Below are 57289 nucleotides of genomic sequence, written 5' to 3' on the forward strand. Positions count from 1 at the left end.
GGCGTCCACCCGGGTCTTCTGGGCGGTCCAGGCGCGGGCCTGCTCGCTGATCGTGCAGCCCAGGCCGGGCCGGTCCGGAACGAGCATGCGCCCGCCCGCGGTCTCCAGCCGCTCCTCGAACAGGGGCTGGAGCCAGTCGAAGTGCTCCACCCAGGGATCGAGCTCGTAGGCCGCGGCCAGGTGCAGGTGGATCTCCATGGCGAAGTGCGGCGCCATCCGCACCCCGGCCCTGCGTCCCTGGGCCATGACGTCCAGGAACGGGGTGATGCCCCCGACCCGGGGCGCGTCCGGCTGCATGAATCCCACGGCACCGGCCTGGATCAGCGCCTCGTGCTCGGCGGGACTGGTCAGCATCTCGCCGGTGGCGATGGGCGTGGCCAGCTCACGGGCCAGGTCCGCGTGGCCCCGGACGTCGTAGGCGTCCAGCGGCTCCTCGATCCAGACCAGGTCGAACCGGTCCAGGAGGCGTCCCATGCGCGCGGCCGAGCCCCGGTTCCACTGCTGGTTGGCGTCGACCATGAGCGGGAAGTCGCCCAGTTCCTCGCGCACGGCCTCCACACGGGTCAGGTCGACCCGATGGTCGGGGTGGCCGACCTTGATCTTGATGCCGCCGATGCCCGCGGCGCGGGCGGCACGGGTGTTGTCCAACACCTCCTCCAGCGGCGCGGACAGGAACCCGCCGGAGGTGTTGTAGCAGTCGACCGCGTCGCGGTGCGCGCCCAGGAGCTTGGCCAGCGGCAGTCCGGCCCGCTTGGCCTTGAGGTCCCACAGGGCGATGTCCATCGCGGCGATGGCCTGGGTGGCCAGCCCGCTGCGCCCCACCGAGGCCCCCGCCCACACCAGGCGGGTCCACAGGCGCTGGATGTCGCTGGGGTCCTCGCCGATCAGCTCGGGGGCCACCTCGCGCGCGTGGGCGTACTGGCCGGGTCCACCGGCGCGCTTGGAGTAGGTGAAGCCGACTCCTTCGAGCCCCTGCTCGGTGGTGATCTCGGCGAAGAGCATCGACACCGAGGTCAGCGGCTTCTGGCGCCCGGTGAGCACCTTGGCGTCGCTGATGGGGGTGGACAGGGGCAGGTCGACGCGGGACAGCGTCACCGAGGCGATGGCGTCGGCGGCGGTGCTCCGTGCGGCGCTGGGGCGGGCGCCGCCCCGCGGCTCGGCGGGTGTGTTCATGTGGTCTCCGGGGTGGGTGTGACGGAGGGAGATTCAGCGCACCATCGCGGGGCGCTTGGGGTCGAAGGTCCAGTCGGGGACCAGGTGGCGCATGGCCGCCGCGTCGTCGCGGGCGCCCAGGCCGTGCTCCAGGTACAGCTCGTGCGCGGCGGCCAGGGCGTCGCGGTCCAGCTCCACACCCAGGCCGGGGGCGGTCGGCACGGTGACGGCGCCGTCCTCGATCCGGAAGGGCCTGCGGGTCAGGGCCTGGCCGTCCTGCCAGATCCAGTGGGTGTCCAGGGCGGTGATGTCGCCGGGGGCGGCGGCTCCCACGTGGGTGAACATCGCCAGGGAGATGTCGAAGTGGTTGTTGGAGTGCGAGCCCCAGGTCAGGCCGAAGTCGTCGCACAGCTGGGCCACGCGCACCGAGCCGCGCATGGTCCAAAAGTGCGGGTCGGCCAGCGGGATGTCCACCGCGTTGACGCGGACGCTGTGCGCCATCTGGCGCCAGTCGGTGGCGATCATGTTGGTGGCGGTGCGCAGACCGGTGGCCCGCCGGAACTCCGCCATGACCTCGCGTGCGGAGTAGCCGCCCTCGGCACCGCAGGGGTCCTCGGCGTAGGCCAGGACGCCGTGCAGGTCGGAGCAGAGCGCGGTCGCCTCGGCCAGCGACCAGGCGCCGTTGGGGTCGATGGTGACGCGGGCGTCGGGGAAGCGCGCGGCCAGGGCGCGGACGGCGGCGGCCTCCTCCTCGCCCGACAGCACCCCGCCCTTGAGCTTGAAGTCGCGGAAGCCGTAGCGGCTCTGGGCCGCCTCGGCCAGGGCGACGACGGCCTCGGGGGTGAGCGCGGGCTCGCTGCGCAGACGCTCCCAGTCGTCGGCGGGCTCCTTGGCCACCGGGTAGGGCAGCGGTGTGCGGTCGCGGTCGCCGACGTAGAACAGGTAGCCCAGCATGGGCACCCGCTCGCGTCGACGGCCCTCGCCGAGCAGGTCGCAGACGGGCACGCCCAGGTGCTGGCCCAGCAGGTCGAGCAGGGCCGACTCCAGGGCGGTGACCGCGTGCACGGTGGTGCGCAGGTCGAAGGTCTGCTCGCCCCGCCCGCCCCGGTCGCGGTCGGCGAAGGCGTCCTGGACGCGGCGCAGGAGGGGGTTGAGCTGGGCGACGGGGCGTCCGACGAGCAGTTCGGCGGCGTCGGCGATGGTGGCGCGGATGGGCTCGCCGCCGGGGACCTCGCCGAGGCCGGTGCGTCCCTCGCTGTCGGTGAGGATCGCGATGTTGCGGGTGAAGAAGGGGCCGTGGGCGCCGCTGAGGTTGAGCAGCATGCTGTCGCGTCCGGCCACCGGCACCACGTCGACGGAGGCGATGGTGGGCGTGCTCATGCGTGGTCTCCTCCGGGCACGACGGTGCCCTCGACTCGTCGGTTCAGCCGCCAGGGGTTGTCCTGGCGCAGCGGGGGCGGCAGAAGGGCGTCGGGCATGTCCTGGTAGCTGACCGGCCGCAGGAACCGGTGCAGGGCCAGGCTGCCCACCGAGGTGCCCCGGGCGTCGGAGGTGGCCGGGAAGGGACCGCCGTGGACCATCGCGTGGGTCACCTCCACGCCCGTGGGCCAGCCCCCGAACAGGACGCGGCCCGCGCGGCGCTCCAGCACGGGCAGCAGGGCGCGCGCCGCCGCCAGGTCGGCGGAGTCGCCGGTGTCGGCGTGCAGGGTGGCGGTGAGCTGCCCCTCCAGCTCCTCCAGCGCGGCGGGCAGGGCGGCGGCGTCGGGATAGCGCACCACCGTGCCCGCGGCGCCGAAGACCTCCTCGCTCAGACGCGGGTCGGCCGTGAGGTCGGCCAGGGACACCTCGGCCAGGGCGGGGGCCGGTGCGTTGGGGCCCTCCCCTTCACCGCCCTTGGCCCGCAGCGCGACCTCCGAACGCTTGTCCAGCGCGTCCACCCCGTCGCGGAAGGCCCGGGCGATGGGAGCGGTGAGCATCGTCTGCCCCGTGGCGTCGGCCACCAGCCGCGCGGCGGCCGCCACGAACCGGTCCCCGTCCGGGGTGGAGGGGACGAACACCAGCCCGGGGTTGGTGCAGAACTGCCCCGCCCCCAGGGTGAGCGAGGCGACATAGGCCCCGGCCAGCTCCTGCGCGCCCTGCCCGGCGAGCGCGCCGGGCAGCACGAACACGGGGTTGACCGAGGACATCTCGGCGAAGACCGGGATCGGTTCGGGGCGCTCGGCCGCGATCCGCATCAGGGCCAGTCCGCCGCTCCGCGACCCGGTGAAGGCCACGGCCTTCACGCGCGGGTCGGCGACCAGCTCCTGTCCGATGCCGTTGCCCTCCCCGAACAGCAGGGAGAACACGCCCCCGGGCAGGCCGCTCTCGCGCACCGCGTCGGCCACGGCGCGCCCCACGAGCGCGGCGGTCCCGGGGTGGGCGTTGTGGCCCTTGACGATCACCGGGCATCCGGCGGCCAGGGCCGAGGCCGTGTCGCCTCCGGCGGTGGAGAAGGCCAGGGGGAAGTTGCTCGCGCCGAAGACCACCACGGGCCCGACGGGGATGTGCGCCAGGCGCAGGTCGGGGCGGGGCTGGGGGGTGCGGTCGGGCAGCGCCGGGTCGATGCGGACACCGAGGGCGTCGCCCTGGGCGACGACGTCGGCGAACATGCGCAGCTGGCCGGTGGTGCGGGCCCGCTCCCCCGTCAGGCGCTGGCGCGGCAGGCCGCTCTCGCGCACCGCCCTGTCCACGAGCGCGTCGCCCAGGGCCTCGATGTTGTCGGCGACGCGGCGCAGGAAGGCGGCGCGCTCGGCGGGCGACTGGGCGCGGAAGGCGTCCAGGGCCTCCTCGGCGGCGCGGGTGGCGTCCTGGATCTGGCGGGAGTCCACCAGGCCCACGGGCGCACCGAACTCCTCCCCGGTGGCGGGGTCGGTCGCGCGCAGGGTCCCGGCCGCGCCCTCGACGGGCGAGCAGGCCACCAGCGGCCCGAGGACGTCCGTGTCCGTGCCCGTCTCTGTGTCTGTGCCCGTGTCCGTCGGGTCCGGAGTGTGCTCGGCCATTCAGGCGACCTTTCCGACCAGGGCGGACAGCTCGTCGCGCTCGGTCTGGGTGAGTGCGGTCAGGGGCGGCCGGACGGGTCCGCCGTGGCGCCCCACGGCGTCGAGCCCGGCCTTGACGATGGAGACCGCGTAGCCGCGCATGCGGTCGCGGATGTCCAGGTAGGGGATGACGAAGTCGTTGAGCTTGCGGTACACCGACGCGCGGTCGCGGGCCTGCACGTCCGCGAAGAAGCCCAGGGCGAACTCGGGCGCGAAGTTGTACATCGCCGAGGAGTAGGTGCTCACCCCCAGTTCCAGCAGGGGCAGGGCGAAGGTCTCGGCGGTGGGCAGGCCGCCGATGTAGACCAGCCGCTCACCGACCCTGGCGTAGACGCGGGTCATCGCCTCGATGTCGCCGACGCCGTCCTTGAAGCCGATGAGGTTGGGGTTGCGCTCGGCCAGCTCGGCCACGGAGCGGTCGTCGAGCACGGCGTTGGCCCGGCTGTAGACGACCACCCCCAGGTCGGTGGCCCGGCAGACCGCGCTGACGTGCTCGACCAGGCCGGGCTGCCCGGCCTCGGTGAGGTAGGGCGGCATGAGCAGGACGCCGTCCGCGCCCGCCTCCTGGGCGGCGCGGGCCTGGAGGGCGGCCGCCGCGGTGCCGCCGGTGGCCGGGGCGAGCACCGGGACCCGGCCCCCGACCTCGTCGACCGCCGCGCGCACCACGCGGTCGATCTCGGCCGGTGTGAGGGAGAAGCCCTCACCGGTGCCCCCGGCGGCGAACAGCCCGGCCACGTCGTGGCTGGCCTGCCAGGCCAGGTGCTCCCGGTAGCGCCCCTCGTCGAAGGCCAGGTCGCCGTCGAAGTGGGTCACGGGGAAGGACAGGAGCCCGGACCTGAGCCTTCCGGCCAGGTCGTCTGGGTGCATCGCGTTCACGTGTCGTCCTCGGTTCTGCGGCTCGGACCCCGGGGGTGGTGGGCCCGCACGGTGTTGCCGCTACCGTACGGAGCGTCGTTCGATGCTGTCCAAGATTCCTTGGGCATCAACTGATACCCATCGGGTATCAGGAGCTCCCGCCGCCGGCGGCGGGCCAAGCCTGGAGCACCCGCGACACGACGGGGTTGGGCGATTCGTGGAGCCAGATGAGGTGGAGTTCGACGGGGTTCTCGGGTAGCCCCTCCAGCTCGCGGTAGACCACCCCCGCCACGCCCAGGCCGGTCGCCGAGGCGGGCACGAAGGCGATCCCGCGCCCGGCGGCGACGAGCCAGACCATGGTCATGACCTGGCTGACCGTGTGCACCACGTTCTGGTGGGCGATGGGCAGCAGCCCGACCACGAGGTCGTAGAAGTAGCGGGCCTTGGTCGGGGAGTGCATGATCAGCGGCACGTCGACCAGGTCGTCGGCGGACAGGGGGCCCTCGCGGCGCGCCAGCGGGTGCTGTTCGGGCACCGCGACCAGCAGCCGCTCGCGGAACTGGACCCGCGACCCGAACAGGTCGGTGTCCAGGGGCGGCCGGGCCAGGCCCATGTCGATCTCGCCCGACAGCAGGGCCGCGGCCTGCTCCTTGGTGACCATCTCGAACAGGTCGATGGTGATCTCCGGCAGCTGCCTCTCCAGGGAGTTGACCATCTCCCCCAGCAGGCCGTAGGAGGAGACCGCGGTGAAGCCGATCCGCAGCGTGCCCCGCGACCCCTCGGAGATGCGCCGCGCCAGGTCGGGGGCGCTCTCAGCCAGGGAGAGCAGGCGCCGGGCCTCGATCAGGAAGGCCTCCCCCGCCGCGGTCAGGACCACGTGGCGCCGGTCGCGCTCCAGCAGGCGGACGCCGACGGCGCGTTCGAGCTTCTGGATCTGGCGACTGAGCGGGGGCTGGGTCATGGACAGCCGCTCCGCGGCCCGTCCGAAGTGGAGTTCCTCGGCGACGGCGACGAAACCGCGCAACTGGTCGAAGGAGAACATGATGCCCGGAAGGTATCAGCTTATGCCGCATTCGACTTGGACATGCATGATCGCGTGTTCCTATGCTGCCACTCACCGAAGTACGTGACCGCGTTCACACAGAATCCTCCGACGTGTGCGGACGACGGCCACAAGAAAGGCGAGGAACCATGACCCACATGCCGCACAGGAGTCGCGCCCGCCGGGGCACGACCTCGGTCCTCGCAGCGGGGCTCACCGTGTCGTTGGCGGCCTGCGGCGGAAACCTGTCCGGCGGGGGCTCCGCCGAGGGCGAGTTCCCCCAGGGGCCGATCACCGTGACGGTCGGGCAGGACCCGGGCGGCAGCACCGACCTCATCGCCCGCGCGCTGGCCGACGGCGCCCAGGAAGGACTCGGCGTCGCGCTCCCCGTGGTCAACACCCCCGGCGCCAACGGCGCCCTGGCCGCCAACGAACTCGCCTCCCAGGAGCCCGACGGCCAGAACCTGCTCGTCATCAACGCCTCCCTGACCGCGATCACCCCCCTGGCCGTCTCCGAGGAGGAGGTGGTCGACATCGCCGACTACGAGGTGGTCACCGGCGTCTCGCGCGACGACTACGTGCTCGTCACCGCGGCCTCCTCCGACTACGACACCCTCCAGGACCTCGTCGACTCCGGTGACGAGGTCGACTACGGCACCACCGGGGTGGGGACCGGCAGCCAGCTGTCCCAGGCGCTGCTGTTCGAGCAGGCCGGGATCTCGGGCACCCCCGTCCCCTTCGACGGAGGCTCCCCCACCCTGACCGCCGTCCTGGGCGAGCAGGTGGACGTGGCCTCGGTCCAGCTCGGCGAGGCCATCGCGCAGATCCAGGCCGGTGAGATCACCCCCCTGGCCACGTTCGCCGAGGAGCGCAACCAGTACCTGTCCGACGTCCCCAGCGCGGTCGAGGCCGGGTACGACGTGCGGGTCTCGCAGTACCGGGCCGTGGTCGCCCCCCAGGGCACGTCCGAGGAGGTCGTGGAACGGCTGCGCACGGCGTTCACCGAGGTCTTCGCCAGCGACGCCTACCAGGAGTTCAACGAGAACAACCTGCTCACCCCGCACGAGCTGGAGCCCGCCGAGCTGACCGAGGAGTGGTCCTCCTTCGCGCAGGAGTACGCCGACATGGTGGAGGAGTACGGCATCGACATGGGCGAGGGCCAGTGAGCGAGCCGCGCACCCGGGGCGCGGGAGCGCCTGTGTCCGCCGCCGGGGAGCCCGCGGTGAGGGAGCCCACCATGCGGGAGACCGGATCGGAGGGAATCGACGCTCAGGAGACCGCGGCGGAGGGAACCGACGCTCAGGAGACCGCGGCTCAGAAGGCCACCACTCCCGCAGGCACCGATCCCGGAACACAGCAAGCCGAGTCGGAGCAGGGTGAGCCGGAGCAGGGCGCACCGGAGGAGGGCGCACCGGAGGAGGGCGCACCGGAGGACGACGAGCCCCCGAAGCCCCTGGGCCCCTGGGCCAACAGCGCGGTGGCCCTGACCGTCATCGCCCTGGGCGTGGCCGGGGCCGCCGGATCCTGGGCGCTCGGTCCGGGGACCCCCGCCGACCCCGGCTCGGGCACCTGGCCCCTGCTCGTCAGCGTGGCGATCGCCGCGCTGGGGGTGGTCCTGCTGGGGCTGGCCCGCCGGACCGCCGACACCGAGGTCTTCTCCGCCTCCTCCTGGAAGGTCCTGGCCGGGATCGCCACCATGGTCGGCTTCGTCGCCGTGGTCGGCGTGATCGGCTTCGAGATCCCCTCCGCGCTCCTGGCCTTCGTGTGGCTGCGCTTCCTCGGGGGCGAGTCGTGGCGCCTGTCCGCCATCGCCTCGGTCCTCATCGTGGTCGCCTTCTACACGGTCTTCGTCGGCCTGCTGGCCGTGCCGATCCCCCACCTCTTCTAGGACATCATGTTGGATTCCCTGACACCCATGATCAACGGGTTCGGTGTCGTCCTCGAACCGGTCAACCTGCTCTACTGCCTGATCGGCGTCGTGGTCGGCATGCTGGTCGGGGTCCTGCCCGGGCTGGGCCCCGCGGCCACGATCGCGATCCTGCTGCCCCTGACCTTCGGCCTCGAACCGGTGACCGCGATCATCATGCTCGCGGGCATCTTCTACGGCGCCCAGTACGGGGGGACGATCACCTCGGTCCTGCTGCGCCTGCCCGGCGAGGCGTCCTCGGTGGTGACGGTCTTCGACGGCCACATGCTGGCCCGCCAGGGCCGGGCCGGGACGGCGCTGGGCATCGCTGCCGTGGGCTCGTTCGTGGGCGGGACGGTGTCGATCGTGGCCCTGTCCCTGGTCGCGCCCCTGGTGGCGAGCTTCGCCCTGGACTTCGGGCCGCCCGAGTACACCGCGCTGGCGCTGCTGGGCATCCTGTTGGTGTCCACGGTCGGCAACGGGAGCCGGATCAAGGCGATCATCGCCGCCTGCGTGGGCCTGCTGCTGGCCACGATCGGGCTGGACACCTTCACCGGCGCCGAACGCTTCACCTTCGACTCCCTGGCGCTGTCCGACGGGATCGACTTCGTGCCGATCGCGATGGGCCTGTTCGGCATCGGGGAGATCCTGCACAGCCTGGAGGAGCGGCACAAGGCACCGGCCAAGCCCCTCAAGGTCGCCAACACCTGGCCCTCGCGCAAGGATCTGCGCCAGTCGTCGGGGGCGATCGGGCGGGGTTCGCTCATCGGCTTCGTGCTGGGCATTCTGCCCGGTGGAGGCGCGACCCTGTCCTCCCTGGCGGCCTACGCGATGGAGAAGCGGCGCTCCCGCAACCCCGAGCGCTTCGGCAAGGGGGCTGTGGAGGGCGTGGCCGCGCCGGAGACGGCCAACAACGCCGCCGCCACCTCCTCGTTCATCCCTCTGCTGACGCTGGGGATCCCGGCCAACGCGACGATGGCGATCATCTTCGGCGCGCTGCTCATCCAGGGGGTGCCGCCGGGGCCGGAACTGGTCTCCCAGGAGCCTGAGCTGTTCTGGGGCGTCATCAACTCGATGTACGTCGGCAACATCCTGCTGCTGATCATGAGCATTCCGCTGGTGGGGCTGTTCGTGCGGATCCTGCGGGTGCGCCCGACGATCCTGGCGCCCATCACGGTGCTGATCACGCTGGTGGGCGTGTACACCGTGCGCAACAGCGTCTTCGACATCGTGCTGGTGGTCGTCTTCGGGCTGCTGGGCTACCTGATGAAGAAGTTCGGCTTCGACCCGGGGCCGCTGGTGCTGGCCTTCGTTCTGGGTTCGCTGCTGGAGAGTTCGCTGCGCCGGTCGCTGCTGCTCTTCGACGGAGACCCCACGGGGTTCCTGACCCGGCCGATCTCGGGAACGCTGTTGCTGCTGTTGGCGGTGGTGATCATGGTGCCGCTGGCGCGCACCCTGTGGCGGAGACTCAGGGGCAGTGGCAGTGGCAGTGGCAGGGACGGCGGCAGCGGCAGCGGCAGCGGCAGGGATAGTGGCAGGGCCGGGGAGTCCGCCGGAAAGATGGACGTCTGACCCGTCATCGGCTCGTCCACGCAGCGCTCCGGCCCCGGGCGATCGCCCGGGGCCCTTCCCGTGTTCTCCACGTTTTCCACAGGTGGTGGTTGGGGGTGGCAGCGGGTAGCGCCGTGATGGTTTCCTGGAAATAGGGGGGATCCCACCCACGTGCGTTTCGCCATGCCCTCAATCGACCGACAGTAGGAAAAGACCAAGGAATTAAGGGGTAGGGAGGGGCCGCCATCAGGTCTCTCCCCTACGCCATTCCTGCTGGGGGTCGTTGGCGGCAACGAAAGCGCACCCGCTGCCGCGAAAGGGCGCGGGAGTGTAAGGAAACGGTCAGCGTCCGGTGGGGGTGAGGGTGCCCGACGACAAGCGGCACCAAAGGCGGGCGCGGCTGGCGGAGGGCGACCAACGCCCGGGGTTCAGGGGTGGCCGGGCTCTGCTGCGTCGGCACCAACGGCAGGTGAGCATTTCGGCCGCGCATTTACGGACACATTTTAGGCCACTCCAATTGTGATCCGCCAATGAAGGAAAAGCCCCTGGAGGGAAAGCAAGAAAGGCGGTGAATTCACGGCTGTGAATGCTGGCACAATGGTGGGTTCTGGCTTATAATAAGAGGTATGGAGATGATGCTTGCAGCGCCCGACGTGGCCCCCGGGGAATGCTCCCCGGTCGTGACCGCGCTGGCCGGTGCGCGCGAGCTCATCGACCAGACCTGGGACGCTGAGGTGCCGCCGGGGGCGGATGAGAGTGCGGCCGAGGAGGTCGCGGCGCTGTGGGCGCAGGTGGAGAGGATCCGCTATCAGGCGCTGGCGCGGATGGCGGGTTTGTATGCGCGGGGTGAGGTGGCTCGCTACAGCGGCTACTCCACCTTGGATAAGTGGATCACCCACCGGTGCAAGGTTCCCGCCGCTCAGGCCAAGGATTTGGCTCGTCTGGCCCAGCACGTGCACGAGGAGACGTTGCCGGCCACGGTTCAGGCTGTGGGCGAGGGCACGGTGGCTTTGGGGGAGGCGGTCGCGATCGCCAAGGCCACCGACAAAGCCGTCCAGACCCGGGATGAGGACCACTTTCCTGACGAGCAGGAGTACCGGCAGGGGTTTGAGTCGGCGTTGGTGGCCGCGAAGGCAGAGCGGCCCGCGTTGTCGGTCAACCAGCTCCAGTCGGTGGCCCGCCAGGTCGCTTATCGGTTGGACCCGCACCGGCTGGACCGCGACCACGAGGCCGCCCACGCCGGGCGTGGTCTGGTCGTGCATGACACGTTCCAGGGCAGCTACCAGTTGCAGGCCTGGGGCGGGGTCGGGGACGCGTTGATCGTGCGCGCGGCCATCGACACCTTCACCACCCCGCCCGGAGAGGGCGAGGACCGGTCCCGGTCTCAGCGTGAGCATGACGCGCTCATCGCGGCGCTGCGGTATGCGACCACCCACACCGGGTGCACCCAGGCTCCGGCTCCGCTGGCGCAGATCCGCATCCTGGTGCCGGTGCACACCTACCTGGACGCTCGCGGCCAGGAGAGGCCCGCTCTGGACGAGCACGGCCGGGTGATCCCGGCCGGGGTGGTGCACGAACTCTCCGCAGATGCGGAGGTGGTGCGGATGCTCACCGCACCGCCCACGGGGCGGGTGCTGGATGTGGCCCCCAGCCGCCGGTTGGCCTCAGCCCGCCAACGCGCGGCCGCTTTTCACGGGCACACCACGTGCGCGCACCCGGGCGGGTGCGAGGTGCCGGTGGCCTGGTGCCAGGCCGACCACGTCACCTCCTTCTCGCGGGGCGGGCGCACCGAGGTGGCGAACCTGCAACCGTTGTGCGGCCCGCACAACCGGGCCAAGTACCAACGCGAACTCCGCGCACACCAACAACACCACCGGGCACGCAACGGCCACCAAACCCACCCGCTCCGCCAAGGCAGCCCAGGGCGAGGACACCCACCCGAGGGGGAGCCGGATCCACCGCCCCGGGAGTGACACCCCGGTCATACCGGGCCCTGGCATGCCCGTGCCCGGCAAGCAGCCCGGGCCCCGCGCCCACCGTCGTGGCTGCCACCGTCGCCCGCCCCCACCACGGGGGACGGCACCGCTGCCCAAGGCCCGCCAGTCTCGCTGCCTTTGGTGCCAACGCAGCAGAGGCCCACCGCCCCCGAACCCCCACCGTTGACCGCCCTCCCGCACCACTACGCGGCAGCTGACGCCGCTACCTCCGGCCACCACCCACAGCCAAAGCGTTGAACGGGGACCCCAAACCCACCGCCGCCTTTGGTGCCAACGCTGCCTCGGTCATCCCCCACGGCAAGGACGTTGAACAGGGACCCCAGACATCCGCTGCCTTTGGTGCCACCGCAGCAAAGACCGGCCATCTCCCGACCCCGGGCGTTGGTCGCGACTCGAACCACCTCGCGGCAGCTGCCGACGCAGGAGCGAGCAACCACGCGCGAACAGCAAGCGCTGACCGCCCTCCCGGAGCCGGACCCACTCAGGGGAGCGAGCGCGGCGGGAGCCCCCACCCCGTGGAGGTCTCCCGCCGCACCTTCGCGGGCCCCGGCTCTCTTCCCCGACCGGGGCACGTCACGTCACGTCACCTCACGCGCCGTTTCGTTCCATCACGTCACGTCACGCATCATTTCGCCCCGTCACGTCACCTTGTTCCTCGTCTGGTCCCAGTTCGTTCCGTCCCAGCTCGGCCCGTCACAGTTCGTTCCGTCCCAGCTCGGCCCGTCACAGCGAGGCGCGCACCCTCTCCACGATCCTGGACACGGACACGCCGTAGCGGTCGTAGAGGGTGGGCAGCGCCCCCGCGTCCAGGAACTCGTCCGGCAGCCCGATGTGCTCCACCCGCCGGGCCACCCCGCGCTGGACCAGCACCGAGGCCACCGACTCGAACAGTCCGCCCACGACCGAGTGGTTCTCCAGCACGAACACCTTGCGGTCCCGCCCCACCTGCTCCAGGACCGCCTCCACGTCCAGCGGCTTGATGGTGGGCACGTGCAGGACCGCGACGCCGATCCGGTCGGCCTCCAGCTCCGCGGCGGCGCGCAGCGCGCGCTCGGTCATCATCCCCGAGGAGACGAACAGGACGTCGTCGCCGCCGCGCAGGAGCGCGGCCTTGCCCAGCCGGAACTCGTAGTCGTACTCGTCCAGCACCGTGGGCACCGCGCCGCGCAGGATACGGGTGTAGGTCGGCCCCTCGTGCGCGATCAACTGGGGAACCGCCTGCTCGATGTCCACCGAGTCGCACGGGTCCACGATCACCATCCCGGGGATGCCCCTCAGCAGGGCGACGTCCTCGGTCGCCTGGTGGCTGGGTCCGTAGCCGGTGGTCAGGCCGGGCAGCGCCGCGACGACGTTGACGTTGAGCCCCGGCTCGGCGATGTCCAGGCACAGGAAGTCGTAGGCGCGGCGGGTGGCGAAGACCGAGTAGGTGGAGGCGAAGGGCACGAAGCCCTCCATCGCCAGCCCGGCGGCGGCGCCCATCATCACCTGCTCGGCCATGCCCATCTGGTGGAAGCGGTCGGGCATGGCGTCGCGGAAGACGTGCATGTCGGTGTACTTGGCCAGGTCCGCCGACAGTCCCACGACGCGCTCGTCCTCGCGCGCGGCGCGCACCAGTGCGTGCCCCAGGGGCGCCTGGACGGTGCGCGCGCCCTCCTCCGCGATCGAGGCGATCATGGCGTCCGACGTCAGCCTTTTGCCACTGCCACTACTGCTGGTGTTGGTGCTGTTGGTGCTGTTGGTGCTGTTGGTGCTGTTGGCGCTGGTGGTGGTGGTGGTGGTGGTGGTGCTCATGCCGTGTACCCCTCGTATCCCTGGCGCAGCTGCTCGCGCGCGGTCTGCCACTCGTCCTCGGCCACCCGCATGAAGTGCAGCTTCTCCCTGCTCTCCAACATCGGCACCCCCGCGCCGATCCTGGTGTCGCACACCAGCGCGGTGGGCGAGCCGCGGTGCGCCCGCAGCTCGTCCAGGGCCGCGGCGACGGCGGCCACGTCGTTGCCGTCCACCCGCAGGGTGTGCCATCCGCTGACGCGCAGCTTCTCGTCGGCGGGCTCGGTGCCCATGACCTCCTGGGCGGGCCCGTCGGCCACCTGGCGGTTCATGTCCACGATCGCGGTGACGTTGTCCAGGCGGTGGTGGGCGGCGGCCTGCACCGCCTCCCACGTGGAGCCCTCGCTGAGCTCGCCGTCGGAGAGCAGGTCGTACACGCGGGCGGGGTTGCCCTTGCGGCGCAGTCCCAGCCCGACGCCCACCGCGATCCCCAGCCCGTGGCCCAGGGAGCCGCCGGAGATCTCCATCCCCGGGGTGTAGGTCGCCATGCCCGACATCGGCAGGCGCGAGTCGTCGGTGGCGTAGGTGGTCAGCTCCTCCTCGGGGATGATCCCCGCCTCGGCCAGGGCGGCGTACAGGGCGATGGCGTAGTGTCCGATGCTGAGCAGGCAGCGGTCGCGCCCCTCCCAGTCCGGCTCGTCGGGCCGCAGCCGCAGGTGGTCGGCGTACAGGGCGGCGAGCACGTCGGCGAACCCGAGGGCCTGGCCGATGTAGCCCTGCCCCTGGACCTGGGCCTGGGTGAGGGCGTTGAGCCGGATGCGGTAGGCGGCGGCGCGCAGCCGCTCCAGCCTGGCGGTGTCGACGCCGCCTCCGGGTCGGGTGGCGGTCTGGTTCATGCGGACCTTCCTCGGTGTGTGAAGGGTGTGGTTCGGGGGGCGGCGCGTCCCGTTCCGGGACGCGGGGCTCAGACCAGGGCCCACGTCAGGCCGACGAGGACGAACCCGCTCGTGCCCAAGGCCGTGACGAGCACGCTCCAGGTGCGCAGCGCGTCGCGCACCGACAGGCCCAGGTAGCGCGAGACGATCCAGAAGCCCGAGTCGTTGACGTGGGACAGGCAGATGGCGCCGCAGCCGATGGCGAGGTTGATCAGGGCGACCTCCAGGCCGCTGTACCCGCCCGAGGAGATGGCCTCGGCCAGGAGCCCGGAGGTGGTCAGCGCCGAGACGGTGGCCGAGCCCTGGGCCGCCCGCAGCAGTGCGGCCAGGCAGAAGGCCAGGAGCAACAGGGGCAGTCCCAGGCCGAGCATGCTCCCGGAGAGCACCTCGCCGATGCCGCTGGCGGTGAGCACCCCGGCGAACGCGCCGCCCGCGCCGGTCACGAACACGACCACCGCCGCCGGGGCGAGCGCGGCGTCCATGACCGAACCGACCGCGCGCATCGACCAGCCGCGGCGCACGCCCAGCAGGTACAGGGCCAGCAGGCAGCCGGTGAGCAGCGCGAAGGGCGGGGCCCCGACCATGCTCAGGAGGCGCAGGGACGCGGACCCCTCCTCCAGGAACAGTGCGGCGACGGTCTGGAGACCGATCATGAGGATGGGGACGGCGATGACCGTGATCACCGCGGCGGCGCTGGGCGGGCGCTGCGGCTCCACCCGGGGGCGGGCGGAGACCTTGGTCGCGCCGGAGGGTCCGGTGCCGTTCGCGTCGTCGGAGGGTCCCGCGTCGTTCGCGCCGCCGGTTCCGGGCTCACCGGTGTCGTGCTCGTACAGTTCCGCGGTGGAGGACAGCATGGCGTACGCGCGCCGGTTGAGCAGCTTCGCCGTGTAGTGGGCGACCACGCCCACCGGGAGGATGAGCGCGGCGCCCAGGAGGGTCACCAGGCCCATGTCGGCCCCGGTGAGCACGGAACTGCCGACGATGCCGGGGTGGGGCGGCAGCACCACGTGGATGAAGAGCATCAGCCCGGCGATGGGCAGGCCGATGCGCATGGGCGAGGACAGGCGGGCCGCCCGAGAGAAGGCGTAGATGATCGGGACCAGGACGATGAAGGCGACGTCGAAGAAGATCGGCACCGCGATCACCGAGGAGGCGATCAGCAGCGCCACGCCCACCCTGGCCGGGCCGAGCAGCGCGCTGAAGCGCTCGGAGAGCGCGTCCGCTCCGCCGGAGTGCTCGACGATGGCACCGAGCATCGCGCCCAGCCCCACCAGGAGGGCCACGTTGCCCAGGGTGCCGCCCAGCCCCTCCACGATGGTGGGCACCACGTCCTCGAAGGGCATGCCCGTGGCCAGGGCGGTGCCGACGCTGACCAGCAGGAGCGCGACGAAGGCGGGGACGTTGAAGCGGATGATGAGGACGAGTAGCGCGCCGATCGCCCCCAGGGCGATCAGTGCGAGTACGAGGGCGTCCATGGCTCGGGTTCTCTCTGTCGTGGCGGCACGGGTCCCCGCGCACCTCCCCCGAAGGCGTGTTCCGGGCATGGTGAGCGGACCGTCGGCGCCGCGCGGGGACGGGGGGTGGTGAGGGGGAGGGCACGGACCCGGCGGGGCCCGGCGGGGTCAGTCCCGGTAGACCCGGATGACCTGGGAGTCGTCGTGGTCGATCAGACCGGCCTCGGCGGCCCTGGTGTAGGCGTCGCGGGCGGCCAGGAGGAGTGGGGCGGAGAACCCGGCCGCCTCGGCGGTGTCGGCGACCAGCCCGGAGTCCTTGACGAAGATGCCGATGGTGCTGGTGATCTCGTCGGGGCCGTCCGGCAGCATGCGCGGACCGCGGTCGCCGAGCATCCAGGAGCCTCCGGCGCCGCCGCCGACGGCCTCCAGCACGTCGGCGGGGTCGAGTCCGAGGCGTTCGGCCAGGGCCAGGGACTCGGCCGCGGCCGCGATGTGTACCGAGCACAGGAGCTGGTTGACGACCTTGTAGGACTGTCCGCGCCCGGCCTGGTCGCCGCAGTCGCGCACCGTGCCCATCGCCTCCAGCACGGGCCTGCACCGTTCGAGGGCCCCGGGGTCGCCGGAGGCGAACAGGGTCAGGGCCGCGCGGCGGGCCCCGGCCACCCCTCCGGTGACCGGCACGTCCAGCAGCCGCACCCCGCGCTCGCGGGCGCGGTCGGCGGCCTCGCGCACGGGGCCGGGTCCGACGGTGCTCATGACCACGAGCACCGAGTCGGCGCGCATGGCCTCCAGGGCACCGCCCGGGGCGGTGACCGCGGCGCGCAGCTGGTCGGGGGTGGCGACCATGACGATGACGACGTCGGCCTCACCGATGCCCGCGGTGTCGGGCTGGGTGCGCAAGCCCTGGACCCGGGCCTCCTCGCGGCGGTGCGGCGAGGGGTCCACGCCGACCACGGTGTGCCCGGCCGCGGCGACCTGGAGGGCCATGGGCAGGCCGATGGCGCCGACGCCGACGAACATCACGGCCGTTTTCGGGCATGGCTGTGGAACTGGTGTGGTGTCCATGTGTCTTCCTTCTCCCCCGCGGGGGGGTGTTTCGGGCCGGTCGGTGTCCGTGAACGCAGGGGCCGGAGGGGGACGCGCTCCCCGTTCGCCGCAGGTCAGGGCCCCAGGCGTCACACCGAAAGCATGTCTGTGGGTCCCTCAGCGCCCGTCGGCGGGCGCGGCGCCCTCGGTGATGCGGCGCCACAGGGTGAAGTGCTCCACCATCGCGGCCGCGGCGGCGCTGCGGTCGTGCGCCTCGACGGCGTCGACGATGGGCGTGTGGACGGTGTCCGTCCTGCGGGGCCCCGCGGCGTCGCCCTCGGCGGCGCGGGCCTCGATGTCCAGGGCCAGGGCACGCTTGTGGGCGAGGACGTCCTTGAGCGCCAGGCTCATGCCGTCGACGAAGAACTCGATCACCGGGTTGTCGGCGATCTGGAACAGCTTCTTGTGGAAGGCGTAGTCGGCCTCGTGCCCGGCCTCGGCGTCACCCGCGGCGGTGGCCCGGACCATGTCCTGGACGTGGCCGCGCAGCACGCGCACGTCCTCCTCGTCGGCCCGGTCGGCGGCCTCCTGGACCACGGCGACCTCCATCATCTCCCGGGCGCGTTCGACGCTGGCGTCGTCGATGTGGCCGAACTTGGACATGAGGCCGAACAGGAACTGGACGAAGGAGGCGTCGGGCTTGGTGAAGAACGTCCCCGCCCCCTGGGTGCGGCGCACCATGCCGAGCATCTCCAGGCTGCCGAGGTTCTCCCGGACCGTGGCCCGGCTCGTGCCCAGCCGCTCGGCCAGCTCCCGCTCCGTCATCAGGCGCGACTCGGTACCGGCGGCCTTGGCCTCCGGCGCCAGCGCCTCGACCAGGGCGTCGAAGTTCGTGTCCACCACACCTCCTGATTGGCCTGACCAATGTGAGAGAGCGTACAAGTCGCAGGTCGCGGGCGTCAATGGATTGGTAAGGCCAATATTTCCGCCGCGTGAAGGCCCGGTGTCGGCGCGACGCACAGCGCGGCGGACGGCCCCGCGCCACCTCCGCGGGACCGTCCGCCGCACCTTCGCGAGCCCGGCCCACACCTGTTGGACCCCACCGGCGTCACATCAGGTACAGGAACACCGTCAGCACCAGACCGGCGATGGCGACCACCCACGTGTAGGGCAGCGTCGAGAGCATCGACCGCTCCGGGCGCACCCCCGCGTACTGTGCGCTCCACACCGTCTGCGTGCTGGTGGGGTCCGACACCCCCAGCACCTGGCCGTAGGAGGCCATCAGTCCCAGCACCGCCGGAGCCGGGTAGATGCCGCCGGAGATGAGCACCCCGGCCACACCCGCGCCCAGACCGAAGATGTTCATCGGCCCCCGGTACAGGGCCAGCGGCACCAGCACGGCGAAGACCAGCACGAACAGCCACGGGTTGCTCGGGCTGATCGCGGTCACCACCGGGGTGAGCGCCGAGACGGCCCCGGGCAGGTTCACCGCCGCCAGCAGCATGCCGATCGCGATGAACAGCACGATGGGCGGCGCGGCCACGTCGAAGGCCTGGTAGAGCGTGCGCAGCGCGGTGGAGGACATCTCGCGCCAGGGCACGGCCGTCAGCAGCGCGAAGACCACACCGGCCAGCAGCGAGGGCACGATGGGCACGTGCAGCCCCAGCGCCAGCACGATGGGCACCAGCGGCGTGACCAGCGCGTACCAGGGCGCGTCCCCGCGCCGCCTGCGCCGCTCGGCGGCCCGCTGACGGCGGCTCGGCGGCGTTGTCCCGGCACCCCCGGAACCGGTTCCCCCGGCTCCGGCCCCGGCCGGGACCCGCACCGCCCAGGTGTGCCGGGCGCCCTTGCGGCGCATCTCGATGAGGATGTAGGCCAGTCCGCCCACCAGCGCGATCGGGAACAGGCGCAGCTGGAAGTGCTGGACGGTGGAGACCGGCACCCCGATGGCGTCGGACAGGAACTGCCAGTTGATCAGCTCCAGCGGCAGCCCGGCGGCGATGCCCACCAGCACGGTCCCGGCCGCGACGGTGGGGGTGACCCCGACCGCGATCATCGCGGGGATGCCCACCACACCGGCGAGCATGGCCGCGGGCGCCGACCCGGTGATGCTGCCGCACAGGATCGCGACGACGAAGACGCCGACGGCGACCAGCGAGGGGCGCTCACCGCCGAACTCCACGATCTTGCGCACGAGGGTGGAGGCGATCCCCGCCTCGGACATCAGCGTGCCCAGCCAACTGCCCAGGAGGATGGCGATCATGGTCGCGGCCAGGCGCGGGGCGCCCTCCTGGATGACCGTCCCGGTGACACTGCCCTCCTCCCCCATGAGCGGAGCACCCGCGATGAGCGCGATCGCGACGGAGAGCAGGACGAGGGCGAAGGCGGTGGGCAGGCGGCGCGTCAGCATCAGGCCGACGCCCACCGCCATGGCGAGGAGGATTGCGAAGGCGGTCACGGGCGTTCTCCGGGGGAGGTTCGCGGGGCGGGCCGGTCGTGGCCCGCGCCCCGGTGGGCAAGGGTGGCGGCGATGGCCGCGGTGAGCGCGATCGGGCTGCGGCGCAGCCCCGCGCGGCGGCGGGCGTAGGCGTGCGCGGCGATCTCGTCGGCACCGACCACGTGGCCGCGCAGGCACAGCGGCCCCAGACGCACCAGGACGTGGTCGAGTTCGCGCCGCAGCGCGCGGCCACGCCCGGCGTGCAGCATCCGGTGGGCGTGCTCGTGGGCCAGCGCGGTCTCGCGCAGGGCCGCGCGGGTGAGGTCGCGGCCCCACCCGGCGTCGCGGGCCACGCGGTGGGCGTGGTCGAGGGCGTCGGTGTAGACGACCACCCGGTCTCCGGAGGCGCGGTGCAGGTACTCGGCGAGCAGGACCTCGCCCGGGCGCAGCCCGCCGGTGGCCCGCTCCTCCACACGCACGGCGCTCGTGGCACCTCCCCTGGCCCCTCTGCTGCCCACCGTCCCAGCAGGCCCGGAAGGCCCAGCGGCCCCAGGGTCCCCGGCCGCTCCGGCATTCCCGGCGCGCACGGCGTCCTCATCGGCCATGCGCTCGCCGAAACGCAGCGCCGTGGCGGCCCAGGACAGCAGCAGGTCGCGGTCGCGTCCCTCGTGGGTGGCGGTCAGGGCGAGCAGGTCGGCGGCCAGTTCCCCGTCGGAGGCGGCGCCGATGCGCGCGTACTCCTGCGCGAGGTCGGCGTGGACCGCGCGCGGCGGCGTGTGCGCGCTCACCGCCGCTTCTCCATGACCGCGATGACCGTCTCGTCGGGGGCACGCCTGGCGATCTCCGCCGAGGCCAGCGCGACCAGGTGCCCCGGGTCCAGCACCCCCGACAGGTCGGCGAACTTGGGCCCCAGCAGCAGCCACACCGCCGGGGGCAGCGCCCCGCCGTCACCGTAGGCGGTGCGCTCGGCCACCAGGTCCTTGAGCCGCCCCTCGGCCTCGGCGGCCACCAGCGTGTCCACCTGGGCGTCGGCGCTGTGCAGGCGCACCACCCCTTCCGCGTCCACCACCCGAACATGGGTGCGTTCGCGGGCGAAGCGCCCCAGCGGACCCCCGGGCCTGCGCACCAGCCCGAACACCCGGTACTGGCCGTTGGCCGCGTACTCGGTCAGCCCGGCCGGTTCGGCGCCCAGACTGGCCGCCGCGGCGGCGCGCGCCTGGACCTCGGCGTCCGCGGTAGCGGTGCGGTCCTTGGTGCGCAGCTCGGTGGCGCCCGTGGCCACGGCCGCCACCAGGTTGCGCTGGGGGTCGACGGTGACGTCCACCTCGATCCCCGCCGGGTCGGCGCCCTGGCGCAGCACCGCCTGCTCGGCCTCGGCGCGCACCGCGAGCACGTCGGCGTGGGTGGCGCCGGGGATGATGCGCTCCACCGACTCGCGCACCAGCGCCAGCGCCACGCCCAGGGGGCTGATGACCTCGCTGTGCGCGGCGATGCGCGCGTCCAGCCCGGTGCGCTGGCCCAGGTAGGGGGTGACGGTGGCCGCGCCGCCGCCCCCGCCGACCAGGGCGCACACCTGCCGGTCCAGCCCGTAGTCGCCCACCATCTCGTCCACGACCGCGGCCACGCGCTCGGTGGCCTTGTGCAGCACCGCGCGGGCGGCCTCCTCCACCTCCACGCCCAGGGCCCGGGCCAGCGGGGTGAGGGCGGCGCGGGCCGCACGGGCGTCGGCGCGGGCGTAGTCGCGCTCGGGGACGAGCCCGGCGGCGTTGGCCGCGCAGGTCACGGTCAGGGCGAAGCGCCGCCCGCCGCTCTCCAGGACGGCGTAATCGCCCGGGTCGGAGGCCATGGGGCTGATCCGGACCAGGCGGGCGCCCTCCAGCTCGGCCGGATCGGCGAAGCAGGCGTAGGGCAGCCCGGCGATGTGGGCGCTGCGCGGCCCCACGTCGGCCAGACCCGCCCGGCCGGGGCCCTCTCCCCCGCCGACCCGGATGAGGGAGCCCCCGCCGATGCCGACGGTGCGCACGTCCAGCGCCGACAGGTAGGTCTCCTTGCCGCCCAGGCGGGCGTGGCGGATCTGCACCCGCCCGCGCCGGATGACGCTGATGTCGGTGGAGGTGCCGCCGGTCTCCAGGAACACGCCCTCGCTGACCTTCTCGCCCATCAGGGCGCCCGCCACCCCCGCGGCGGGGCCGGAGAGCACGGTGAGCAGGGGCCGGTGGCGCATCTCGGGCAGCGACATCACGCCGCCGTCGCAGCGCATGACCATGAGCGGGGCGGTGACCCCGGCCTTGTGGATGCTGCGCTCGACCAGGTCGGCGGTCTGGAGCATCCGGGGCATGACCCCGGCGTTGAGCGCCGCGGTGCGGGCGCGCTTGCCCAGGCCGTAGAGCTGGGTGATCTCGTGGGTGGCCGTCACCGGAACCCCGCGGGCGCGGGCGGCCTCCAGCACGGCCAGTTCACCGCGGGGGTCGTCCACACTGAAGGGTTCGACGGCGACGACGACCTCGGCTCCCTCGGCGACCACCTGGTCGACGCTGGCCAGGGCCGCGTCCTGCCGGTCGGGTTCGCGCAGCGCGGCGTAGCGCACGGGCAGCGGGTGCCCCGAGTCCAGTCTGAGCTTGCCCAGGGAGCGCAGCCTGCGGGTGGCGAAGGCGTCGTAGCCGCTGCCGACGCCGACGATGCCGATGGTGGCCACGTCGCCCTCCAGCAGGGCGTTGGTGGCCTGGGTGGTGCCGTGGGCGAGAAAGCCCACGTCCTCGGCGCGCACGCCGATGTCGCCGAGCAGGCGTTCCAGCGCGGTCATGATGCCGTGGGCCACGCCGTCGGCGTGGTCGTGGCTGGTGGGCACCTTGACCTGGCCCAGCAGGGCGTAGGTGGTGGCGCTGACGGCCACGGCGTCGGTGAAGGTCCCGCCGACGTCGATGCCGATGCGCACGGGACCGGGACTGGAACCGGGGCCCGGGGACGGGGTTGGGGTCGCGTCGCTCATGGTCACCCCTTCTGTGGGGAGTCGGGCGGTGGGGAGTGGGGTGGTGCGGGTTAGGGCTGTGCGGGGTCGGGGCGGACGGCCGGGCCGAAGCGAAGCGGAGGCCCGCAGGGGCAGAGCCGCCCGCCCCCGGCGCGGAAAGGGTCAGTAGCCGCGCACGTCGGGCCAGTGCCGCTCGACGCCGGTGCGGTCCAGCAGGGAGGTGAAGGCCTCCAGCAGTTCGTCCTTGGCACGCACGGCGTGCGGCGTGGTGCCGTGCGCCAGGGCGAAGGCGGCCAGCCGCCCGGCCACCTCGCCGATGTTCCACTCCACCGGGTGCAGCCGGAAGCAGCCGTTGGTGATGTGGGTGGTGCCGATGTTCTTGGCGGCGGGCAGCAGGTTGGTCTCCCGCCCGGGCAGCAGGGCGCCCAGCGGGATCTCGAACGGGACGCTGGCCACGTCCACGTAGTTGTCGCCGCCCGTGGAGGGGTGCAGGTCGATGCGGTAGCTGCCCACGCCCACCGAGTCGTGGCGGCGCACGATGCCGTGCGGGCCCAGCAGGTCCAGGGACACGTCGTGCTCGGTGACCGTGGTGACCGCCCGGACGCGCCGGGACTCGCGCACGTAGGCGGCCTTGGCCAGGCCCATCTCCGCGCCGGTGACGTCGGGCCGGGGCTTGAGCCCGGGGAAGCCGGTGCCGCCGTCGGCGCGGGGCGCCTCGGTCTGGAGCCAGTACAGCACCGACAGCGACAGCTGGCGGGCCTCCTCGTGCGCCTCGCGGACGGTCCGGGCGTCCACCAGCCCCTCGATCTCCAGGGCGGGCTTGAGCCAGTAGTCGTTGAGCGGCCAGTTGGCCAGGGTGATGTCGGAGTCGAAGGCGCCGGGCAGGTGCATGCGCCGGGCCAGGATGCGCCGAAAACCCCACAGCTCCTTGTCACCCGCGTCCGCGCTCTGGTCGGCGGCCACCGCGAGCGGGTCGGTGTCGGGGTTGGGCACGAAGGTGCGCGCCACCGGCTCCAGGGTCCGCGGGTCGGGGGCCGAGAAGCCCAGCAGCGGCCCCGGCCAGAACTCGGGCGTGTAGGAGCGCCAGAAGTCGTACATCGCCGGGCGCTCGATGGTGTGGTCCTCGCCGTCGTGGTGCGACATGGCGAAGCAGTAGGTGATGCCCTGGAGGTTGGCCGGGTCGGCCACCTCGGGGGCGTGCGGCTCACCGTGCTCGGAGCGGGCCTCGGCGCCGGTGACGTGGTCCAGACCCGCCATCGGCAGCAGGTCGCCGTTCTCGGTGGCGTCCAGGACGTAGGCGGCGCCCACGGTGTGGCGGCGCCCCCGCTCGTCCTCCAGCTCCACCGCGCTCACCCGGTCGCCGTCGGTGTGCGCGGCCACCGGCCGGTGGCGCAGCAGGACGGTCAGGCGCCCGGCCGCGCGGTGCGGGCCCACCATCTCCTCCAGCACCGCCAGGGCCACACGGGGCTCGTGGCACAGCTTGCTGACCCGGCCCGCGCCGGGGTTGAGGGTGAGCGAGGAGGCGGCCTCGGACCGCAGCGGGTAGGCGCGGCGGTAGTGGTCACGGATGCCCTCGCGCAGGCGCCGGTAGGACGCGGTGGAGCCGAAGCGCTCGATCCACGGGTTCTCGTCGGGCGGCACCGCCTGCGCGGTGAGCTGCCCGCCGATCCAGTCGGTCTCCTCGGTCAGCACCACGCGGCGGCCGGAGTCGGCGGCGGCCAGGGCCGCGGCCACGCCGCCCAGTCCCCCGCCGACGACGAGGATCTCTGTGCTGGTCTCGGTCATGAGGGCCTTTCTCAGGTGTGTCGTGTCCGGGGCGCGGCGACGGTGCCGCCCTCCACCGGCTCGCAGGGCAGCAGGCGCCGGGGGGTCTCCCCGTGGGCGCCCGCGATCAGTTCCAGCAGCAGACGGACCGCGTCGCGGCCCATCGCGCGCAGGGGCACGTCGAAGCCGCCGTAGGCCGCGCCGCCGCCCGGGGCGCGGCCCCGGGTCCCGGTCGGCGCGCCCAGCAGGGCCAGGGACAGCTCGTCCGGGCAGCGCAGACCGGCCCGGTCCACCGCGGCGGCCAGGCCGTCCAGGGCGGCGCCGGTGTCGGTCTGCTCGACCACGACGGCGGTCACGCCCTCCTCCAGCCAGCGCCGCAGCAGCTCGTCCAGGTCCGAGCCGTCGGTGCGCACCACCAGGCGCGCGGTGTCGATCCCGGCCGCGCGGGCGCCGCGTAGCACGCCTTCCTCGCGGTCGGTCGAGGCCGGGGCCTGGTCGTGCTCGCGCAGGTAGCGCAGCTCGCGGTGGCCCAGACCCGCCAGGCGCGCCACCACCTGGGCCGAGGCCGAGACGTAGTCGGCTCCCACGTAGGGCACGCCGGGCTCGTCGCGGCGGCCGATGTAGACGAAGGGGAAGCCGTCCTCGGCCAGGCGCCGGATGGGCTCGTCGGGCACGTGGCGGCCGAAGAACAGGCAGCCGTCGGCCACCCGCACCCGCCGCACCGCGGCCGGGTCGTCGGCGCTGGCGGCGGCGCGCGCGGACCCGGTGAACAGGATGAGGTCCTGGCCCTGGGCCGCGGCCTCCTCCTCCACCCCGACCAGGACCGGGTAGTAGGAGTGCGCCACGTCGGTGGGGAAGGTGGTGCTGAAGGTGTACAGCCCCAGCATCGCGTTGCTGGCCGAGGCCAGCCGGGTGGCGACCGGATCGGGCACGTAGCCCAGCTCCTCTGCGGCGTCGAGCACCCGCTGGCGGGTCTCACGGGCCAGGGACATCCCGGTGGGGGTGCCCCTCAACACCAGCGAGACCGTGGCCTGGGAGACCCCGGCCACCCGCGCGATGTCGGACTGGCGGGGGCGTCGCCGCGACCCGGCCCTCCTGGCTTCCGTCACCTGTTTCTCCTCTTGCGTGCCGTGTTAATGCGCATTAGTTGACGACTGTGAGCCGCACCACGGCAGATGTCAAGAGGATGACGGACGGATTTCCATCCCGGGACAGGATCTTTCGTTAATACGTATTAGAACCTTGACCGGCGCATCGATGCTGGTGAAGACTCTGGGGCCTCGGAGCCTCCCCCCGACCCGCTCCGGAAGGGAACCGTCATGTCCGACGACGCTCACCCCCGCCCCCTCACCTCCCCCGACCGCCGCACGCTCCTGCGGGGCGCCGGAGCGGCCGCGGCGGGCGCCCTGCTGGCCCCGGGACTGCTGCCCCCGGCCCCGGCGGGCGCCGCGACCGCGACCCCGGCCACCACCGCCAGCGGCGCCGCGGCGGCCGACGTCCTGCCGACCTACCGGTTCCTGCGCGAGGCGCTCGACACCGCCGAACTGGACTACAACCCCACCGGGGAGCTGATCTTCCCCTGCCTGCGCGGAACCGTGGGCCGCCTGCCCGACGCGCCCGGCCGCTTCCTGCTCTACTACGCCCCGCACGAGAGGCCCGGCGGCATCTGCCTGGCCTACGCCGACAGCCCCGACGGGCCCTTCACCGAGTACCCGAACAACCCCGTCGTGGCCAACGTGTGGAACCCGCACTACGACGTCAGCCACGTCTCCTCGCCGCACGTGATGTGGAACTCCGAACACCGCGAGATGTGGCTGTACTTCCACGGGGAGAACACCACGACACGGCTGGCCCGCTCACGCGACGGCGTCGGCTTCACCTACGAGGGCGAGGTACTGACCACGGCGATGGTGCCGGGCACCACCGAGGCCTCCTACGCGCGCGTCTTCGAGTACCGGCTGCCCGACCGGGGCGCGCGCTACGTGATGGTCTTCATGCGCAACGACCCCAGCAACCACCGCTCCATCGGGTGGGGATGGTCGGCGGACGGGATCACGTTCGACTTCGACCCCGACCCGCTCGTGGACCACGCCGAGGTGGGGGTGTCGGACCTGTCGGGCCCGCACGTGGTCGAGCGCGGGGGCAGCACCTACGTCGCCTACCACACCAACCTGGGCGACATCCGCCTGACCGAGGTGGGGCGCGACTTCGGCCTGCGCCGCCACCTGGGCACGGTGCACACCCCCATGGCCGGACCGCCGGACTCGGGCCGCAGCGCGGCGCCCTCCTTCGGCTCCGACGGAGGCGTGCAGTACATGTTCTACGAGGCCGGTCACCGGCTCGGGGCGACCATCGCCATCGCCCGCGCCGACTGAGCCGGGGTTCCGCGCGGCCGGAGCCGCCCGGCACCCCCGCTGGAGGCCGCGGCCGTTCTCCGCCTCGCGACGCCGAGACGACCTCCCCTCAGCCGGGCGTCGCGGTGCGCCCGGCTGACAGGGGAACGGGAGTCAGGCCTTGCGGGCCACGCCGCAGTACTCGGCCACCGGACGCGTCCCGCCCACCTCGGTGGGGACCGGACGCCACAGGGAGCAGGAGACCACGCCCGGCTCCAGCAGTTCCAGCCCGTCGAAGAGCCCGCTGATCCGCTCGGCCGTGCGGATGGTGAGCTTGGGGGTGCCACGCTCGTTCCAGGCCGCGGCCACCTGGTGGGCGCGTTCGCGGTCGATGTCGTCGGTGGGGTGGGACAGGACCAGGAAACTGCCCGGGGCCAGGGCCTCCAGGAGCCGGTCCAGGATCGCGCGGACCTCGGCGTCGTCGGCGACGAAGTTGACCACGCCCAGCAGCATCAGCGCCACCGGCCGCTCCAGGTCCAGGGTCCGGGAGGCCTCCCGCAGGATGGCCCGCGGGTCGCGCAGGTCGGCGTCGACGTAGTCGGTGGCCCCCTGGTCGCTGCCGGTGAGCAGGGCGCGGGCGTGGGTCAGCACCAGCGGGTCGTTGTCGACGTAGACGACCTTCGCGTCGGGCGCCACCGACTGGGCCACCTCGTGGGTGTTGTCGTGGGTGGGAAGCCCGGTACCGATGTCCAGGAACTGCCGGACGCCCTCCTCGCGCGCCAGGTGGGTCACGGCGCGGACGAGGAAGCCACGGTCGGCGACCGCGTTGTCCACGATCTCGGGGAAGAAGGAGCGGATCTGCTCGCCCATCTCCCGGTCCACCGGGTAGTTGTCCCTGCCGCCCAGCCAGTAGTTCCAGATCCGGGCGTTGTGGGGGACGGAGGTGTCGATCCGAGGGGTGGAAGCCTCAGGGGTCTCAGGGGGCACGGGCCTGCCTTCTACGCTCGTCCTGGGGAGAAAAGGTGCGTACCCGGACAAGTAAAGGGCTCCCGGGACCCACCGGCAAGTTCCCCGGGACGTGTCCCCCGACGACGATGGCACCGGACCGCCAAGGCTTCCCTAAGCAACCAGACGGCTGTCGGCCCCGCCCGCCGAAAAGCACTCGTGCCCCGGTCCCCCAACGGATAGCGTGCCGGACAGCACCCCGACGACCGCACCCGAGCACCACCCAGCACCCAGCACCCAGAAGAACGGAGCCGCAGGTGAAGCACTCCAGCCCCGAGTTCGCGCGGATCGCGCACGAGGGAACCGTCCTGCGGTGCCAGGTGGGCTCCGAGGTCCACGGCCTCGCCCTGACCGGCCAGGCCGACCGCGACGAGATGGGCATCTGCGTCGAACCGCCCGAGTACGTCATCGGCCTGCGCCCCTTCGAGCAGTACATCCACCACACCCGACCCGAACACACCCGCTCCGGCCCCGGCGACCTGGACCTGACCGTCTACTCCCTGCGCAAGTGGACGCGCCTGGCCCTGGACGGCAACCCCACCGTCCTACTGCCCCTGTTCGTCCCCCCGAGCGAGATCGTCACCATCACCCCCGCCGGACACGACCTGCGCGCCAACGCCGCACGGTTCCTCTCCCGCCGGGCGGGCCTGCGCTTCCTGGGCTACCTGCGCGCCCAACGCGACCGCATGGAGGGAATCCGCGGCGGCAAGCACACCAACCGCCCCGAACTCGTCGACCGGCACGGCTTCGACACCAAGTTCGCCTACCACATGGTCCGCCTCGGTATCCAGGGCGTGGAACTGATGGAGACCGGCCGCATCGCCCTGCCCATGCCCGAACCCGAACGGACCTGGCTGCTCGAACTGCGCCGCGGCGAACACAGCCGCGACGAGGCCCTGGGGCGGGCGCGCGAACTGGAACAGCGCCTGACCGAGCTGTGCCGGACCTGCGACCTGCCCGCCGAACCCGACCACTCCTGGGCCGACCGCTGGCTGGTCCAGACCTACCAGCGGGCCTGGACCGAACGCTGACCCGCCCCGGGAACCGGCCGCCACCGCCCGGCCCCGCGACCGTGGCCACGACCACGCTGGTCACAGCGGCCACCCGGCGCGGCCCCGGCACGGGACCGGGATAGGGTGATCCCCCGAAGAGGTAGGCGCCGCTCCCGGCTCCTCCGGGCGCTCCCTGCGCGGCGGGCGCCGCGCACGGCGCCCGGAAACAACGAACACTAAGGAAACACCATGGTCGGAACCATCGCCTTCGTGCTCATGGTCGTGGGCCTGACGATGATGCTCGCCACCGGGCTCATCGCGGCCGTGATCAAGACCCGCTAGGGCAGCACGACCCGGCTCGGTGACGGGTGCGTCCACACGGCCGCACCCGTCAGACCGTTTCCCGGCCCCCGCCGGGGCTCGCCGGAACCCGGCCGCCCACAGCCCCGAAAAGCACTTTCGACCCCCGCCCCCGAACCGCTACCGTGAGCCTCGCAAGCGACGTGTAGCTCAACAGCAGAGCACCCGGCTCGGGACTCCCCCGCGGCGGCCTGTTCCGCCACGTCGGCTGACGACCGGACCACGGCACGTTGACCTCCCCCCACCGGAGCACCCGCTCAGGACCGGGAGCACACGGGCCGACCGGACAGCGTGTGGCTCGAACAGTGAGAGCGCCCGGCTTCGGTCCGGGAGGGTGCGGGGGCAGGTCCCGCCACGCTGGCATGGACGACACCACCCCCCTGCGCGCCGACCGGGGCTACGCCGCCGGACGGCTGGCCGAGGAGCTCACCACCGCCCTCACCCACCAGGACGCCCGCGTCCGCGAGGCCGCGCGCGCACGCGTCGACTCCTGGGAACGGGTCGTCACCGGTATGCGGGACGGCACCCTCACCATCGGCTCCCGCACCCCCGTCAAGGACCTGCCCGCCTGGGTCACCCCCGAGGTCGTCCACGGCGGCTTCGCCACCGGCCTGCCCGCCGCGGGCGGCCCCCTGCGCCCCCACGAACAGGAACTCGCCCGACGCCACGGCCTGCCCGCCCGGCGCGCCGCCCTCCACGCCCACCACCTCACCGAACAGGGCCTGACCGAACTCAACACCCTGCTCGACAGCGGCGAGTACGAACTGGACCTGCCCGAGCAGGCCGCCCCGCTCGCCGCCGCCTGGCTGCTGCGCAACGGCGACACCGAGGGCGCCCTGCGCCTGCTCGCCACCGTCGAACCCCTCGCCGACACCCTGTGCCTCACCCCCCGACCGGCGCCCCGCCAGGACCTGCCCGCCCACACGGTCTTCCGCCAGAGCGTCGGCGACGCGCGCCACGCCCTGGCCGAACGCGCCGCCCGCGACCCGGCCACCAGCCGGCCCCGGGCACAGCAGGAGGCCCTGGCCGTGTGGAACCCCTTCGCCGACCGGGTCCTCACCCACTGGCTGGAGACCGTCCGCGACGGCCGGACCGACGCCCACCGCCCCACGGGCTGGACCCGCCGCGGCGCCGCCCTGCTCACCGAGTACGAGCACCTGGCCGCCGAGCACACCCTGTGCACCAAGCACCGCAAGCCCAAGGAGAACCTCGCGATCCTGCTCGCCGCACTGCGCGAGGCGGTCGCCGAACCCGACGCGGAACTCACCCCCCGCCGCCGCGGCCTGCTCCGCCACGCCGTGGACTCCATGGTGGCCAAGCGCGGCCTGCCCGGTTCCGACCGGCACACCGCCCTGCGCGCCGGACAGGCCGAGCACGCCGCCCGCCCCACCCACGACGTGCTCGCCGCGCTGCTGGCGGCCCGGCTCGCCCCGCTCCCCCAGACCTTCGGCACCCCGCACATGGCGCAGCTGCTCACCCCCGCCTCCGCCGAGGAGGCCCGCGAGCGCGCCGTGCCCGAGGGCTGGCCCATCCCCGGGGCCCTGGGCGACGTCGCCCGCAGGGCCACCGCCGCTCCCCTGGACGACCTGGTGGAACTCGGCGTGGTGCCCTCCGCCGAGGTGATGGCCGAGATCGTGCCCGCCCTGACCGCGGAGGCCGAGGCCGCCTCCGCCTCGGACCCCGCGCTGGCCCGGCTGGTCGCCGCCCACCACCGGGCGTTCAGCCGCAGGCGCTCCCTGCTCCTGCTCAACCTGGAGAGCCAGGTCCGCGCGGACGAACTGCCCTGGACGCGGGCGCTGCTGGCACACCGCTCCGACCCCGAGGCGCGCCGCGAGGCGGTGGCCGAGCTGCTGCCCGCGCTGGGCGCCTCCGTGCTCACGCACTTCCCCGGCACGATCGTGCCCAACCCGATGGTGAGCCAGCTGGCCGCCCTGTCCCGCTCCGCGGACCTGCGCCTGCCGCTCGTGGAGGAACTGGCCGCCGACATCTTCATGGGCACGTTCGCCCGCAAGTTCACGCGCGCCGCCAAGGTGGCCGCCGCCCTGCTGGGCGAGGGCCTCTACACCCGGTACTACGGCATCGACCCCGCCCAGGTCCTGGGCCTGGAGGAGGAACCGCCCCGGCCCGGCGGCGGGGCCACGGCCTTCGACCGGCTGTGCCGCGAGCGCGCGGGCGACCCGCGCTGGGGCGTGGCGGGCAACGGCACGATCATCGAACAGGCGCAGATCCTCACCACGCACAACCTGGCCGTCCTGGTCGAGGCCGGGGCGCGGCCCGCGTGCGGGTGGGCGGAACTGGCCCGGCGCGCCCACGCCCTGACCGTGCGGACCGTGGAGAGCCTGCCCCGGGTGTCCCCGCCCATGCCCCACGTCAAGAACGCGGCCTTCGCCTGGCGGCAGACGGTGTTCTTCCTGTCCCTGTGCACCGAGCCCGAACAGCGCGAGGTGACGGCGTGGATGGAGGGGCTCGCCCCCGACCAGCCCCACCACACGCGCGAACGTCTGGAGCCTGTACTGGCCGGACTGCGCCAGGTGGTGGAGGGCGACCCCCTGGAGGAGACCGGGGTTCCCACCGGAAGGCGCCGCTTCCTGGGCTGGGCGGCCAGGCGGCACTGGATGCTCCAGATCGCCCCGCGGGCCCTGCACGGCGCGAGGCGCCCGTGAGACCGGCCCGCTGACAGCACGAACTGACCGGTGCGGGGCATCCGTCCACGCTGCCCCGCACCGGCGGTACGGGCGCACCCGTACGGGTCCATTTTACGGACTCCGACGGAAGGAGGACCAGCGGTCCGGGAAACTCCTGCGGTGTTCGGCTCCCCGAAGCGGGGCCGATCCGGATGCGCGCGGGGCGGAGGGCGTGCGATCACCGCCCCCCTTCTTCTGGTTCGTGGCAACTGGTACCGAAGATCGTTTTCATTCGCGTCTTTGTCTCTTTTCCCCTTTGTTATGACATAGAGGATCCCTACCTTTATCTTGTAGATTCGTAGTTGCCGAAACCCGTGCCGACCCAGCCGGGCACGGCGCTCCGCCGCTCGGACGCACCGCGGACCTGGGGCCGACCCGGGCCGCCTGGCAGGTGTGCACGCGGCCCGGTCGGCCGTGGTCCGTTCGGGTTCGCAGGGGAAGGTCGGGGCTCGTTGGCACGGCTGGTGTGGACGCGGAAACCCCCGGGTACGGCCCTGGAGCCGCCACGGGGTTCCCGGGAGCGCTGGCGTCGGCTCCGTCTCCGACACGCTCCCCCCAGCCAGCCGCGCCGGTCCGGTGGGTGCCGCCAGCATCCAACGGCACGCCCCCGGTGGACAACCCCAGCGGCATCCTGGGGCACAGGTGTACACGTCCTTCCCTCGCGCGGACCGCTCCCCCAGGAAGGTTCAGGGCCGGTCGGACGCACCCGTGCGACGGCATGGCCGCAAGGGCTGCGCCCACCCCCGGCTTCCCCGTTCGCGGTGACCCCGCCCCCGCAATGCCCCGACGGCGGAAAGGCCGCGGACCGGTGAGGCACAGGGAGCGGATATTCCCGGCGCAAAGGACGGAAACCGGTGTTCCGCGAAGGGCGGGGCAGTCGTCCCACCCGCGCGCGGAGTACCTGTTCGCACAGGCCTCCCGGTTCACCGACCGGGTCGCACTCCGGCCACGCGGGAGTCGATCCAGGCACACAGGTCTTCCAGAGCGGCCTCGGTCCGCTCACGGTCCCCGGTCATGAGGAAGTCGGCCTCCAGTCCGGCGAAAGCGGCGTTGAGCATGGTGGCGTGCACGAGGGCCGCCTCCCAGTCCAGGCCGCGCGCGGCCAGACACGCCGCGACGAACTCCGCGCGCCTGCGGGCGAAGCCCGGCACCGGGCACGGAAGCCTGCCGCTGGCGGCCAAGCCCTCGATCTCACGGATCAGGCGGGTCGTGGCCACCTCGCCGAAGCCGAGGTTGCGCTCCCACGTGGAGCGGACGATGGCGCCGATCGGTACGGAGGGGTCCTCCCAGCCCGGGGTGGCGCGCAGGGCCTCGTGCTGCTGCTCGTCCAGCCGTTCCAGCACGGCGGCGACGAGGGCGTCCTTGTCCGCGAAGTGGTGGGTGAGCACACGCGTGCTCTGCCCGAGCCCCTCGGCCAGGGCCCGCAGCGAGAAGCTGCCGATGCCCGTGCGGGAGAGCTGGCCGATCACCGCGTCGACGACGTCCCGGCGACGGCGCGGGTCCGCGATTCGTGGCATGGCACCCCACCTCCGGAAGGCCACTTTGGCACACGGGTAAGGGAAACACTTGTTACCTTTATCCCATGAGTGGTTTCCAACGGCCTCCCCTGTGGCTCCTCGCCCTGGCACTGGCCGCCTTCGCGGTCCAGACGGACGGCTTCATCATCATCGGCGTGCTCCCGTCGATCGCCTCCGACGTGGACGTGTCGGAGGCCGCGGCCGGACAGCTCGTCACCGTCTACTCCCTCGTCTACGCGCTCACCGCACCCCTGTGGGCGGTCCTGTTCGCCCGGGTCTCCCGCAGGCGGGCCCTGTTCTGGGCCCTGGCCGTGTTCACGGCCGCCAACGTCGCCGTCCTGCTCGTCGACGGCTACCTCCCGCTCGTGGCTCTGCGGGTCGTGGCGGCGCTCGCCGCGGCGGTGGTCCTGCCCGCCTCCCTGGCGATCGCGAGCACACAGGCCCCGCCCGACCACAGGGGCCGATACCTGGCCACTGTCATGATGGGCCTGACCGGCGCCATCCTGATCGGCGTCCCCCTCGGGACGTGGACCGGCGCCCTGCTGGGCTGGCAGGCGACCTTCGTGTTCGGCGGGCTCCTGGGACTGGCCTCCCTCGCGCTCGCCACCCGTGCCCTGCCCGCAGGGTCGGACGGTAGGGCCTTCGCGCGCCTGACCGTGCCCGGCAGGTCGAGGACGGTGGCACGCAGGTGCGCGTGGCTCCCGACCAGGCAGACCGCGACCTCGCCGCTCCCCCCGTCCACGTCCACCACGTGGCGCGTACCGGACCAGTCGCGTACCCCGGCCATCCTCGGCGCCGAGGGTCTCCCAGAACGGGGCGCCGAACTCCTTCTCCCACGCCGGTCCGCCCGTGCGGACGGCGTGGAGCAGCCCGGGTACGGCGCGGTCTCCCGCACGGGCCCAGGCGTTGGTCTGGTCGAGGCAGGTCACCCTCGGCGTCGCCGAGCTCCTTCTCGATCTGCTTGATCGTCTCCTTCATCTTCACTGCCTTGGAACCGTAGACGGAGGCGACGGTCACCGCGGCGATGAATCCCAGGATCGTGACCCACGCGTACGTCGGCGTGGTTCCGGCCACGATGCAGTCGTGCTCGTACTCCGCTCTAAACCCAACGGTTCTTATTTTTCCTCGAGCCGACGGCGACCTGATGCGAGAGGAGCGCAAGAAAGGACCAGGACCTTCGAACAAAAGACCAAGGTCGAGTCCGGACATGAACATCCTGTCGGGCGCCCTGATTCCGGCATACCGGAAAAAGAGAGAGTTACCGCTTGGGATGGTGTTCGAAAGTCGTCTGCCAGTCCGCGGTGTCTTACGACAGGGCAACCTGGCTGTCCAGGTTTCCTCACGCGGAAGTGGTTGCATATTGAACGAACCCCAGGACGCAGTCGCACGGCAGCAACGTAGACAAGAGACGAAAACCACCCCTACACCCGAGATTCGCATGAAGGTGAATCGGAAGTCTTCTGATCTGACCAGACGCTCGTTCCCCTGAAATGGCGAAGAGCACCCGTTACACAAAGGGCGCCAAGGTGTGCAAGCTCGGGCCAGCGCTTGTTCGGTTCGACGGATCATGGCCCCTGGGCAGCACCCACCCGGACGGACGCCATCCGGGAAACGCCTGTTACACGGGACTTTTGGGGCATAGGTGGCGGGTTTCGGCGTTTCCCGGGTGCGGCGGTCCCGGCGTCCCTAGGCTCGCTCGGAACCGCCCCGAGGAGTCCTGATGCCCGCCCTGCCCGAGTCCGACGCCCCCCGGCACCCCTACCGGAACCTGGTGCTGCTGTCCCTGCTGGCCCTGTCCGGCGGCCGCCCCGCGCACGGCCTGCTCGAACACGCGCACCGGCTGGTCACCGGAGCCCTGCCGCGCGGGCGGCGCCACCCGCGCCCCCACGCCTACCCGCGGGTGCGCCGCCGTGTGCTGCGCCGCTCCCTCAGCCCGCGCAGGTGGCACCTCAGAGGCGGCGCGGCGGGGCTGCGCCTGTCCCCCGTGGACGGCGCGGGCGGCGAGGCCCGGCTCCTGGAGGGGCTGGACGGTCTGGACGCGCGGGCGCGGGCGGCCTACGGGCTGCTGCGGGTGGAGGGCCTGTCCGCCGAGGGGGCCGCCGCCCTGCTGTCCTCGGTCGGCGTGCGCGACGCGTCCGGCGCCGTGGAGCGGGCCCTGGAGGCGGGGGGCGGGCACCAGCTCCCCGACCCCACCGTCGTCCGGGTCAGCGGCCGGGGCCCGCTCGTGGAGCGGCGCGCGCTGGCCGCCGTCGCGGTCCTGGCCGGGCTGGCCCTGGTCGCGCTGTCCCTGGGCACCGCACGGACGTTCGCGCCCGTGCTCTCCCCTGGCCCGGCGACGGTGGCCCTGGCCGACGCCCCCGAGCAGGAGGTCTGGCGCGAGCGCTTCCGGCTGGACCTGACCGCCTGGCACCCTCGGGGCGACGCGGTCGGCGACGAACAGCTGGTCCGGCGGGCCCTGCGCGTGTGGTCGGCGCACAGCGCCGAGGGCGGTGCCGACGGAGGCACGGAAGGCGGAGCACGGGTCAGAGGCGGCGCCGCCGACGGGGGCGCGGCGGCGGGGGTCGGAGCGCGGGCCGGAGGCGGCGCCGCGGTCCCGGCGCCGCGCGCGCCCCGCCTGGTGTTCGCGGGCGACGTGGCCGGGCACGAGGTGGTGCTCCTGCACGACGCCCCGTGGGTGGCGCGCTACACCGACGACGGCTCGGACGAGCGGGTGGAGGTGTTCGCCGAACCCGGCAACGGGGTGGCGAACTGGCCCGCCCTGCGCCTGGCCGACACCGGTGAGGGCACCCGCTACCTGCTGCCTCCGTGGGTGACCGAGGCCGCCTCCGCCCCGCTGGGCGAGCAGGATGCGGACTGGACGGACCTGGCGCACGAGGACGGCGTGACCGGGCCCGTGAGGACCGGGGAGCACTGCGGCGTGGGACCGGCGCTGCGTCTGCGCGCGCCGGAGGTGGCGCACGGGCAGCCCTACACCGCGATCGACCTGGGCGGCCTGGACACCGCCCACCTGGGCTACATGCCGCCCCCGCCCGGTGAGATCCGCCGCCTGGGCCCGCACGAGGTGCTCGACGCCGACAGCGGCTTCGGACTGTGGGGGCTGGCGGCCTGCGCCGGGGAACCGCCCGCCGAACCGGTCCGTACGGCCACGGCCTGGGAGTTCGCCCGCCAGGAACTGCCCGGCGGCGGCACCGGCCGGTGGGTGTGCGTGCGCTACGGGGCCCACGACGGCGGCGGCCTGGCCCGCACGGTGCTGGTGGCCGACACCGACGGGGGCACCGACACCGTGGTCGCGGGCGAGCGCGCGGGCGGCTGGGAGTGCAGCAACCTCGACCGCCAGGTGGCGGCGGGCACGTGGTGGCAGGCTGAGGACGGTCGGTGGCACTACCTGGCGGCGGCCTCCCGGGAGGCGGACCGGATCAGCGCGGAGGGCGGCGCCAGCGGCAGCGCGGAGGGCGGCGAGGCCATCGCCGTCGAGGGGCCCGAGGGCGGGGAGCCGCCCGCCGAGGAGGTCGGGCTCGTCGCCGTGGACGTGCGCGGGGAGGAGATGACCGTGCTCGCCCGCTGAGCCGCTCCGGGCCCGGGGGATCCGACACCGCGCGACGGTGGCCGGTTCCGGCCAGCACGTGTGTGAGCGGGCGCCGGGATACCCCGGGCCGCCCGGTGGTATCACTGGTCTGGATTCCCCGCGCAGACCGGAGCCGACTACCGAAGCGCGACAGGGCCGGGTTTCTCGGCCCTGGGAACAGTGGACTGCCCGGCCCCGGCCGTAGTGAGGTGTGACCTATGTCGATCTGGTCCCGTGGTGACCGTACCGGAAGGGTCGAGGAAGCCCTTCTGATGCTGGAGGGACAGGGGATCATCGACGGCCTGGAGATCCTGCCGGGCGAGACCAAGCCCTACCGCGTGCTCGTCCCCGCGGGCCTGGTCCACATGGACGAGGACGAGGCGTCGATGTTCGCGCTCGGCGCGGTCGTGGGGGCGTTCGGCGCCATCGCCCGCCAGCACGCCTGAACGCGGGCGCCTCAGCCGGAACCCGCTACCGGGCGGTCTCCGTGCGGCCCATGGTGCGCAGCACGGCGTCCAGGAGCAGATCCCGGACCATCGCGCGGTGCTCCGCGGTGTGCGCCACGGTCAGCTCGTTGTTGAACGTGGACAGGCACAGGCCCACCACCATCTCGGCGAGCGGGCGCGCGGGGCGGCCGTCCTTGGGCAGCTCCTCCACGAAGCGGGCGATCTCCACCGCCTCGCGCACGGCCTCCACCCACGGTTCGGTGCGCTCACGCCACCAGTCGCGCTGCGGACCGGGCTCGGAGCCCAGGCCGGAGGCGGCTGCGAGCAGCCCGCCCGACTCCAGCCACAGCCCCACCCAGGCGTCCACGACGCGGCCCATGTAGCCGTCGATGGTCTCCATGCGGCCGAAGGTGAGGTCGAGCCGGGAGGCGAACGCGGTCAGCCGCACGTCCACTGCGGCCTGGAGCACCTGGTTCTTGTGGTTGTAGTACCGGTAGACGGTGGAGCGGTCGATGTCCACGCCCTCGGTGATCTCCTTGTAGGTGATCTGGCTGAAGGGCTTGGCGCGCAGCAGGTCGACCAGGCTGCTCTGCAACTGGAGCATGCGCTGTGCGGCGCGCAGGCTGCCGCTCGTGCCCTGCCCCGCCTCCCTCGGCGCCGCCGTGCCCGATCCCTGTTCCGCCATCTGTCCCCACAGCCCTCGTCGACCGAACTCCCCCCAGCTTGCCGCACCGGGGAGACTTTCTCCAACACGGCGTTGGGGGAGGGGCGCACCACCGCGGTGGCGCGCCCCTCCCCCGCGCGAAGGCGCCGGAGGTCGGCTAACCCTCCCACTGGGTGGCGAGCTCCTGGACCCTGCGGGCGCGGTGCGAGGTCAGGAAGTCGCGGTACCAGTGGTAACTGTCCTTGGGGTGGCGCTCCAGGCGCTCGTAGTCGACGCGGACCAGCCCGAAGCGGCGGTCGTAGCCGTAGGCCCACTCGAAGTTGTCCAGCAGCGACCACACGAAGTAGCCGCGCACGTCCACCCCCGCGTCGATGGCCGTGGCCAGGGCGTCCAGGTGGTCGCGCAGGTACTCGATGCGGCCCGTGTCGCGCACCCGGCCGGTCTCGTCGGGCTGGTCGTCCTCGGCCGAGCCGTTCTCGGTGATGAAGATGGGCGGCAGGTTCGGGTAGCGCCGGTCCAGGTCGATGAGCAGGTCCGCGAAGGTGGCCGGGACCACCGGCCAGCCCATGGTCGTGTGCCGCACGCCCTCGACCTGCACCTGTTCGGTGCGGATGTCCACGGCGGTGCGCGCGGCCGGGTCCGCCTCGCTGTGGGGGGCGTCGCGCAGCATGATCGGCCGGTAGAAGTTGACGCCGAGGAAGTCCAGCGGCTGGCCGATGATCTTCAGGTCGCCGTCGGCGCGGTAGGAGTCGTCGGCCATCCCCTCCCAGACCTCGTCCTCGTTGTCGGGGTAGGTCCCGGCGAAGATGGGGTCGAACCACACGCGGTTGTGCAGGGTGCGGGCCCGCTCCACGGCGGCGCGGTCGGCCTCGGAGTCGGTGGCGGGCAGGAAGTGGTCGGGGTTGAGGGTGATGCCGACCTCCCCGGCGGCGGCCGCGCGCAGTTCGCCGGTGGCCATGCCGTGGGCGAGCAGCAGGTGGTGCGCGGCGGCCAGGGCGGGCGTGCCCTCCCTGGTGCCGGGGGCGTGGCGGCCGACGGCGTGGCCGACGAAGGCCGAGCAGAAGGGTTCGTTGAGGGTGATCCACCGGTTAACCCGGTCGCCGAGGCGGTCGGCGACGATGCGGGAGTACTCCGCGAAGCGGTAGGCGGTGTCGCGGACCCGCCAGCCGCCCTCGTCCTCCAGCGCCTGGGGCAGGTCCCAGTGGTAGAGGGTCAGGGCGGGCTCGATCCCCGCGCCCAGGATGGTGTCCACGAGGCGGTCGTAGAAGGCCAGTCCCTCGGGGTTGGGGCGGCCCTTGCCCGTGGGCTGCACGCGCGGCCAGGCCACGGAGAAGCGGTACAGGTCCACGCCCAGGTCGGCGAGCAGGGCGACGTCCTCGCCGTAGCGGTGGTAGTGGTCGCAGGCGACGTCGCCGCTCTCGCCGCGGGCGACGCGCCCCGGGACCCGGCAGTAGGTGTCCCAGATGGAGGGACCCCGTCCGCCCTCGTGTACGCCGCCCTCGATCTGGTAGGCGGCGGTGGCGGTGCCGAAGAGGAGGCTGGCGGGCAGTGTGGGCTCTTCCATGGCGTTCCTTTCCTGGGAGCGCTCCCAATCCTACCGAAGGTGACCTCCGACACCAATCATCCTTAAGTAGTCGAACAAACACCCTGAGCACGTGGAACACCGGTGCGGAACGTCCTCCCGCCGCCTCCGTCCGCTCCCGGTTCCGCCCGCGGCACAGGGACGTCACGCAAGCCGGACGGCCTCCCGTATCGTCACACTGCACGGCGCGCCCCTCCCCCGCCGACCCCCGCCTCCCCCGCGCGAGAAAGGACCCCATGAGCGACTGGATCGACTACTCCCAGAACCGGAAGATCCGGGAACTGGAGGAGAGTCTCGGCTCGGCCCACTACCAGATGGCCACCGAACGCCGCAGGATGCGCTCGGAGCTGTCCCACGTCCGGGGCACCCTCGAACAGAGGCTGGACCGCGTCTCGGCCTCCCTGGACGCCTTCATCGAACTCAGCGACGTGCGCGCCGTCCTGGCGATGTTCGACGGAGCCGCTCTGGCCCGCCACCGCACCCTCCAGATGCTGGACGGCGTGCCCGTCGCCCACCCCGACCTGGAGGACGTCCCCGACTACTGGCTGGTCCCGGCCGCCCTCGGTCTGCACGCCCTGCTGGAGGGCGACGCGGCCGCCGCCCGCGTCCGCTTCGACGAGGCCGCCCGGCGCGACGCGACGCGCGCGGGCCACTTCGCGGCGCTGGCCACCGCCCTGACCAGTGCCGACCACGCCCGCGCCATGGACGCCGCCGCGACCGCCGACCTGCTCCCCCGCCTGCCCTCCCCCACCGAGGAGGTGACCCGGGGCCAGCGCGCCCTGTGGCTGCTCACCGCCGACGGCTCCTTCGGCGACGACGCCCGCCAGCACCTGCTGCTGTCCACGCTGCGCGCCTGGTCCGAGGAGCGGGTCGGCGTCCCGGCCTCCGCGGGCCTGTCCGCCCTGACGGCGGACGCCTCCGGCGCCTCCCCCTCCCCGGCCCCCCGTGGGAAGAAGGCCGGAGGGCTCGTCGAGCGCGCCGAGGCCGCGCGGCGGATCACCGCGCTGCGCGAGGGCGTCGCCCGCGTCGTCGCGCTCGACGGCGAGGACGCCTCCCCCGCCGCGCTCGCCCCCGACGAGGTCAGCGCCGCGTTCCTCAACGACACCCTGCGCCTGCTCGTGGAGGAGGGCAGCCCCGAGGAGGCCCCGCTGCTGGCCCGTGCCCGTGAACTGCGCGCGGTCATCGAGAGCAGCGGTGAGGGCGGGCCACCGCAGCGGTGGACCGACCCCGTGGGCACCGTCGCCTCCCTGCTCGGCGACGACCTGGTCCGCCAGGACGCACCGCCCCACCGCCGCACCTTCGCCCTGGCCCTACAGCGCCCGACCGTGATGGAGCGCGCCGAGGAGCTGGTGCGCGAGGCCGCCGCGCCGGTGGAGGACTCCACGACCCTCCAGGTGCAGGGCGTGCGGGTGACGCTCTCCTCCCACGGCGCCGAACCCCGTGAGCTGGAACGCGCCCGCACCCAGCTGCGCGAGCGCTGGCGCGACACCGGCTCCGCCCGGACCTACGCGTGGGGCCTCCTCGCCATGACCGGTCTGCTGGCGGTGCTGGGACTGACTTCGGCCAACGGCCTGGTCTGGTTCCTGTGCGTGGCCACCGCGGTGGGCGCCGGGATCGCGCTGATGGTCGACCAGACCAGGCGCGCCGAGGCCCGCGACACCGCCGAGGCGACCGTCCGGCGGTTGGACGCCCACATCGCCGAGGCCGCCGAGAAGTGGCGTGAGTCGCTGCTGGCCTCCGAGGAGCACGCCGTCACGGCCAGACACGAGGCGGGACGGATCGACCGCCTGCTCAGCACCTGAGAGAAGAAGGACACCAGGGGACATGGGACTGTTCTCCGCGCGGACCAGGCTCCGCAGCGACCCGCAGGGATTCTTCCAGGGTCCGATGGCGCACGCGCTGGCCTCCGGCGCGCACATGCCCACGGCCAACGGCGGGGTGTGGAACGCGGTGCACTCCTCGTGCTCGTGCTGCGACGCCCAGGACGAGCGGGACAAGCTCCGCGACTCCTGGGGCGTCACCGACCACGCGGGGTGGGACCGGGCGCTGCGCGGCCTGACCGACGACGCGCGCCCCGCGACGGCGCTGTCGATCGTGCTGGACCTGCGCGCCTGGAACATGGCGCTGACCCCCGGCTGGGCCTTCGACCCGAGCACCTGGCCGGACCTGATCACGCGCTGGTGCCGGGAGCAGGGCGCCGCCCCCGGTCTGTACGAGGAGCTCGTGGCCGCGGCCGCGCAGGTCTGGGAGTACGAGGAGCGCATGGTGCGGGACGGGGTGCTGCCCCCGGGCACACCGGTGCGCACGGCGCGCGCCTACGACTTCGGACGCGCGGTCAACCTCGCGCGGTGGGGCGTCAACGCCGGGTACGCCGACGAACGCACGGCGCACGCGCACATCCTGCGGGCGGGCGGGCAGTCCATGCGCTACCACGGGTCGTGGCAGGAGATGTCCGCCGGTTTCGTGCTGGGGCGGGCGATGGCCTTCGACGAGGGCTCGTTCGGCCCGTACTACACCGACTCGGTGCGGGCGCACGCGGTGCTGGCCAAGGACCCGCGGAGCCCGTGGCTCCACCTTCCCTGGCGCATGTGAGGGACGGGCGGGGGTGGCGGCTCTCAGCCGCTCTCCCGCACCGGCCCGGCCACGAGCAGCCGCATCTCCAACGGCAGCTCGCTGATCCCCCGGGTGGTCAGCCCGGCCGGGCGCAGCAGCGCCTCGTACTCGCGCTCGGTGCGCTCGGCCCCGGTGGTCATCACCATCATCTGCATGTCCAGGACCAGCGACAGCCAGGGCAGGCCGTCGTCGGGCAGGACGCGCTCGGCGATCAGCACGAGCCCGTCGGGGGCCATCGCCTCGCGGCAGTGGCGCAGCACGGTGCGGGCGTCCTCGTCGGACCAGTTGTGCAGGACCCGGCTGAGCAGGTAGACATCGGCGCCCCGGGGCACGCCCCGGAGGAAGTCGCCCTCCACCAGCTCGCACCGCCCGGCCTCGACGAACGCGCCGAGGCGGGCGCGGGCGGCGGCCAGCGCGGGCGGGCGCTCCACGAGCACCCCGCGCGCGTGCGGCGCGCGGGCCAGGACGGTGGCCAGGAGCTCGCCGTCCCCTCCCCCGAGGTCGACGACCGTGCGGACTCCGGTGAAGTCGTGGACGTCGGGGACGGCGGTGGAGAACCGGCCGCCCGCGGCCATCCCGGCCGTGTAGCGCGCCGCGTCCTCGGGGTGGCGCTCCAGGTGGGTGAACACGTCGGTGCCGTGGGCGGCCTCGAAGGCGGTGCCGCCGGTGCGCACGCTCTCGCCCAGGCGCGCCCACGCGGCGGTGAACATCTCGCTGTCGTAGAGCAGCGCCAGGTCGGCCATGCCCGAGGGGTGGTCCCGGTGCAGGGCGGCCCCGACCTCCGTGGGCCGGTAGCGCCCGTCGCGGCGCTCCACGACCCCCACGGCCGCGAGCAGGCGCAGCAGGCGCCCCAGCCGGTCGGGGTGCAGGTCCAGTTCACCTGCCAGGGCCGCGGCGTCGGCGGCGCCCCCGGCGAGGCGGTCGAGCACGCCCAGTTCGACCGCGGTGGCCACCGCCCGGGCCGCCCACGGCCCGGTCATGAGCCGCAGCACCTCGCGCTCGGCGGATCCGTCCCCCGTCATCCCCACCTCCGTCAACAGACTCTCAGAGCCAACCGTTGCGACGGAAGACAACGTAGAGGCTCAGGCTCGTCAGCGCCATGAGGGCCAGGGCCAGCGGCCAGCTGAACGCCCAGTGGTAGTCGCCGCCCGGGGAGATGTTCATGCCGTAGACGGAGGAGATGAGGGTGGGCACGACCAGGATGCCGCCCCAGGAGGAGACCTTCTTCATCGCCTCGTTCTGCGCCTGGTCGATGAGGGCGCTGTTGACCGACATGATGTTCTGCAACAGCTGGCGGAAGCCGTCCACACGCTCGCGCACGGCGGCGACGTGGTCGGCGACGTCGCGCAGGCGGTGGTGCAGCTCGCCGCGCCGTTCGGCGGGGATGCGGAAGGGGTCGGCGGAGGCGAAGCCCTGGCGGCGCGTCGGGGAACGGGCCCCCTCCGGTTCGACGAGGGCGTCCGCGAACGGCTGCGGGTCCGGGGGCCCGGGGCGTTCGGGGTCGTGGACCAGCGGCCCCATGAGCCTGTCCAGGACGCCCCCGAGGGGTTCCACGGCGCGCGAGAGCAGGATGACCTCGCGGGCGAGGCGGTAGGTGCGCCGTGAGGCCCGGGAGTCGCCGCCGAAGACCTGGTTCTCCACCTCGTCGATGTCGTCCTGGAGTTCGGAGACGACGGGGGCGTAGCCGTCCACGACCAGGTCCAGGACGGCGTGGACCACGGCCAGGGTGCCGTGCGCCAGGGCGCGGGGATCGGCCTCCAGGAAGTCGCGGACGCTCTCGAAGTCCACCTGCTCGGTGTGGCCGATGGTGACCACGAAGTCCCGCCCGGCGAAGAGGTGGATCTCGTCGACCTCGACCGACTCGCGTGCGGTGTCGTAGCGAGCCGGGCGCAGCACGAGGAAGAGCACGCCCCGGTAGACCTCGGCCTTGGGGCGCTGGTGGGCGACGATGGCGTCCTCCAGTGCAAGGGAGGGCAGGCCGAAGAGGCGGGCGACCTCGGTGAGCTGGTCGCGGTCGGGGGCGGTCATGCTGACCCAGGCCATGAGGCCGGGGTCGCGCTCGGCGGCGCTGCTGGCCTCGGCGACGGTGTCGGCCTCGCGCTCGCGGTGCCCGTCGCGGTAGAGGAGCGCGCGGACCGGGCCGGGCGAGCCGCGGTCGGGCAGCGCGGCCCGCCCGCGGCCCAGGTCCATGATGCGTTCCGGCGCGGAGTCGCTCATCTGCTGTGCCCCTCCTGTGCGTGGTCGGACGGCGCGCCTGCCCATCGGCACCGGACCGGTGGGGAGGCGCTCCCTGGAGGGACTGCCCCGAACGGGGCGGGGCAGTCGGCCGGGACGTCCTGCACGCGGCGGGCGCGGGGCGGGCCGGGGCACGGACGCGGCGCTCGTGCCGGGCTCCGGAGGGGGGCCTCAGCCGCGCAGCCCCGAGGCGCGGACCGTGATGTTGAGCCGCCCGTCCAGGCCCAGGCCGGGCGGCGCGGTGCCGGGCCGGGTGCGGGGGACGCCGTGGTAGGCCATGCGGGAGGGGCCGCCGAAGACGAACAGGTCCCCGCTGCGCAGTTCGACGTCGGTGTGGGGCCGGGTGCGGGTCTCGGTGTTGCCGAAGCGGAACACGCAGGTGTCGCCGAGGCTGAGGGAGACCACGGGTTCGCGGGAGAGCTCGTCGCGGTCCTGGTGCATGCCCATGCGCGCGTCGGCGTCGTAGAAGTTGACCAGGGCGACGTCGTAGGGGTCGGCGCCCGGTCCGGGAGGCGTGCCGTAGGCGGCCTCCACGGCCCGGGCAGCCAGGTCGCCGAGCAGGTCGGGGAAGGGCTGGACGGGTGTGCCGTCGGGCAGGAGACGTGCGTAGGAGTAGGACTGCCGGCGCCGGGAGGGACCGGGGTCCCGCGCGCCCCGCCTCTCGGCGTGGGGGTTGGGGCCGGGGCTCCAGTGCCAGCCCAGACTGACCGTCCGCACGCTCATCACCCCGCCGCGCGGCATGGCGTGGCGGCGCATCCCGGCGGGCCCGCGCGCCCAGTCACGGCAGCGCCGGACCAGGTCGGCCTGGTCCTCGGGGCTCAGCCACCCGGGCACGTGCACGGCGCCGGGCGCCACCTGCGCGGGCGGGCGGTCGAACAGCGCGTCGCTCATGAACACATGCTGCCCCGCGCGGGCGGTGGGCGCCAGCGCGGGGCAGTGGCGGAGCGGGTCAGCGGCGCAGGAGTTCGCGGACGTTGACCACGAGCAGCAGCACCACGATCACCGCGATGGGGACGGTGATGGCGATGCGCCAGTTGACCACGAACGCGGCCACGACCCCCACGACGAGCCCGACGACCACCGCGATGACCGCCAGCCCGATGAGGTACTGGACGAACTTGCGGCGGGCCACGGAGTCGACGGCGGCGAAGACCACGACCACGCCGATCATCGCGTAGAAGGTGTACTGCCCGTTCAGGACGAACATGGGCAGCGCGAGCGAGATCAGCAGGAGCGGGGTGCTCAGGGCCACCCACAGGTGCAGGAAGCGGGTGGAGCGCTGCGTCCCCGAGGAGTAGGGCAGGTGCGGGGCCTTGAGGTGCCCGGTGGGCGAGGGCACCAGGGGCGTGTCCGCGGCCAGGGCGCGCAGGTGGGTGTCGCGCTCGTCGGCGGTCAGCACACGGGTCTCGTAGACCTCGCCCAGCTCCATCTCCAGGGCGGCGATGCGCTCGGCGTACTCGCGGGCGCGGGGCCGTGAGTGGGCCTCGCGCTCCAGGACGATGCGGGCCGAGTGGAGCTGGCGCAGGCGGTCGCGGCGGCTGATGACATCGGCGTCCAGGGCACGCAGCCGATCGTCCAGGGCGCGCACGTGGGCGCGCAGCTCGGCGCGGGCGGCGGGTTCGGTGGGGGCGACCTTCTGGAGGCCCACCCACGCCAGCGGGTCGGCCCAGGAGCGGCGGATGGTGCCGTCGCGCTCGTAGCGCGGGCCGCTGGGGGCGCGCTCGCCGTCGAAGAAGTCGCCGGTGTCGCGTCCCCACAGGCCGCGGAACCCCGTCAGCCAGGAGGTGTCGTCGTCGATGAGGACGGCCGACCACTCGCGGTCGCCGCCGGGGCCCAGACGCATGCCGTCGCCGCGGGCGTAGTCGACGAAGGGGACGCCGATGCCGTGCCGGTTCAGGGCGCTGTCGGCCCGGAAGATGCGGTGGGTGATCCACCGCCAGGCGCGCATGGGGCCGCGTAGGAAGGAGGGGTCGACCTGGATGAGGTAGTCGCCGGGCAGCATCTGGTGGGAGTGCGACCCCGCGCCGACGTAGACGATGGGGTGGTCGCCGTCCCGGTGCAGGTCGGGGTCGTCCCAGCTGCGGCGCAGGTCGTCGCCGTGGTACTCGTGCGAGGAGGCGCCCACCCAGACGGGGCGGGTGGTGCCGTCGGGGTTCTGCACCACGTAGACGGTGACGCGTTCCCAGTCGGCCTCGTGGTCGTTGACGCCGCCGTAGATGGTCCGCCAGTCGTTCATCGCGTAGAAGAACCAGTACTGGAGGATGGTGTAGCCGCCCTCGCGGGTGACGCGGCCGTAGTAGGTGACGCCGCCGTTGTCGACGCGCTCGCGGTAGCGGGTCACCGCGGCGAAGGTGAGGCCGCCGGGGACGGCCCCGCGGATGAGCAGGGAGAGCTTCATCAGGATGTCCAGGACCCGGCCCAGGACTCCGACGGCGGCCAGGCGGCCGCTCTTGGGGATGACGGTGCGGGCCACGCCCTTGTAGCGGCGGGCCTCCTCGCGCAGGGTCTCCTCCTGGACGAAGCGCAGGTGCTTGTGGCGTCCGGGCCACTCCTCCTCGGCCCGGGAGAGCCGGTCGAGGGTGAGTTCCCCGGCCGGGACGAGACGGCTCTCGCCGCCGCCCGGCTCCTCGATCCACAGGCTGCAGTTGCGTACGTAGGCGTCCACGTCGGTGGGGAAGAAGAGCTCCCCCTTGGTGCACATGAGCACCGGTTCGTAGGCGCGGAGGAGTTCGAGATCAGATTTCGCGGCCATGGTTCGCACCAAGCTAGTGCATTCCGGAGACGCTCCGTACCGGTGCGGCGAAGTGGCGCGAGTGACGGATGTCGCTTGTGGGACGGGGCTGGCGCGCGCATCCCAGTACTGCGTTCCAGCGAGGAAACCACTTGCCAACTTGGAAAGTGAGTGTCATGCTGGCAACAGGTTGAACGAACGGAGAACGACATGCACAGGGACGAGGCGCTGGACGCGCTGGAGCGGGCGGAGACGGTGGGGACGCGGGTGCGCTCGCGAGGCGGGTGGTACATGCTGTTTTCGGCCCTGTTCGCGGCTTCGACCTTCGCCCTGACCGTGGTGATCGGCCTGTTCCCGTCACCGGTCTCGATAGCCGTGACCACCGTGGGGTTCTTCGTCGTCGTGACGGCTCTGCTGATCTTCGCGGCCCGCCAGCCGGTCTCCCCGCGACTGTTCGGGCCGCTGCACGTCATGGCGATGCTCGGCTGGGGAACCGTCTACGGCGTGACGCTGTTCGTCGGCAACCGCTTCTTTCCCGGGGACCCGGTGTGGTGGGTCTCCGGAGCCGCCCTGGGCGCGGTCCCCCCGCTGGTCGCGGGATGGCTGGCGACTCGCGGAGGCAGGAGCGCCTGATGGAGCATCCCCGCAGCAGACTGGACGAGGTGATCCACTCCCCCGTGCGCTTCTCGGTCGTGGCGGCGCTGGCCGCCGTGGACCGCGCGGAGTTCCGCTTCGTGCGCGACACCGTCGAGGTCTCCGACTCGGTCCTGTCCAAGCAGGTCACGGTGCTGGAGAACGCGGGCTACGTGAAGGTGCACAAGGCCGCGGTGGGGCGGCGCACCCGCACCTCCCTGTCACTGACCGCTGAGGGGCGGGCCGCCTTCGAACAGCACGTCCGGGCGCTGCGCGACATCGCCTCGGGCGCGTACGTCCACGTCCCCGACCCCGAGTGACCCCGTCTCCTCAGATCGCCCGTCCCTGGACCGCCTGGCCCTGGACGGCCGGTGCCGTCTCCGGAGGAGTCCGCGTGCTCACGGGCTCCTCCTCCCGGGCGGGGGCAGGCACGGCGGGCCTCTGGGAGCCGTCGCCCCGGGCCGCTCCCGCGCCCGCGACCACCACCAGGGCCATGCCCGCGACCTGCACGAGGGCGGGCGCCTGGCCGATGACCACCAGGCCCATCACCAGGGCGACCGCCGGTTCCAGACTGGAGAAGGTGCTGTAGGCGGTGCGGCTCATCCGCTGGAGGGCCACCATCTCCAGCAGGAAGGGCACCATCGGGAACAGCAGCGCGATGAGCAGGGTGAACAGCACCAGGTCGAGGTCGAAGTCGGCGACCAGGCCGGGGACGCCCAGTGGCGCGCTGACCACCGCTCCCACGGTCATGGTCAGGGCCAGGCCGTGTACGGCGCCGAACCCGGCGCCCACCCGCTGGGTCAGCACGATGTAGCCCACCACGCAGACCGCACCGGCCAGGGCGAAGCCGACCCCGACCAGGTCGAGCTCGCCCTGCCAGGGGCGGGTCAGGCAGAGCACGCCCGCGACCGCGGCGAGGATCCACACGAGTTCGCGGCGGCGGCGCATGGCGGCCACGGCCACCACGAGGGTGCCGAGGAACTCGATGGAGGTGGCGGTGCCGAGTTCGATCCGCGCCGTGGCCTCGGAGTAGAACAGCATCATCCCCGCGCTCGCTGTGCCCAGGATCACCACGGCGCCCAGTTCGCGCCGCGTCGCCGCGCGTACGGCCCGCCACAGGGAGCGACCGCCCAGGGCCAGCAGCAGGAGCGCGGCCCAGGTCAGCCGGAGCCAGGTGACGGTGGCGGGGCTGGCCTGGGCGAAGGCGGTGACGGCCAGCGCGCTGCCGGTGTGCAGGGTGAACATGCCGATGAGCAGCATGAACGGCGCCGGTACCCCGAAGCGGGCACGGCGGAGCGAGGGCACGAGAGAGCGGATCACTCGACCATTGCATCGACGGGGTTCGTTTCTGTCCACGGACCATTGGTTGACGGACCATGTAGTTTCGGTGGATGGATTTCACCCGGTTGCGCCTGCTGGTCGAACTGGAGCGGCTGGGCACGATGGCCGCGGTGTCCGAGGTCACGGGCATGAGCACGTCGGCGGTCTCCAAGCACTTCGCCGTCCTGGAGCGGGAGGCGGGCGTTCCGCTGATCGCACCCGACGGGCGGCGGGTACGCCTGACCCCGGCCGGGCGGCGGCTGGCCGAGCACGCGGTGGGCATCCTGGCGCGGGTGGAGGCGGCGCGGGCGGAGTTCGACGGCGAGGGCGAGCCGGTCGGCCGCGTCGACCTGGTGATGTACACCACAGCGGCGCCCCTGGTGCTGCCCGCGCTGCGCCGTCTGCGGCGCGACCATCCCGGGATCGACATCCACCTGACCGAGCACGAGTCCGAGCACGCGTTGGAACTGCTCCAGGACGGGCGGGCGGACCTGGGGGTGGTGTACCAGTACAGCCTGCTTCCCCGGGATTTCCCGGGGACACTGACGGTGCACCCGATCGGGAGCGAGGACCTGCTGCTCGCCCAGCCCTCGGAGGGCGCCGACAGCCGCGCCCTGACCCGGCGGCGGCTGCGGGAGCTGACGGACGCGGCGTGGATAGCCAGCCCCTACCGGCGCGACGAGGAGGCGCTGGTGCAGCGCATGTGCGCCGAGGCCGGGTTCACGCCGCGCATCGTCCACCGGATCGACAACCTGGAGCTGTTCGAGGAGCTGGCGGCGGAGGGCCTGGGGGTGGGCGTGGTGCCGCGGCTGTCGGCGGTGACCCGGCGCGGGGTGGCGCACGCGCCCCTGGGCGAGCTCGGCGGAGTCCGCCGTGTCTACCTGGCGGGCCGCACCGGCGGATGGGCGTGGAAGCCCATCCGGCTGGTGGCGGAGTACCTGCGGGAGTCGGCCGCGAGCGTGCTGGGCGGAGTGGCCGGATAGTGCCGGAGCCCGCGGACGGAGCGAGGGGGCTCGGGTGGCGCGGGCAGGGCCGGAGACCTCAGCCCGCGATGGCGAAGGGCCCCACCGACGGCACGGGAACCTTGCTGGCGGCCTCGCGCATGGCGGTGAGCAGGGGCTCGGGCGAGGAACCGGCGCGGGAGAGGGCGACGATGTGCCGGCGCGCGCTCTCGCGCACACCCCGCACCACGATCCGCGGCGTACTCAGGCCCGTCCAGGCCAGGCGCGGCATCAGGGCGACGCCCAGCCCGGCCTGCACCAGGGAGAACACGGCGCTGAAGTCGTCCACGGTGTGCACCACGCGGGGCTGGAAGCCCACCTGGTGGGCGGCGCCGGACACGCACTCGTGCCAGGCGGTGCCGGGCGCGGACAGGATCCAGTCCTCGTCGGAGAGGTCCTCGGCCAGGTGGAGGCTGGTGCGCGCGGCCAGCGGGTGCTGGTAGGGCAGGATCGCGTCGAACAGTTCGACCATGACCGGGTCGACGCGAAAGTCGGGGTCGCCGCTGGCGGGCAGGTGGCCGGTGGACATGGTCAGGGCCATGTCCAGGCGGCCCGAGCGCACCATCTCGGCGCTGTGCTCGGGGTCGGCCTGGACGACCTCGAAGGACCAGTCCGGGTGACTCGTGCGCAGGCGCGCCAGGGCCGGGGCGATGAGGTCGCTGATTCCGGTGGAGAAGGCGCCGACGCGGACGACGCCGCGGTCGCCCTCGGCGTACTCGGCCAGGTCGGCGGTGGCGCGCTCCATCTCCGCGAAGATGACGTGCGCGCGCTTGAGCAGGACCCGGGCGGCCCCGGTGAGCAGGAAACGGCGACCGTTGCGTTCGACGAGGGGGACCCCGGCCTCCTTGGCCAGGGCGGCAAGCTGCTGGGAGACCGCCGACGGGGTGACGTTGAGCGCCTCCGCGGTCGCCGCCACCGTGTGGTGGTGGTCGAGTGCCTGGAGGAGCTGTAGCCGCCGAACGTCGATCATGACCTCCAACTTATGGCAGTACGTACAGATTTCAGGGTGGTTTCGCACGCGTTGCACAGGTTAGGGGCGTGATTCCATGCACACTGTCAGCGAGCCCCCCACCAAAAGAAAAAACCGTTCTTCTTCTCTTTTGGCAATCTCCGACCCCTCTTTCTCCGTGTCGAGCACGTTCCGGTCGATACAGACACGTACAGTCGGTTCCACAGCTCAACCACGGGTCAGCCCCGGGGGGATCAGCACCCAATGCTGGTGAAACGGGTGAGAAAAACATGCAAAATTCGCTGATGACCAAACCTCGACAGTCTGACGTCGGTGTGCTCAGCTTCCGCTACCTGGGAGCTCACGAGGTGGAGGAACTCGCGGACCTGTGGGGCGCCCTCCACCAGCAGCACACCCTGACGGCCCCGCACCTGGCGGACATCATCGGCCCTGTGAGCCTGGACGAGTCCTGGAGGCGCCGCCGCGCCCAGTACACGGCCTGGCTCGCCGACCCCGAGACCCTGGCGATCCTCGCCGAGAGCAACGGCGACCTCGCCGGGTACGCGATGGTCACCATCCGCGACAACGCCCAGGGCAGCTGGGACCGCGGCGCGCGGGGTGCGGTGGTGCAGACCTTCGCCATCGATCCCGAGTACACCGGAAGCGGTGTGGGCTCCAAGCTGCTGGAGGAGGTGCGCCGCCAGCTCGCGGGCATGGGCGTGCGCGACATCGAGTTCTCCGCGCTGGCCACGGCCTCCGAGGACATCCGCTTCCTGGAGGAGGAGGGCTTCCGGCCCTTCGTTACCACGATGGTCTGCCGCGTGGACGCCTTCGGCGCCCACGACTAGCGCCCGGAAGAGGAACCCCCTTTCGACCTCCCGGAGGCCGGAAGGGGGTTTTGCGTCAGCCCGAGGGGGTTGGCGTAGAGCGTCCCGCGATGGTGCCCCGCAAGGGGCGGGCCCTCAGCAAAGCGCAACCGTGCGCCCGTAGAGCGCACAGCGGCGGAGCGCCGCTGTCAGCTCTACGGGCGGGTGGTCGCTGTCACCGACACACCCCCGCACCGCCCGGAGGCGAACCGCTACGCTCACACCGTGGCCTCCGACTCCAACACCTGCAACTTCCCCGGCTGCGACCGGCCGGTGCCCCGCGCCTCCTCGCCCGGCCGCCCGCCGCAGTACTGCGATCTTCCCGAGCACACCCGTTGGCGCGCCTGGAAGGAACGCCAGCGCCAGACCCAGGAGGCCGAACGCCAGGAGGAGCTGGCCCGCGCCGCCCAGGAACCCTCCGCCGCCGACTCCGCCGGGCCCGCGTCCTCCCCCTCCTTCAGCAGCGAACCGGTCACCTCCGCCCGCCTGCGCGCCGACGACCTGCTCACCCGCTTCGCCGTCCAGAGCGAGCAACTCACCGCCACCCTCCAGGCGGCCACCGAGGCCTTCTCCACCATGACCGACCCGGCCGCGGCCGAGGCCCAGGTGGAGGCCGCCCGCCTCGCCGGGGCCCGGCACGCCGCCGAGGCCGACGCCGCCCGTCTGGAGGCCGAGAACCGCCGCCGCGAGGCCGAGAGCGCCCGGCGCGTGGCCGAGGACGCCGCCGCCTCCGCCGTCTCCGCCACCCAGGAGGCCGAGCGCATCGCCGAGGAGGCCCTGGCCGCCCGGGACGCCGCCGAGGCCGAGCGCGACCGGCAGCGCACGCTCGCCGACCAGGCACGGCTCGAACGCGACGCCGCCGTCGCCGAGGCCAACGCCGGGCTGGCCACCGCCGAACGCCGCATCGCCGAACAGGCCGCCCGGGCCCGCGAGGAGCTGGAGCACGAGCGGGCCGAGGCGGCCCGGCGGCTCCAGCACGCCCGCGCCGAGGCCGAGGGGCTGCGCGCCGAGACCGCCGAGCACGCCCGCCAGCGCGACGAGGCCGTCCTGGCCGCCGAGAGCGCCCGGGCCCGTGCCGCGACCGCCGAGGAGCGCGCGGGCGAGGCCGCCCGGAGCCTGGCCTCCGAACGGGACCGCTTCGACGCCGAACTGGAGCGGACCCGCGAACGCCTGGAGTCGGACCGCTCGGCGGCCGCCGCCGAGCGCGAACGCCTCACCGCCGAACTGGAGCGGCTCCACGCCGACCGCGAGCGCCTGGCGGCCGACCTCGACACCCAGCGCCGCAACGCCGAGATCACCCTGACCGAGTCGCGGGAGGCCGCCGCCGCGCGCCTGGCCCTGGCCGAGGAGGCGCGCGACCGGGCCGTGGCCCGCGCCGAACTGGCCGAACAGCGCGCGGAGCGTGCCGAGCCACCCTCTGCCGGGCAGGACGCGGAACACACCACCACGTAACAGCCCGCTCTGAACGGCCCTGCCCCCTACGGATGTCCAGTCAGTCACCTAAGTACCGGTTCGTCCCGGTCTAGGATGGGAATCGTGCGAGACCTGGGAACCACTGGAGACACCGGACCGATGAGCGTGGGTGGTTCCCCCGGCGAAGGATCAGGACCCGAACGCGTCGAGGTGGGCGAACGCCCCCACCCCAGGGTCGACCTGCGGGCGCTGTTCGGACTCCAGCCCGGCGCCTGGGCGTGGACCACCGCGGTCAAGGCCGCCGTGTCCATGTCGCTCTCCTTCGCCCTGGCCACGTGGCTGTTCGGCTCCGAGGTCGGCACCCTGGCCGCCCTGGGCTCCATGACCGTCCTGTACGAGAAGAAGACGCCCTACGTCTACCGGTCGGCGGCCCTGGCCCTGGTCGGCCTGGGCTTCGTCGCCAGCGTCGCCCTCGGCTCCCTGGCCTCGGCCCTGGCCTCCTGGGCGCCCGTGTTCTCCATCGGCCTGACCGCCGGAATCGCCACGTGGGTGTGCGCCGCCTGGCGGGTGGACAGGCCGGGCCCCCTGTTCTTCGTCCTGGTCGGGGCGATCTCCACCATCGCCCCCGGCGGCCTGGCCGACGTCCCCCTGCACGCCCTGGTGGCCGCCCTCGGCGCGGCCATCGGCTGGTCGGTGTCGATGTCGGGCGCGCCCGTGCGCGCCCGACACCCCGAGTACCGCGCCGTGGCCGGGGCCTACCGCCAGCTCGGCTCCCTGCTGCGCGCCGTGGGCACCCCCGACCTGGACCACGCCCAGCACGAGGCCTCGGTGGCAGTGGCCGACGCCTGGCGGATCGTCCTGCTGGCCCAGACCCGCGGCTACCGCACCAGCCCCGAGGCCGCCCGGCTGCGCTCCCTGCTGCGCTGGGTCTCCGACGTGCACCTGGCCACCACCCAGGTGTGCATGGCGCGCCCCACGACCCTCCCCGAGAAGGCCGCCGACTTCGCCGAGCGTATGGCGCGGGCCGTGGCCGACCCCTCGCGCGGCCCCGACCCCGACGAACTCGACGAGCTGCGCCGGGGCCTGCGCCCCCGCTCCCTGGAGGCCCGGCTCTACAGCCAGCTGGCCCGGGCCGCGCAGGCCGCGCGCCGCTCCTCCCACGATGACGACGAGCACGCGGCGACCCTGCACGACGAGCGCTATCCGGCGCTGTGGGACGCGCTGCGCTCCAGCCTGGGGTCGGACTCGCTGGTACGCCCCACCGCGCTGCGCATGTGGGTCACGGTGACCGCGGCGGGCGCGTTCAGCCTCCTGCTGGGCCTGGACCACTACTACTGGGTGGGCCTGACCGCGACCGCCGTCCTCCAGGCGGGCAGCGTGGTCCTGACCATGAACCGGGCCCTCCAGCGGTCGCTGGGCACCCTCGTGGGCGTGTTCATCGGCGCCGCGCTGATCGCGGCGCACCCGCCGCTGGTCGTGGTCATCGTGCTCGCCGCGCTGTTCCAGGGGCTCACCCAGCTGGTGGTGGGCCGCAACTTCTTCTACGCCTCGGTCCTCGTGACACCGATGGCGCTGCTGCTGGCCGGGACCGCCGCGCCCGACCCCATCACCGACCTGGCCGGGTCGCGCATCATCGACACCGTCGTGGGTTCGGTGTTCGGCCTGCTGGGATCGCTGCTGCTGTGGCGCAGGGCGTCGGCGACCCGCCTGCCCCAGGCCATCACGAGCGTGCTGGAGACCTCGCGCGAGTGCATCATGGCGGTCCTGGACCAGGACGTGGAGATCGGTCCCGAACGGCGCTACCGGCTGCGCAGGGACATGCGCGCGGCCCTGGTCAACCTGCGCGGGGTCTACGACAGCGCGATCGGGGACGCGCCGCGCGCGGCGTCCACGCTGCCGCTGTGGCCGGTGGTGGTGGCCACCCAGCGCACCGGCTACCTGGCGCTGTCGGCGCTGGCCCGGGACAGGCCCGAGTCGTCGGGCGCCATCACCCTGCAACGGGTGGACCTGGCCTTCGGCGAGCTCATCTCCTCGATGCGGGAGCGCCGCACGCCCCGCATGGGCGCGATCCCCCGGCTGCCCGCCTACCCCAGGATCAACATGGAGCTGCGGGCCCTGTCCAACGCGATGACCAGCGCGGTCGCCCAGGACGAGCGCGCGGCGCGCCAGGAGGCCGAGCGGCGGGCCCAGCGCGAGCACCGCCGGGCCCAGAAGGACCTGGACGCCGACCTGTGACCCCGCCCCGGGCCCACCCCCGGCCACCGGGGGCACGGCCGGTCAGTCGACGAGGGCGAAGGCCCGCACGGGGAAGGCGGCCATCCCGCGGATCTTGGCGGGCACCGCGAAGAAGGTGAAGCCCTCCTCGGGGAGCTGGTCGAGCAGGCACAGGTGCGAGACGACGGGGACACCGGCGGCGAGCAGGACGGCCAGCGCCGGGCGTGCCCCCTCGGTCGCGGGCGAGGGGTCGTCCACGCCGACCGCGTCGATGCCCACCAGGGTGGCGCCGCCGTCGACGAGCACCTTGGCCGCGTCCTCGGTCAGGTACGGGTGCTCGGGGTGGCCGTAGGACTCGGTGCGCCAGTGCCGGTCCCAGCCGGTGCGCACCAGCACGGCGCGTCCGCGCACGTCCAGGCCGGAGAAGGCCTCCGGCCCGACCCGTGCGGCGTCGGTGGAGACGACCACGCCGGGCAGGTCGGCCACGCGGGACAGGTCCAGGTCGGCCAGGTCGGCGCCGTCCCGGTAGCGGTGGGCGGGCGTCTCCACGTAGGTGCCGGTGGCACCGACCATCGTGACGCGGCCGCTGCTGGTGCCGTGGCCGGGAACCGCGCCCGGGACGGCGGTGCGCTCCTCGACGGCGGGTTCCGGCAGGCCCGGAGAGGTGGTCATCCCGTCGGTGATCTGGTGGCTGACGTCGACCAGTTTCGGCATGGCTGTTCTTCCTCGCTCGCGCGTCCGGAGAAAAGACCCCTGACCTGCACCAGAGGTCTAGACCATAGCCTAGCGCCTGTGACCGGCGCCACGGCACCCGCGTCCGGCCCTGATCACGCCCTCCGGCCACGTCCTCCACCCCGCGGCCCCGATAAGCTCGGGAGACACGGACACGGGAGCCCTCCGCACGTCCGTCACCCCCGCACGGACCCACCCCACCCCGAGAAGAGGCGACCGAGTGACCCTGTACGGAGCGGCCAAGACCGTCATCGCGCCCGCCACACGCGTGGTGTGGCCCCAGCGCGTGGAGGGCGCGCACCACGTCCCCCGTCGCGGTCCGGTGATCCTGGCCGTCAACCACCTGGCGCTGATCGACCCGCTCTTCATCGGCGTGGCCTGCCCCCGGCCGGTGCGCTTCATCGCCAAGCAGGAGCTCTTCGACGAGGGGACCCTGCCCCGGCGGCTGTTCACCCGCGCGCTGCGGGCCATCGGCCAGCTCTCGGTGGACCGGCGCCCGGGCCAGAGCGCCCAGGAGGCCATGGACAACAGCCTCGGGGTGCTGGAGAGCGGCGAGGTCTTCGGGATCTTCCCCGAGGGGACGCGCTCCCCCGACGGCCGCCTCTACCGCGGACAGACGGGTCTGGCCTGGCTGGCGTTGACCACGGGCGCCCCGGTGGTGCCGGTGGCGCTGGCGGGGACCGAGCGGATCCTGCCTCCCGGCCGCAGGGTGCCCTCCCTCAACCGCGTGGGCGTGCGCTTCGGCGAACCGGTGGACCTGTCGCCGTGGGAGGGCCAGGCGGACAGGGCGCGCCCGCGCCGCGAGGCCACCGACGCCATCATGGCCGCCATCGCCAAGCTGTCCGGGCAGGAGCAGGTGCCCCGGTTCGCCGCCTCGGTCAAGGCCGAACTGGAGCAGGGTCGCCCCTCGGGCAAGTAGGGTCGCTCTTCGGGGGAGCGGACTCCCCCTCCCCCGCGGGCGGCCCCCAGAACGCGGAACCGCCCCGGTGCGCGGTGACTTTCTTCACAGCCCATTCGGAACTGGGGAACCGGTGACAGGGCGTTGACCTCTGGTTGAGGGACCTTTCAGGGCACCGGCGACAGCCTCCCGACCTGGTCCTACCAGGTTCTGCCTGAGCCGACGGCCCCGCGGGGCCCCGGGGCCCACCACGCGGCCCTGGGGCGGGGAGCGGAATTCTCTACCTTTATAGTAGGTTTTCCCGGTGCCAACACCGGATAGATTAGGCAAGCCTTACCTTTTGATGGCGTCCGACTCTGGCGCGAAGACTTGGAGCTGTGCGATGACGCGACCACTGCGAGTGGGAATCGTGGGTGCGGGCCCCGCGGGGATTTACGCCGCGGACCTGCTCACCAAGGACGAGACCCTGTCCGCGTGCGGCACGTCCGTCAGCATCGACATCCTCGACAAGCTGCCCTCCCCCTACGGCCTGGTCCGCTACGGCGTCGCCCCGGACCACCCCCGGATCAAGCAGATCCAGGGTGCGCTGCACAAGATCCTGGACA

At 73.1% G+C, this 57289-nt stretch carries 46 protein-coding genes and 1 tRNA gene (1 of these 47 cut by a window edge); 21 read left to right on the forward strand and 26 right to left on the reverse strand.

Translation table 11 applies throughout. From position 1 onward, the window contains the following. The 5 genes from ACSIH6_RS15245 to ACSIH6_RS15265 form a co-directional block, all read right to left on the reverse strand. On the reverse strand, window positions 1–1173 hold a 1173-nt coding region (locus ACSIH6_RS15245), incomplete at its 3' end, for an L-talarate/galactarate dehydratase (RefSeq protein ID WP_435108949.1). 33 nt (window positions 1174–1206) lie between these two features. Next, a complete protein-coding gene (locus ACSIH6_RS15250; protein ID WP_435108950.1) occupies window positions 1207–2532 on the reverse strand; it encodes an enolase C-terminal domain-like protein in 1326 nt (441 codons plus the stop codon). Further along, a complete protein-coding gene (locus tag ACSIH6_RS15255; RefSeq protein WP_435108951.1) occupies window positions 2529–4190 on the reverse strand; it encodes an aldehyde dehydrogenase (NADP(+)) in 1662 nt (553 codons plus the stop codon). The genes ACSIH6_RS15250 and ACSIH6_RS15255 overlap by 4 nt, the downstream gene beginning before the upstream one ends. Then, entirely contained in the window at window positions 4191–5096 is a 906-nt protein-coding gene (kdgD, locus tag ACSIH6_RS15260; protein WP_435109022.1) for a 5-dehydro-4-deoxyglucarate dehydratase, read from the reverse strand. Window positions 5097–5232: 136 nt separating this feature from the next. Next, window positions 5233–6126, reverse strand: a complete 894-nt coding sequence (locus tag ACSIH6_RS15265; protein ID WP_435108952.1) for a LysR family transcriptional regulator — start codon at window positions 6124–6126, stop codon at window positions 5233–5235. A gap of 158 nt (window positions 6127–6284) precedes the next feature. Here ACSIH6_RS15265 and ACSIH6_RS15270 point away from each other — a divergent pair, with 158 nt between their 5' ends. The 4 genes from ACSIH6_RS15270 to ACSIH6_RS15285 all read left to right on the forward strand — a co-directional run bounded on the left by ACSIH6_RS15270 (window position 6285) and on the right by ACSIH6_RS15285 (window position 11556). Beyond that, window positions 6285–7292, forward strand: coding sequence for a Bug family tripartite tricarboxylate transporter substrate binding protein (locus tag ACSIH6_RS15270; protein WP_435108953.1), 1008 nt, complete (start codon window positions 6285–6287; stop codon window positions 7290–7292). Between the two features lie 56 nt (window positions 7293–7348). After that, window positions 7349–8014 carry a tripartite tricarboxylate transporter TctB family protein gene (locus ACSIH6_RS15275; protein ID WP_435108954.1) on the forward strand — a complete coding sequence of 222 codons (666 nt, stop codon included), beginning with the start codon at window positions 7349–7351 and terminating at the stop codon, window positions 8012–8014. Between the two features lie 27 nt (window positions 8015–8041). After that, on the forward strand, window positions 8042–9604 hold the full coding sequence (locus tag ACSIH6_RS15280; RefSeq protein WP_435109023.1) for a tripartite tricarboxylate transporter permease: 1563 nt from the start codon (window positions 8042–8044) through the stop codon (window positions 9602–9604). A gap of 614 nt (window positions 9605–10218) precedes the next feature. After that, complete coding sequence (locus tag ACSIH6_RS15285) at window positions 10219–11556, forward strand: HNH endonuclease signature motif containing protein (RefSeq protein WP_435109024.1); 1338 nt, start codon at window positions 10219–10221, stop codon at window positions 11554–11556. A 747-nt stretch (window positions 11557–12303) separates the two neighbouring features. Here ACSIH6_RS15285 and ACSIH6_RS15290 read toward each other — a convergent pair. The 10 genes from ACSIH6_RS15290 to ACSIH6_RS15335 all read right to left on the reverse strand — a co-directional run bounded on the left by ACSIH6_RS15290 (window position 12304) and on the right by ACSIH6_RS15335 (window position 25040). Further along, complete coding sequence (locus ACSIH6_RS15290; protein WP_435108955.1) at window positions 12304–13371, reverse strand: transketolase family protein; 1068 nt, start codon at window positions 13369–13371, stop codon at window positions 12304–12306. Then, on the reverse strand, window positions 13368–14243 hold the full coding sequence (locus tag ACSIH6_RS15295; protein ID WP_435108956.1) for a transketolase: 876 nt from the start codon (window positions 14241–14243) through the stop codon (window positions 13368–13370). Before ACSIH6_RS15295 ends, ACSIH6_RS15290 begins: the two co-directional genes overlap by 4 nt. Window positions 14244–14311: 68 nt before the next feature. Further along, window positions 14312–15757 (reverse strand): GntT/GntP/DsdX family permease, encoded by a 1446-nt coding sequence (locus ACSIH6_RS15300; RefSeq protein WP_435108957.1) that lies wholly within the window; start codon window positions 15755–15757, stop codon window positions 14312–14314. Window positions 15758–15904: 147 nt separating this feature from the next. Then, a complete protein-coding gene (locus ACSIH6_RS15305; RefSeq protein ID WP_435108958.1) occupies window positions 15905–16801 on the reverse strand; it encodes an NAD(P)-dependent oxidoreductase in 897 nt (298 codons plus the stop codon). A 138-nt stretch (window positions 16802–16939) separates the two neighbouring features. After that, a complete protein-coding gene (locus tag ACSIH6_RS15310) occupies window positions 16940–17662 on the reverse strand; it encodes a FadR/GntR family transcriptional regulator (RefSeq protein WP_435108959.1) in 723 nt (240 codons plus the stop codon). Window positions 17663–17870: 208 nt separating this feature from the next. Beyond that, window positions 17871–19220 carry a transporter gene (locus tag ACSIH6_RS15315; protein ID WP_435108960.1) on the reverse strand — a complete coding sequence of 450 codons (1350 nt, stop codon included), beginning with the start codon at window positions 19218–19220 and terminating at the stop codon, window positions 17871–17873. Beyond that, window positions 19217–19987 (reverse strand): hypothetical protein, encoded by a 771-nt coding sequence (locus ACSIH6_RS15320; protein WP_435108961.1) that lies wholly within the window; start codon window positions 19985–19987, stop codon window positions 19217–19219. The genes ACSIH6_RS15315 and ACSIH6_RS15320 overlap by 4 nt, the downstream gene beginning before the upstream one ends. Next, the gene (locus ACSIH6_RS15325) at window positions 19984–22188 is read right to left on the reverse strand and encodes a hydantoinase/oxoprolinase family protein (RefSeq protein WP_435108962.1); all 2205 of its coding nucleotides are present in this window, start codon (window positions 22186–22188) and stop codon (window positions 19984–19986) included. Before ACSIH6_RS15325 ends, ACSIH6_RS15320 begins: the two co-directional genes overlap by 4 nt. Window positions 22189–22329: 141 nt before the next feature. Then, window positions 22330–23952: an FAD-dependent oxidoreductase gene (locus ACSIH6_RS15330; protein ID WP_435108963.1), complete on the reverse strand. Its 1623-nt coding sequence runs from the start codon at window positions 23950–23952 to the stop codon at window positions 22330–22332. A gap of 11 nt (window positions 23953–23963) precedes the next feature. Beyond that, window positions 23964–25040, reverse strand: coding sequence for a LacI family DNA-binding transcriptional regulator (locus ACSIH6_RS15335; protein ID WP_435108964.1), 1077 nt, complete (start codon window positions 25038–25040; stop codon window positions 23964–23966). A 210-nt stretch (window positions 25041–25250) separates the two neighbouring features. Here ACSIH6_RS15335 and ACSIH6_RS15340 point away from each other — a divergent pair, with 210 nt between their 5' ends. Next, entirely contained in the window at window positions 25251–26306 is a 1056-nt protein-coding gene (locus ACSIH6_RS15340) for a hypothetical protein (RefSeq protein ID WP_435108965.1), read from the forward strand. Between the two features lie 132 nt (window positions 26307–26438). Here the strand turns inward: ACSIH6_RS15340 and ACSIH6_RS15345 are convergent, their stop codons facing one another. After that, window positions 26439–27251: an SAM-dependent methyltransferase gene (locus ACSIH6_RS15345; protein ID WP_435108966.1), complete on the reverse strand. Its 813-nt coding sequence runs from the start codon at window positions 27249–27251 to the stop codon at window positions 26439–26441. Window positions 27252–27526: 275 nt separating this feature from the next. Between ACSIH6_RS15345 and ACSIH6_RS15350 the strand changes: the two genes are divergently transcribed. The 3 genes from ACSIH6_RS15350 (at window position 27527) to ACSIH6_RS15360 (ending at window position 31284) form a co-directional block, all read left to right on the forward strand. After that, window positions 27527–28300, forward strand: a complete 774-nt coding sequence (locus ACSIH6_RS15350; RefSeq protein ID WP_435108967.1) for a nucleotidyltransferase domain-containing protein — start codon at window positions 27527–27529, stop codon at window positions 28298–28300. A 608-nt stretch (window positions 28301–28908) separates the two neighbouring features. After that, window positions 28909–28982, forward strand: a tRNA-Arg gene (locus ACSIH6_RS15355). A gap of 1 nt (window position 28983) precedes the next feature. Continuing rightward, a complete protein-coding gene (locus tag ACSIH6_RS15360) occupies window positions 28984–31284 on the forward strand; it encodes a transcriptional regulator (protein ID WP_435108968.1) in 2301 nt (766 codons plus the stop codon). Window positions 31285–32228: 944 nt separating this feature from the next. Here the strand turns inward: ACSIH6_RS15360 and ACSIH6_RS15365 are convergent. Further along, window positions 32229–32822, reverse strand: coding sequence for a TetR/AcrR family transcriptional regulator (locus ACSIH6_RS15365; RefSeq protein ID WP_435108969.1), 594 nt, complete (start codon window positions 32820–32822; stop codon window positions 32229–32231). 65 nt (window positions 32823–32887) lie between these two features. Here ACSIH6_RS15365 and ACSIH6_RS15370 point away from each other — a divergent pair, with 65 nt between their 5' ends. The 3 genes from ACSIH6_RS15370 (at window position 32888) to ACSIH6_RS15380 (ending at window position 36833) form a co-directional block, all read left to right on the forward strand. Further along, window positions 32888–33787: an MFS transporter gene (locus tag ACSIH6_RS15370; protein WP_435108970.1), complete on the forward strand. Its 900-nt coding sequence runs from the start codon at window positions 32888–32890 to the stop codon at window positions 33785–33787. Window positions 33788–34542: 755 nt separating this feature from the next. After that, complete coding sequence (locus ACSIH6_RS15375; RefSeq protein WP_435108971.1) at window positions 34543–36387, forward strand: hypothetical protein; 1845 nt, start codon at window positions 34543–34545, stop codon at window positions 36385–36387. A 272-nt stretch (window positions 36388–36659) separates the two neighbouring features. Next, window positions 36660–36833 (forward strand): hypothetical protein, encoded by a 174-nt coding sequence (locus tag ACSIH6_RS15380; protein WP_435108973.1) that lies wholly within the window; start codon window positions 36660–36662, stop codon window positions 36831–36833. A 25-nt stretch (window positions 36834–36858) separates the two neighbouring features. Here ACSIH6_RS15380 and ACSIH6_RS15385 read toward each other — a convergent pair whose 3' ends face one another. Further along, window positions 36859–37437, reverse strand: coding sequence for a TetR/AcrR family transcriptional regulator (locus ACSIH6_RS15385; protein WP_435109025.1), 579 nt, complete (start codon window positions 37435–37437; stop codon window positions 36859–36861). A 217-nt stretch (window positions 37438–37654) separates the two neighbouring features. Then, a complete protein-coding gene (locus tag ACSIH6_RS15390) occupies window positions 37655–39061 on the reverse strand; it encodes a GH1 family beta-glucosidase (protein ID WP_435108974.1) in 1407 nt (468 codons plus the stop codon). Between the two features lie 254 nt (window positions 39062–39315). On the opposite strand from ACSIH6_RS15390, the gene ACSIH6_RS15395 reads away from it, so the two are divergent. Together ACSIH6_RS15395 and ACSIH6_RS15400 are read left to right on the forward strand one after the other, a co-directional pair. Further along, window positions 39316–40881, forward strand: coding sequence for a hypothetical protein (locus ACSIH6_RS15395; protein WP_435108975.1), 1566 nt, complete (start codon window positions 39316–39318; stop codon window positions 40879–40881). A 22-nt stretch (window positions 40882–40903) separates the two neighbouring features. Further along, the gene (locus tag ACSIH6_RS15400; RefSeq protein WP_435108976.1) at window positions 40904–41671 is read left to right on the forward strand and encodes a DUF1266 domain-containing protein; all 768 of its coding nucleotides are present in this window, start codon (window positions 40904–40906) and stop codon (window positions 41669–41671) included. Window positions 41672–41694: 23 nt separating this feature from the next. On the opposite strand, the gene ACSIH6_RS15405 is transcribed toward ACSIH6_RS15400, so the two are convergent. The 4 genes from ACSIH6_RS15405 to ACSIH6_RS15420 form a co-directional block, all read right to left on the reverse strand. Further along, window positions 41695–42714, reverse strand: coding sequence for a methyltransferase (locus tag ACSIH6_RS15405; RefSeq protein ID WP_435108977.1), 1020 nt, complete (start codon window positions 42712–42714; stop codon window positions 41695–41697). Between the two features lie 22 nt (window positions 42715–42736). Next, window positions 42737–43909, reverse strand: a complete 1173-nt coding sequence (locus ACSIH6_RS15410; protein WP_435108978.1) for a magnesium and cobalt transport protein CorA — start codon at window positions 43907–43909, stop codon at window positions 42737–42739. Window positions 43910–44098: 189 nt separating this feature from the next. Continuing rightward, complete coding sequence (locus ACSIH6_RS15415; protein WP_435108979.1) at window positions 44099–44818, reverse strand: alpha-ketoglutarate-dependent dioxygenase AlkB family protein; 720 nt, start codon at window positions 44816–44818, stop codon at window positions 44099–44101. Window positions 44819–44876: 58 nt separating this feature from the next. Further along, window positions 44877–46679, reverse strand: coding sequence for an NPP1 family protein (locus ACSIH6_RS15420; protein WP_435108980.1), 1803 nt, complete (start codon window positions 46677–46679; stop codon window positions 44877–44879). A gap of 189 nt (window positions 46680–46868) precedes the next feature. Between ACSIH6_RS15420 and ACSIH6_RS15425 the strand changes: the two genes are divergently transcribed. Both ACSIH6_RS15425 and ACSIH6_RS15430 read left to right on the forward strand, forming a co-directional pair. Further along, complete coding sequence (locus tag ACSIH6_RS15425) at window positions 46869–47291, forward strand: hypothetical protein (protein WP_435108981.1); 423 nt, start codon at window positions 46869–46871, stop codon at window positions 47289–47291. After that, entirely contained in the window at window positions 47291–47611 is a 321-nt protein-coding gene (locus ACSIH6_RS15430) for a winged helix-turn-helix domain-containing protein (RefSeq protein ID WP_435108982.1), read from the forward strand. The genes ACSIH6_RS15425 and ACSIH6_RS15430 overlap by 1 nt, the downstream gene beginning before the upstream one ends. A 10-nt stretch (window positions 47612–47621) precedes the next feature. On the opposite strand, the gene ACSIH6_RS15435 is transcribed toward ACSIH6_RS15430, so the two are convergent. Continuing rightward, window positions 47622–48611: an EamA family transporter gene (locus tag ACSIH6_RS15435; RefSeq protein WP_435108983.1), complete on the reverse strand. Its 990-nt coding sequence runs from the start codon at window positions 48609–48611 to the stop codon at window positions 47622–47624. A 71-nt stretch (window positions 48612–48682) separates the two neighbouring features. Here ACSIH6_RS15435 and ACSIH6_RS15440 point away from each other — a divergent pair, with 71 nt between their 5' ends. Next, the gene (locus tag ACSIH6_RS15440) at window positions 48683–49594 is read left to right on the forward strand and encodes a LysR family transcriptional regulator (RefSeq protein WP_435108984.1); all 912 of its coding nucleotides are present in this window, start codon (window positions 48683–48685) and stop codon (window positions 49592–49594) included. 58 nt (window positions 49595–49652) lie between these two features. Here the strand turns inward: ACSIH6_RS15440 and ACSIH6_RS15445 are convergent, their stop codons facing one another. After that, a complete protein-coding gene (locus tag ACSIH6_RS15445; protein ID WP_435108985.1) occupies window positions 49653–50582 on the reverse strand; it encodes a LysR family transcriptional regulator in 930 nt (309 codons plus the stop codon). A 284-nt stretch (window positions 50583–50866) separates the two neighbouring features. On the opposite strand from ACSIH6_RS15445, the gene ACSIH6_RS15450 reads away from it, so the two are divergent. The 3 genes from ACSIH6_RS15450 (at window position 50867) to ACSIH6_RS15460 (ending at window position 55075) form a co-directional block, all read left to right on the forward strand. Then, window positions 50867–51409, forward strand: a complete 543-nt coding sequence (locus ACSIH6_RS15450) for a GNAT family N-acetyltransferase (RefSeq protein WP_150255041.1) — start codon at window positions 50867–50869, stop codon at window positions 51407–51409. Between the two features lie 243 nt (window positions 51410–51652). Further along, window positions 51653–52879: a coiled-coil domain-containing protein gene (locus ACSIH6_RS15455; RefSeq protein WP_435108986.1), complete on the forward strand. Its 1227-nt coding sequence runs from the start codon at window positions 51653–51655 to the stop codon at window positions 52877–52879. Between the two features lie 120 nt (window positions 52880–52999). Continuing rightward, window positions 53000–55075, forward strand: a complete 2076-nt coding sequence (locus tag ACSIH6_RS15460; protein ID WP_435109026.1) for an FUSC family protein — start codon at window positions 53000–53002, stop codon at window positions 55073–55075. A 42-nt stretch (window positions 55076–55117) separates the two neighbouring features. Here ACSIH6_RS15460 and ACSIH6_RS15465 read toward each other — a convergent pair whose 3' ends face one another. Continuing rightward, window positions 55118–55768 (reverse strand): cyclase family protein, encoded by a 651-nt coding sequence (locus ACSIH6_RS15465; RefSeq protein WP_435108987.1) that lies wholly within the window; start codon window positions 55766–55768, stop codon window positions 55118–55120. A gap of 238 nt (window positions 55769–56006) precedes the next feature. On the opposite strand from ACSIH6_RS15465, the gene ACSIH6_RS15470 reads away from it, so the two are divergent. Continuing rightward, window positions 56007–56705 (forward strand): lysophospholipid acyltransferase family protein, encoded by a 699-nt coding sequence (locus ACSIH6_RS15470; protein WP_435108988.1) that lies wholly within the window; start codon window positions 56007–56009, stop codon window positions 56703–56705. A gap of 379 nt (window positions 56706–57084) precedes the next feature. Continuing rightward, on the forward strand, window positions 57085–57289 hold the start of the coding sequence (locus tag ACSIH6_RS15475) for an FAD-dependent oxidoreductase (RefSeq protein ID WP_435109027.1). It continues 1142 nt past the right edge of the window; 205 of the gene's 1347 nt are visible here — the first part of the coding sequence; the start codon lies at window positions 57085–57087; its stop codon lies off the right edge, out of view.

It is taken from the genome of Nocardiopsis synnemataformans (assembly GCF_965343085.1).
Taxonomy (GTDB): domain Bacteria; phylum Actinomycetota; class Actinomycetes; order Streptosporangiales; family Streptosporangiaceae; genus Nocardiopsis; species Nocardiopsis alborubida.

Bases quoted from the DNA above. Each gene is read 5' to 3' on its own strand.
- ACSIH6_RS15250 (WP_435108950.1), bottom strand. From the start codon at position 2,532: ATGAGCACGCCCACCATCGCCTCCGTCGACGTGGTGCCGGTGGCCGGA.
- ACSIH6_RS15255 (WP_435108951.1), bottom strand. From the start codon at position 4,190: ATGGCCGAGCACACTCCGGACCCGACGGACACGGGCACAGACACAGAG.
- kdgD (WP_435109022.1), bottom strand. From the start codon at position 5,096: ATGCACCCAGACGACCTGGCCGGAAGGCTCAGGTCCGGGCTCCTGTCC.
- ACSIH6_RS15265 (WP_435108952.1), bottom strand. From the start codon at position 6,126: ATGTTCTCCTTCGACCAGTTGCGCGGTTTCGTCGCCGTCGCCGAGGAA.
- ACSIH6_RS15270 (WP_435108953.1), top strand. From the start codon at position 6,285: ATGCCGCACAGGAGTCGCGCCCGCCGGGGCACGACCTCGGTCCTCGCA.
- ACSIH6_RS15280 (WP_435109023.1), top strand. From the start codon at position 8,042: ATGATCAACGGGTTCGGTGTCGTCCTCGAACCGGTCAACCTGCTCTAC.
- ACSIH6_RS15285 (WP_435109024.1), top strand. From the start codon at position 10,219: ATGCTTGCAGCGCCCGACGTGGCCCCCGGGGAATGCTCCCCGGTCGTG.
- ACSIH6_RS15290 (WP_435108955.1), bottom strand. From the start codon at position 13,371: ATGAGCACCACCACCACCACCACCACCACCAGCGCCAACAGCACCAAC.
- ACSIH6_RS15295 (WP_435108956.1), bottom strand. From the start codon at position 14,243: ATGAACCAGACCGCCACCCGACCCGGAGGCGGCGTCGACACCGCCAGG.
- ACSIH6_RS15300 (WP_435108957.1), bottom strand. From the start codon at position 15,757: ATGGACGCCCTCGTACTCGCACTGATCGCCCTGGGGGCGATCGGCGCG.
- ACSIH6_RS15305 (WP_435108958.1), bottom strand. From the start codon at position 16,801: ATGGACACCACACCAGTTCCACAGCCATGCCCGAAAACGGCCGTGATG.
- ACSIH6_RS15325 (WP_435108962.1), bottom strand. From the start codon at position 22,188: ATGAGCGACGCGACCCCAACCCCGTCCCCGGGCCCCGGTTCCAGTCCC.
- ACSIH6_RS15330 (WP_435108963.1), bottom strand. From the start codon at position 23,952: ATGACCGAGACCAGCACAGAGATCCTCGTCGTCGGCGGGGGACTGGGC.
- ACSIH6_RS15340 (WP_435108965.1), top strand. From the start codon at position 25,251: ATGTCCGACGACGCTCACCCCCGCCCCCTCACCTCCCCCGACCGCCGC.
- ACSIH6_RS15360 (WP_435108968.1), top strand. From the start codon at position 28,984: ATGGACGACACCACCCCCCTGCGCGCCGACCGGGGCTACGCCGCCGGA.
- ACSIH6_RS15365 (WP_435108969.1), bottom strand. From the start codon at position 32,822: ATGCCACGAATCGCGGACCCGCGCCGTCGCCGGGACGTCGTCGACGCG.
- ACSIH6_RS15370 (WP_435108970.1), top strand. From the start codon at position 32,888: ATGAGTGGTTTCCAACGGCCTCCCCTGTGGCTCCTCGCCCTGGCACTG.
- ACSIH6_RS15375 (WP_435108971.1), top strand. From the start codon at position 34,543: ATGCCCGCCCTGCCCGAGTCCGACGCCCCCCGGCACCCCTACCGGAAC.
- ACSIH6_RS15380 (WP_435108973.1), top strand. From the start codon at position 36,660: ATGCTGGAGGGACAGGGGATCATCGACGGCCTGGAGATCCTGCCGGGC.
- ACSIH6_RS15385 (WP_435109025.1), bottom strand. From the start codon at position 37,437: ATGCTCCAGTTGCAGAGCAGCCTGGTCGACCTGCTGCGCGCCAAGCCC.
- ACSIH6_RS15390 (WP_435108974.1), bottom strand. From the start codon at position 39,061: ATGGAAGAGCCCACACTGCCCGCCAGCCTCCTCTTCGGCACCGCCACC.
- ACSIH6_RS15395 (WP_435108975.1), top strand. From the start codon at position 39,316: ATGAGCGACTGGATCGACTACTCCCAGAACCGGAAGATCCGGGAACTG.
- ACSIH6_RS15400 (WP_435108976.1), top strand. From the start codon at position 40,904: ATGGGACTGTTCTCCGCGCGGACCAGGCTCCGCAGCGACCCGCAGGGA.
- ACSIH6_RS15405 (WP_435108977.1), bottom strand. From the start codon at position 42,714: ATGACGGGGGACGGATCCGCCGAGCGCGAGGTGCTGCGGCTCATGACC.
- ACSIH6_RS15410 (WP_435108978.1), bottom strand. From the start codon at position 43,909: ATGAGCGACTCCGCGCCGGAACGCATCATGGACCTGGGCCGCGGGCGG.
- ACSIH6_RS15415 (WP_435108979.1), bottom strand. From the start codon at position 44,818: ATGAGCGACGCGCTGTTCGACCGCCCGCCCGCGCAGGTGGCGCCCGGC.
- ACSIH6_RS15420 (WP_435108980.1), bottom strand. From the start codon at position 46,679: ATGGCCGCGAAATCTGATCTCGAACTCCTCCGCGCCTACGAACCGGTG.
- ACSIH6_RS15425 (WP_435108981.1), top strand. From the start codon at position 46,869: ATGCACAGGGACGAGGCGCTGGACGCGCTGGAGCGGGCGGAGACGGTG.
- ACSIH6_RS15430 (WP_435108982.1), top strand. From the start codon at position 47,291: ATGGAGCATCCCCGCAGCAGACTGGACGAGGTGATCCACTCCCCCGTG.
- ACSIH6_RS15440 (WP_435108984.1), top strand. From the start codon at position 48,683: ATGGATTTCACCCGGTTGCGCCTGCTGGTCGAACTGGAGCGGCTGGGC.
- ACSIH6_RS15445 (WP_435108985.1), bottom strand. From the start codon at position 50,582: ATGATCGACGTTCGGCGGCTACAGCTCCTCCAGGCACTCGACCACCAC.
- ACSIH6_RS15450 (WP_150255041.1), top strand. From the start codon at position 50,867: ATGACCAAACCTCGACAGTCTGACGTCGGTGTGCTCAGCTTCCGCTAC.
- ACSIH6_RS15460 (WP_435109026.1), top strand. From the start codon at position 53,000: ATGAGCGTGGGTGGTTCCCCCGGCGAAGGATCAGGACCCGAACGCGTC.
- ACSIH6_RS15465 (WP_435108987.1), bottom strand. From the start codon at position 55,768: ATGCCGAAACTGGTCGACGTCAGCCACCAGATCACCGACGGGATGACC.